We start from the raw sequence: 56,613 nt of genomic DNA on the forward strand, positions 1-56,613 counted from the left end.
TCGCTGACCGGCCACGTCTGGCTGCCGGTCCCGAGACCTACCGAGACGAAGTCGTCGTCTGGCAGAAACGCGACGCCGCGCACGGCGGCGGCCTCGCGGAGCGCGAGGAGGGCCGGGTTGCGCTCGGCCTCGATCTCGGCGCGGAGCCGCTCGGCCCCCGGTGCCCCGTCCGGCAGGTCCTCGCCCGATAGCTCAGCCGCTGCCGCTTTCCATGCCGCCTCGTTGACCTCGGTCGCGGCGTAGAGCGCATCTTCCGGGGCCGTGAAGCCGACGCTCGCCCCGCCCTCGAACGGGCGCGCGAACAGCGCCGACTTGGTCCAGCCTACGGCGTCGAGTAGCCGCCGGGCGTGGTGCTCCCACGCGGCGACGGCGTCGGCGACGGGTATGGCGCCGACGTAGAGGTCGAGCACAGCGCCGGGAGATGGCGTGTAGAGGTTGGGACCGGTGAGGCGACGGCTGTCGTCGAACGTCATAGGATTCAAGGCGTCGTTGGAATCGGGCGATTCCGTATGTTCACTGCAGGCGGCTGTGCGCCGCGTTCACGTTCACCCCACAACCATCCAGCATCCACCATGGCGAAGTTCGAAATCTACAAGAGCAAGGGCGGGAAATTTCACTTCCGGCTCAAGTCCAGCAACGGGCAGACCACGCTGACCTCGCAGGGCTACGCGGCCAAGCCGAGCGCGAAGAACGGGATCGAGTCGGCGAAGAAGAACATGAACCGGGACGGGGGGACAGAACTGTTTGAAGGCAAAGGCGGCAAGCACTACTTCCGCATCAAGTCGACGAACGGGCAGACGGTGGCGAGCTCGCAGGGCTACGCGTCGGCGCGCGGCGCGGTCAACGGGCTGTCCGCCGTGCAGAAGAGCGCGGGCGACGCCGAGGTCGTGGACACGACCGTCTGACGCAGTCAGCGACAGTCAGCGACTTCTGCTTGAGCGAGGGCGCGCCGGGCTTCGGGGTGCCCTCGCCTTATGTGCATGGGACCCATCGGGCGCATCGTCTCAACCGCCGTGGGAGCGTAGCATGCTAGGCCCCTACCACGACGCTGGGGTACGCCGCAAAATCAATATCAATCTGCCTCTTCGTCGCGCACCAGGCGGACGCCGCGCCCATCGCGGACGAGCTGCTGGCCTTCGGCGAGGGCGAAGTGCTCGACCTCCTCGCCGCCGTCGGCCCTCGTGCTGGCCGAGGTGGGTGCGGGCGTTGGCTGGCCGTCGCCCGCGGCGGGGTTGAAGTGGATGATCTGCTTCCAGCAGCGGGCGATGTTGTCGCCGAAGACCATCAGCAGGTCGCCGGGGTGGGCGAGACTGAGGCCGCGCAGGGTCGCCTCCTGCTCGTCGGGGACGACCTCGATCTGCTCACGGTCGACGCCGTTTTGGAGGAGCGTGTCGCGGAGCATCTCGGGGACCTCCTCGGGACCCCGCCCGCGCGGGTTGTCGTCGCGCTTGCAGACGAAGTGGTTGAAGTGGGGCGCGGCGATCTCCGCGATCTCGCGGATGTCCTCGTCGCGCCGGTCGCCGGGGGCGGCGAGGACACAGATGCGCCGGCCGGCGGTGTCCATCCGGCTCGCGGTCTGGCACATCGCCCGGACGGCGGCCGGGTTGTGGGCGTAGTCGAGGACGACCTTGAAGGGGTGCTCGTCGAAAATGTTGAGGCGGCCCGGCGCTTCATAGTAGCTCGTCGAGAACGTGCGGAGGCCGTGGCGGATCTGGTCGAGCGTCTGGCCCATCGCGTACGCCATCGCCGCGGCGAACATCGCGTTCTGGACGTTGTGGACGGCCTTGCCTTCGAGCGTCGCTGGGATGAGATGGGTCCAGACGAGTGGGAGGTGGGCCCCCTTCTCGAAGAGCGTGATCATTTCGCCGTTGATACCTTTTTCGAGGACGACGGCGTAGCCGCCCGAGCGGATGTGCTCGCGGACGAGCTCGTGGCCGGCGTCCATCGTGACATAGCACAGCGTCTCGGCCTCGGTATGGTTCGCCATGTCGAGGCAGCGCGGGTCGTCGGCGTTGAGGACGGCGCAGTCGGTGGCGACCTCGACCACGATCCGTTTGACCTCGGCGAGGTCGTCGAGCGTGTCGATGCCCTTGAGGCCGAGGTGGTCGGCGGCGATGTTGAGGACCGCACCGACGTTGCAGCGCGAGAGCCCGAGGCCGCTGCGGACGATCCCGCCGCGCGCCGTCTCCAGGATCGCCGTGTCGATCGTCGGGTCGCGGAGCACCATCCGCGTCGAGGCCGGGCCGGTCATGTCGCCCTTGACGCTCAGGTTGCCGTCGATGTAGACCCCGTCGGACGAAGTCATCCCGACGCGCGCGCCGGTCGACTTGAGGATGTGGGCGAGCATCCGCGTCGTCGTCGTCTTGCCGTTGGTGCCGGTGACGCAGGCGACGGGGACGCGGCTCGGCGTGCCGGGGGGGAAGAGCATGTCCATCACCGGCCCGGCCACGTCGCGCGGCGTGCCCTCGCTCGGGGCGACGTGCATGCGGAAGCCCGGCGCGGCGTTGACCTCGACGATCGCGCCCCCGATCTCGCGCCACGACTGCGTGATATCGTCCGAGAGAAAGTCGACGCCGCCCACGTCGAGCCCAACCGCCTGAACGGCGCGTACGGCCATCTCGCGGTTGTCCGGGTGGACCACGTCGGTCAGGTCGATGGCCGTGCCGCCGGTCGAGAGGTTGGCTGTCGAGCGGAGGTAGAAGGTCTCGCCGTCGGGGAGAACCGTGTCTTTCGTATGCCCGGCCTTCTCCATGAGGCGCTCGGCCTGCTCGTCGAACTGGAGCTTGGTCAGCACCTTCTCGTGCCCGACCCCCCGGCGCGGGTCCTCGTTGACGATCTCGACGAGCTGCTCGATGGTGTGCTCGCCGTCGCCCGTGACGTGGCCGGGGACGCGCTTCGCCACGGCTACGAGGTCGCCGTTGACGACGAGCATCCGGTGGTCGAAGCCCGTCACGAAGCGCTCGACGAGGACGCCCCGGCTGCTGGCGGCCTCGCGGGCGGTCCTGAACCCGGTCGCTACCTGGTCAGGCGTGGTCAGGTTGATCGAGACGCCGCGCCCGTGGTTGGCGTTGAGCGGCTTGACGACGACCGGCGGGCCGATCCGCCGCGCGGCGCGCACGGCCTCGCGCTCACTGTAGACGAGGTGCTGCTCCGGCACCGGCAGGCCGAGGTCGGAGAGGATGTTGCGCGTGTCCTCCTTGTCGGAGGAGACCTCGACGGCGATGTGCCGGGTCTCGCTCGTGATCGTCGCCTGGATGCGCTTCTGGTACTTGCCGTAGCCGAGCTGGACGAGGCTGTACTTGTTGAGCCGGATCCACGGAATGTCCCGCGCCTCGGCGGCGTCGACGAGCGACTGGGTGCTCGGCCCGAACTCGCGGCGCTGCGCGTAGCGGATAAAGTCGTCCCGCTCTTCCTCCCACTCGAAGCCCTCTTCGATCTCGGAGCTAAAGTGCTGCTGGAGGTCGTCGGGGAGGAGGTGGAAGACGAGTTGCCGCCCGAGCCGCGCCGCCTCCAGCCCGACCTCGCGCTGCTTGTACGCGAACACCATCGTGTACTCCCCCGGCGTGTCGGTCGAGCGCGTCTTGCCGAAGGTGACATCGCTGCCCGCGATGTTCTGGAGTTCGATGATGACGTGCTCCAGGACGTGCCCGAGCCAGGTACCCTCGTCCTCGGTCATGCGCCGGATGAACCCGCCCTCGGTGCCGTACGAGCAGCCGTGCTCCTGGAGACCGGGGAGCGCCTCGACGAGCCGCTCGGGGAAATCGCCGAGGGTGCCGGTCGGGCGGTCCTCTAGCGGTCCGAGGTCGATGATCTGCCGGATGACTGGGAAGTTGGCGTAGACGTTGGGGCCGACGTAGACGTCGGTCGAGAGGACGTTCATGGGACCAGAGGGCGGTGGACAGAGGACGGTGGACGGTTTCCCGCGAGCACCCGCAGGGGCGAGGCGTGCCTCGCCCCGGTCGGGTTCGGCATGTATGCCCGTGTGCGACCCGTAGGGGCAGACCTCCGTGTCTGCCCGGTCCGAGTCCGGCGAACCGACCGCTACGACCCCGCCGTCGCCGTGCGGCTGACGGTGTCGTAGCGGTCGCCGTGGGTCAAAATATGCAACCGCAGGCCAAGAAGCGACACCGGCTCGCCGCGCAGCGCCCCGCCCATCGACGAATGCTCGAGCTCGCTCGGGTCCACGACCGTCACCGCCCCGCTGCCGACGACCTCGAACACGCCGTCCGGGTTGATGAACGCGGCGGTGTCCTCGTCCAGCCCGACACCGGTCATAAACGGGTTGTACGAGAGCGCCGCCAGGAGCCGGCCGAGGCGGTCGCGCTGCCGGAAGTGCTGGTCGACCGTGAGCGTGTTTGTCAGTCCGAGGCCGGGTGCGAGCGTGACCTTGTTCGGCGTCGGCGTGGCTCCGGGCAAGCCGCCCGCGATCATGTGCTCCGGCATAATGGCGGCCCCGGCACTCGTCCCGGCGACGGGGACGCCTTCGGCGCTGCGCTGCCGGATGGCCCTCGCCACGGCCGTGCCGCCGAGGATCGTCGAGAGGCGGAGTTGGTTGCCGCCGGTCATGAAGATGCCGGTTGCCTCGTCGAGTTCGGCCACGACGCCCTCGTCCTCGGCTTCGCTCCGCTGGTTGATCGGGAGCGAGACCGCCGAGCCAATGCCGAGATCCTCGAACAGCTCGACGTAGCGCGGGCCGGTGTCGTCCATCTCGGAGGCCGTCGGCAGGACGGCGATGCGACCGTCGCCCCCGCCAGCGAGGGCGGCGAAGCGCTGGAGGATGACCGGGCTGCGCTTCTTGCGCTCCGCCCCGCCGATGGGGATGACGAAGCCACGGGCGACGCCGGTGCGGGTGGGAGAAGGCATGTAGAGAATGTCGAGTTGCGAGTGTCGATTTGCAAGCGCGGAAGGAACCAATCATTCGGCACTCGGAAGTCGTCACTGGGCACTATTCAAACGTTCCTCGCACGACCGGCGCTCCGTCGCGGACGTGCCACCGGCCGAGCGCCATCACGTCGCAGGCGAGGCCGTCCTCGTCGAGCACGATCAGGTCGGCGTCGGCCCCTTCGACGATCTGGCCCTTCCCAGCGAGCCGCAGCAGGCGAGCCGGGTTCGTCGTGAACGGTGGGAGAAGGGTCTCGAGCGTGCGGCCGGCGCGGAGGAGTTCGCGGACGGTGTCCATCAGTTCGTGCGGATGCCCGACGTCCATCGAGGCGACCTGCCCCTCGGCGTCGAAGGTCGGGAGACAGCCGCCGCCGTCGGAGGAGACCGTCAGCCGCTCGCTCGGCAGGCCGAGGTCCTGGTAGCGGCGGATCGCTTCGGCCGCGCTCCACTCGTCGTCGCTCTGCTTCGGGAAGGCCGTCACGTCGATCGTGCACCCCCGCTTGACGAGGTCGCAGGCTTCCTTGAAGAGCGCCTTGCGGCGGTTGACGTGCGTCGGGTTGAAGACGCGCGCCGGAATCTCGGTCTCGTCGAGGCAGCGGCGGATCAGGCCCAGGCCGCGCGGCCCGTCGCCGAGGTGGAAGTGGACGATCCCCGCCTTGCCGGTCATCAGGCCCGCGACGTGCGCCTCCGACGCGAGTCGGGCGATCTCCTGAGCCGTCGGCTGGCTGGAGCGGTGGTCCGAGAGCGCGATCTCGCCGACACCGAGGACGCAGTCGAGATAGACGATGTCGCCACGCACAGAGCCGGTCAGCGTCGTCGGCGGGACGTGGTAGCCGCCGGTGTGGCAGTAGGCCGACAGCCCCTCTGCCCGCAGCGCACGCACCTGGGTGACGAGTTCAGCCGTCGTCCGCGTCAGGTCGTCGGTTCCGAGCACCCCGACGACCGTCGTGACGCCGGAGAGGGTGTAGGTCGTCAGCGCGGGCGGTGGCACCTTTGTCTGGGGCCCCGCCTCGCCGCCGCCGCCGGTCAGGTGCATGTGCCCGTCGATCAGGCCGGGAATCACGCGCCGCCCCGCGAGGTCTGTTACCTGAACCTCGGGTCCCCGAAGCTGAGGCTCGTCGGTCCCGACGTACAGGATGGCCGAGCCGCCCACGACGAGGTGACGGCGGCCGAGAGCTCGCGGGGCAAAGACCTCGGCGTTCAGCAGGACGTGGAGCATCGGGGAGAGTGGGGAGAGTGGGGAGAGTGGGGAGAGTGGGGAGAGTGGGGAGAGTGGGGAGAGTCAAGAAAAGGCGACCAAGTTACCGAGCCCGTAGCGCTCTGCGCCAACGTCCATCCCTCCCGTTCCCTCCATTCCTCCCACGCCGTAATCCCTGCCTTCCGTCTCACCGTCCGGCCGCTTCACCGACGAGGATGCCCTCGAAGCGGTCGGTGATCGGCTCGATGTCGAAATGCCGCTCGGCGTAGGTGCGGGCGTTGGCACCCATCTGTTCGCGTCGCGCAGCATCCGGGCCGAGTTCGGCCCCGGCGTTGAGGAAGCCCCGGTTGTTCTTGGGACCGACGACGAGACCTGCCTCGTGCTCGGTCACGATCTGAGCCGCCTGATTTTTCGACGGTACGGCGAGCAGGAGCGGCCGGCCGGCGCAGAGGTAGGTCAGCACCTTCGAAGGGACAGAGAACACCCCGGCATCGGGCGTGAGGATGGCGACGAGCACATCGGCCGCGCCGAGCACGTCGGGCAGGTCCTCGAACGGCTGGAACGGGAGGAGCCGCAGGTTCTTGACGCTCTCGATCTCTTTCCGCTCGCGCAGCCACTCGATGCCGGCACCCTGCGACACCACGACCACCTCGTGCGGAATGCGGTGGGCGAGGTTGAGCAGAAGCGCCGGGTTATGCTTCAGCCCGAGCGTCCCGGCGTAGACGAATCGGAGCGCTCCCTCGCGGAAGCCCTGCGCCTCGGCCCAGGCGTTGTCGCGCGGGCGGACGGGGACGGCGTCGAGCGGTGCCCAGATCGGGATGACGTGTGCCGAGGGGTGGCGGCGGATCTCCGGCACGGCGTCGTAGAAATCCTCGGAGACGAGCACGAGCGCGTCGCTCTCAGCCAAGAGCGCGCGTTCCATCCGGGCGTAGTGCGACCCGACCGCACCGCCGACGAGGGGGACCTTCTCCCTCAGCAGGCGCTCGGCTGCCCACCCGATCAGATCTTGCACCCAGTAGACGAACCGAGCCCCGGCGGCGCGGCTCGCGTCGAGCAGGGTCCGCTGCGCGTCGAGCGGCGTGTTGGCCGAGAGCACGACGTCGGGCTGGAAGTCGCGGAGCGCCGCGGCGGCGAGGTGCCCGTAGGCCCGCTCCTGCCGCCAGCGCGTCACAAACGCCTGCTTGTTGATCGGCTTGTCGAGTGCGAGGGCGCGAATCTCAAACGTCTCGGGGTCGTCTGCCTGCGCCTCCATCGCCTGCGGCGTCGAGGAGAGCGAAGCGCAGTAGGCGTGGAGGACCGTGTGCCCGCGCCGAGCGAGGGTGCGGCTGAGTTGGACCTGAAACGGGTGCCCGGCGAAATCGTGGACCAGGATGCGCATGCGAGCGGCGGTGGGGAGGAGTGGGAGGAGTGGGAGGAGTGGGAGGAGTGGGAGGAGTGGGAGGAGTGGGAGGAGTGGGAGGAGTGGGAGGAGTGGGAGGAGTGGGAGGAGTGGAAAGAAAAGCCGAGAAAGTTAACGAGACCCTCGCGCTTCGCGCCAACCGTCTCACCGTCCTCCGTCTTCTGTCCTCCGTCTTCTGTCCTCCGTCTCACCGTCTTCCGACCAAGCGCAGCAGCCCACCGAGAGCGAGCGCCGAGGCGAGCAGAAACGCCGCGCCGGTCCCGGTCTGCCCGAGGACGACGTGGCCCGTCCCGAAGAGCGCGCCGTAGACCACGCCGCTGCTGACGATCCAGTACACCCCGAGCCGCGCCAGGCCCGTGTCCGGCTCGGTGTCCGGGTGACGCGCTGCCACCGGGGTCCAGCCCGGTCCGCCCGGCCGGATGCGGCGGTAGAACGCGTCGAGCGTGCCCGTGCCGGTCGGCCGCGTCAAGAACGTGGCGGCGAGCCAGGCGGCTGTCGTGATCGCCGAGATGCCGAAGAGATTGGTCGGGAACGTTGCCGTCAAGAACGGCACCGGCACGCCCGCGAGTTGGAGCGCGACCAGGACGAGGGGCGTGAGCGTCGCCGCGAGTTCACTCCAGGCGTTGATCCGCCACCAGTACCACCGCAGGATCAGCACGAGCCCCAGCCCGGCCGAGGCGCTGAGCACGAGGCCCCACGCCCCGCTGATCGAGTCCAGCCGCGTCGCGACGAGAAACCCGGCGACGGCGAGCGCGAACGTCGTCCACCGCGCCGCGGCGACGTAGTGCCGCTCGTCGCGGTCCCGGACGAGGAAGCGCCGGTAGAGGTCGTGGACGAGGTACGACGTGCCCCAGTTGAGCTGCGTCGAAATCGTGCTCATGAACGCGGCGAGGAACGCGGCGAAGAGGAGCCCGAGCAGGCCCGGCGGCAGCGTCTCGCGCATCACGAGGACGTAGCCCTCGCGCGGGTCGTCGAGGCCGGGGAAGAGGACGAGCGCGACGAGGGCGACGATGATCCAGGGCCACGGGCGCAGGCAGTAGTGCGCGACCGCGAACCACAGCGCGGCCAGGAGCGCGTCGCGCTCGCTCCGGGTGCTCAGCATCCGCTGGGCGATGTAGCCGCCGCCGCCCGGCTCGGCCCCGGGGTACCAGCTCGCCCACCACTGCACGCCGAGGTACGCCGCGAACGCCGCCGCCGAGAGCGTCAGCACGCCGGCGCTCTCGAGGGCTCCGCCGCCGACCTCGGGGACGAACCGGAACGTCGAGGCCGGCAGCTTCTCGGCGAGGCCTGCCACGCCGCCGACCTCGGGCAGGTCGAGCGCGAAAAACGCGAGCGCGACCGACCCCGCCATCGCCATCACGAACTGGAACACGTCGGTGACGGCGATGCCCCACAGTCCGGCGATGAGCGAATACGCCGCGACGATCAGCATCAGCAGCCCGACCGCTGCCATCGGTGCGCCGACCGTCCAGCCGCCGAGCGCGAACGCCGTCCGGCCGAAGAGCGCGAGGTCGGGGAAGAGCACCCGGACGACCGTCTCCATCGCCAGTACCACCCAGCCGATGATGATGCCGTTCATGAAGAGGCCGAAGTAGACCGCCTTGATCCCGCGCAGTGCCGCCGCCGCCGGCCCGGCGTAGCGAAGCTCGACGAACTCGACGTCGGTCAGGACCCCACTGCGCCGCCAGAGTCGGGCGAAGAAAAACACCGTCAGCAGCGCCCCGAGCGCGGCGTACCACCACAGCCAGTTGCCCGCGATCCCCTCGTTCGCCACCAGCTCCGTCACCGCCAGCGGCGTGTCGGCGGCGAACGTCGTCGCGACCATGCTCGTCCCGGCGACCCACCACGGGAGGTTGCGCCCGCTCAGGAAGAACGCCCCCGTGCTGCGCCCGGCGCGCCGGTAGAAGTAGAGCGCGAGGCCGAGCGAGAACGCGAGGTAGCCGCCGACGATCAGCCAGTCGAGCGCGGTGAGGGCCATGGGCTGGAGGACGGTGGGACGGAGGACAGTGAGACAGAGGACGGTGAGACGGTGGGGCAGAGGGCAGGCCACGAAAGGTACTCCGCCCTCGCTCTTCGCGCCTCCGCCCGTTCGCCCCTCCGCCCGTTCGCCCCTTCGCCCGCCCAGCCCTCCCCGCCGGACGACCCCCTCCACGCCGAAGACCCCCGCTGCCGGGCCCGTACAAACAGCGACGCGCTCGACCGTCGAAGTCGAGCGCGCCGCTGGTGGTGGGAGGTACGGGTCGGGGTGTTCCTTGGGCTAGGGGGCTGTCTGGAACACCCAGAACACGGCGAGGCTGACAAGCCCGACGCCGGTGTACATCGTCACGAGAAATCGTCCGTAGTAACGCATGGTATCGGGGGTGTGGTGGAAGGTGCTCTTGCCGGTCCCGCCGTGCGACCGTCGTGGTTTCGCTTCGAATCAAGGATGGGGCCGCGAGGCCGAAAATGAGATGACGGCCCCGGTCTCGGCGGTTCAATGTGATATTCAGGGGGGAAAGGGTGACGGCGGCTCCGGGCTATTCGTCCGCGCTCCGCCGGGCGCGGTCCGGCACCGCGTTGCCCTTCTGCGCCGCCGCCGGTAGTTTCGACCCCGCCCCGTTTAGACGTGCCCCGCCGTGACCGCTCGCCTCGCCTGGTGTTTTCTCGCTTTTGCCCTGCTCCTGAGCGGGTGCTTCCTGTCGGCATCAGACGTGCCCCTGCCGGCAGAAGGAGGAGGGCATGCCTCCACCACCCTCAAGGCTGACACGACCGGCGGCCTCGTCGCTGGCGAGGGCCTCGTCGTCTCCGGCCACCCGGAGGCGTCGCGCATCGGGGTGGAGGTGCTGAAGAACGGCGGCAACGCGGTCGATGCCGCCGTCGCAGCGGGCTTTGCGCTCGCGGTCACACTCCCGAAGGCGGGCAACATCGGCGGCGGCGGCTTCATGGTCGTCCGCCTCGCCGACGGCACCGCGACGACGCTCGACTTCCGCGAGGTCGCGCCCGGTGCGGCGACGCGCGACATGTACCTCGGCGAGGGCGGCGAGCCGGTCCGCAGCCGGAGCCGCGCCGGCCACCTTGCCGTCGGCGTGCCGGGGACCGTCGCCGGGTTCCTCGATGCCCTAGAGCGGTACGGGACCGTCGACCGCGCCGCCGTGCTCGACTCTACCATCGCTCTCGCCGAGGGCGGCTTCCGGCTGACCCCGATGCAGACCCAGCACCTCAACCAGTACCGCGACACCTTCGTCGACTTCCCGAGCACGATGCGGTACTTCGCCAAGACCGACGAGGCGGGCGAGCCGGCCTACTTCGTCCCCGACGAGACGTTCGTGCAGGCGGACCTCGCGGCCACGCTCCGCCGCATCCGCGACGACGGGCGCGACGGCTTCTACCGAGGCCGCACCGCCGACCTGATCGTCGCCGAGATGGAGCGGGGCGGCGGCCTCATCACGCACGACGACCTCGCGGCCTACCGGGCGGTCGAGCGCGCGCCGATCCGAGGGACGTACCGGGGCTACCGCGTGATTTCGATGCCGCCGCCCTCGTCCGGCGGGATCGCGCTCGTCCAACTCCTGAACGCGATGGAGCCGGTCGACCTCGGCGCGCTCGGCTTCCACTCGGCGGCCTCGATGCACCGCATGGCCGAGGCCGAGCGCCGCGTCTTCGCCGACCGCGCCCACTGGCTCGGCGACCCTGCGTTCGTCGATGTGCCCGTCGAGGGACTGCTCTCGAAAGCCTACATGCAGAGCCGGATGGCAGACTTCGACCCGCGCCGCGCCACCGGCAGCCAGAACGTGACCGAGGGCACCCCGCCCGGCGTGCCGGCCGAGTCGAGCCAGACGACCCACCTCTCGGTCGTGGACGCCGAAGGCAACGCGGTGAGCCTGACGCTGACCATCAACGACTGGTACGGTTCGAAGGTCGCGGTCGACGGGGCCGGGTTCCTGCTCAACGACGAGATGGACGACTTCACCGCCAAGCCGGGCGTCCCGAACCTGTGGGGCAGCGTGACGAACGAGAACAACGCCATCGCCCCACGCAAGCGCATGGTCTCCTCGATGACGCCGACGATCCTCGAAGACCCGTCGGGCGACCTCTTCATGGTCGTCGGCACGCCGGGCGGGACGCGGATCATCACGACGGTCTTCCAGGTCATCACGGATGTACTCGACTTCGGCCTCTCGCTGCCGGAAGCCGTTATGGCAAAACGATTCCATCACCAGTGGAACCCCGATACCTTCGGCTACGAGACGGCCGTCGAGACCTGGCCCGGCGGCGGGTTCCGCGACGCCGCGCTCGACAGCCTCGCGGCGATGGGGTGGACCCTCGACGCCTTCGGCAACACGGGCGCGGTCGGTGCCATCCTCGTCCAGCCCGACGGCTTGCTCCTTAGCGCGGCTGACACGCGCCGCGACGTGACCCCGCTGGGGTACTGAGCGACGAGGGTCGAACGACCAACGACGAGCGCAGTATCATTCGGCCTTCGTCGCTCGTCATTCGTCGTTTGCTCCATGCCTTTCGACCCCTCCCGTGTCCGCGCGATCTGCTTCGACGTGGACGGCACCCTCTCCGACACCGACGACCAGCTCGTCGGAAGCATCGCGCAGTTCCTGACCAAGCTGCCGTTTCTGAGCGGGCGCGAGTCCAGGCGCCTCGCCCGGCGGGTCGTCCTCGACGCCGAGACCCCGGTCAACGCCGCCTACGGCCTCGCCGACCGCCTCGGGATCGACGACGAGCTGAAGCGGGTGCGCGACTACCTCCGCGAGCTTCGGGGCGCGGACGACGCCGAGCCGGAGCACCTCGTCGTCCCCGGCATCGATGAGATGATCGAAACCCTCGCCGCGCATTTCCCGATGTGCGCGATCTCGACCGGCGGGGCCGAGCGCGTCGCGCACTTCTTCGAGCACTTCGGGCTGCGCGAGCACTTCACGGCGCTCGTCACCGCGCAGACGACGCCGCGGATGAAGCCGTACCCCGACCCCGTCCACTACGCCGCCGAGCAGATGGGCGTCGCCGCCGCCGAGTGCGTGATGATCGGCGACACGACGGTCGACATGCTCGCCGGGACCTCGGCCGGAGCGCAGACGATCGGCGTCCTCTGTGGGTTCGGGACCGAGGACGAGCTTCGCCGCGAGGGGGCCGACCTGGTCGTGGACGTGACGCCGGACGTGGTGCCCTTCCTCCTCACCGCCGAAGGTGCGCCGCGGCGATGACGACAGCCGAGTCCCTAGACCACCTGCTCGCCCGGCTGGACGCGCACCTCGCCCGGCTCGCGGACCGGAGCCGCCGCCTGTCGCGCTGGCGGATCGCCACGTTCCTCGCCGGCCTGGTCGCCGCACTTGGCGTGGGCAATACCTTCGGGGCCGGGGCCGGATGGGCCGTCGCCGGAATCGCCGCGCTGGGGTTCTACGGGCTGGCGAAGGTCCACGACCGCGTGGAGGCGGCGCGCGCGCGGGCGCGGCTGTGGCGAGGGCTTCAGGCCCGGCACCTCGCCCGCCTGGGCCTGGACTGGGACGACCTCGGCCCGGCACCTCACGCCGCCGACCCAGCGCACCCATTCGCTGCCGACCTCGACCTCGCTGGGCCACGCTCGCTCCTCCACCTGATGGACACGACGGGGACCGAGATGGGGCACGAGCGCCTGCGGTCGTGGCTGCTGGCCGAAGTGCCGGACGCCGAGGCCGCGCGGGCGCGGCAAGGGCGGGTCCGGGGGCTCGCTGGGCGGCGGCGGCTGCGGGACCGGCTGGCGCTCCTCGCGCATGAAGCAGCAGGCAGCCTCGACCGGCGGTGGTCGGACGCGCCGGTTCGGACGTGGTTGCGCGCCCCGGCTCCGCCGTTCAACCTCGTTCTGTGGGCGACCGTCCTGAGCGCCCTCGCCCTCCTGACGTTCGTGCTCGCCGGGGTCGCGTTCGCCGGGGGACCGACCTGGTGGTGGGTTTACTCGCTGGCGGCCTACGGCGTCCTCTACCTGTCGCGCATCGGCGGCGTGTGGCAGGTGTTCGACCAGGCGTACGACCTCCAGCAGGCGCTCCGTCGGCTGATGCCCGCACTCACGTTTCTGGAGCGCCAGGGCGCACCGGGCGATGCGCTCGGTCCACTCTGGCGAGCCTTCGAGGACGACCGAAGCCCGGCCGCCTTCGAGCGCCGCCTCCGGTGGATCGTCACGGCGGCCGAGGTGACGCGCAACGAGTTCGGCCGCCTCGTCGTCAACGTCCTCCTGCCCTACGACCTCCTCCTCGCGGTCCGCCTCGACCGGCTGCGCGGCGCGTTCGAGACCCGCCTCGTCCCGTGGCTCGACGCCCTCGCCGAGATCGAGGCGCTCAGCGCGCTCGCCACCTGGGCCGACTTCCGGCCGGCCGCCTCATCCTTCCCCGACCTGCTCGGCGCTGGGACCGAGGGGCCGCTCTTCGCCGCAACCGACTTGCGGCACCCGCTGCTGCCGACCGACGGGGCCGTAGGCAACGACATCGAACTAGGCGGCGGCCACGTTGCGATTGTGACCGGCTCGAACATGTCGGGCAAGAGCACCTTCCTCCGGTCGATTGGCGTGGCGACGGTGCTGGCGTGGACGGGCGGGCCCGTCGCGGCGGGTGCGCTCGCCGTGCAGCCGCTTCGCCCGTTCACTTCCATGCGGATCGGCGACGTGCTCCAGGACGGCATCTCGACCTTCTACGGCGAGGTCCGCCGCCTCCGCGCTCTCCTCGACGGGGTCGAGGCCGACGGGCCGCCCGCGCTCGTCCTCATCGACGAGATGCTGCGCGGGACCAACAACCGCGAGCGCCTCGCCGGGGCCGAGGCCGTCGTCCGCGCCCTCGCCGAGGCCCGCGCCACCTCGCTCGTCGCCACCCACGACCTCGCCCTTACCAACCTCGCCGACGAGCGCCCGGACATCCGCAACCTCCACTTCCGCGAGGAGGCCGCCGGCGACCGCCTCGTCTTCGACTACCGCCTACGCCCCGGCCCGTGCCCGACGACGAACGCGCTCGTCATCATGCACCGCGCCGGGCTGCCGGTCGAGGCCCCGGCCTCCGCCGAAGGCTGAGCCTTGTCCTACGGCATCGTCAGGCCGCCGTCGACTGAGATCGACTGCCCGGTGACGACCCGGCTCAGCGGCGAGGCGAAGAAGACGGCGGCCTCGGCGAACTCGGCGGGCGTGATCGTCCGGCGCAGCGGCGTGTTCTGCGCGACGAGGTCGAACACCTCCTCCGAGGTCGCTGCGCTCGCGTCGGTCGTCTGGAGCAGTCCGCCCGCGACGAGGTTGACCCGGACGCCGTGCGGCCCGAGCTCCTGCGCGAGCGTCCGCGTCAGCCCGACGAGGCCGGCCTTCGCCGCCGTGTAGTCGTGGTACGGCACGACGGGGTTGTAGACGAGGTTCGTCGAGATGTTGACGACGCTCCCGCTGCCCTGCTTCTTGAAGTGCGGCAGCGCGGCCTGGACCACGTTCAGCGCCCCGCGCACCGCCCCCTCGATCTGCCGCTGGAAGTGCTCCCACTCGACCGTCTCGACGCTTACGTACGGCGCCGTCGGGTCGAAGGAGTACTCGGGCAGCGCGTTGTTGACGGCCACGTCGAGCCGCCCGAAGTGCTCGACCGTCGCCTCGACGAGCGCGCGCACGGCGTCGGGGTCGGTCACGTCGGCCCCGTGCGCGAAGGCGCGGCCGCCGTCGGCCTCGATCTCGGCGACGAGGGCCTCGGCCCGGTCTTTCGAGTGGAAGTAGTTGACGCAGACGGCGGCGCCGTGGGCGGCGAAGGCGCGGGCAATCGCTGCGCCAGCCCCCCGGCTGGAGCCGGTGACGAGCGCGACGGTATCGGAGAGGAGCATGACGTAGGTGAGTTGGAGGAGTGCGCTGTTGCAGCCCCAGCTATGTCATCCCGGACCCTGATCCGGGATCTGGAGGTGCTGGACACGTTCGCAACAGCACGGGTTAGGGTGAAGGGTCGAGCACGACCGTCCCGACAATCGGGAGGTGGTCGGAGGCTTGGCGGCTGGCGGCGGTCTCGTGGGCGTGCAGGTCCTCGATGCGCGCATTACGGGCGTAGACCCGGTCGAGCGCCATCAGCGGGCGCGGGCTGGGGTAGGAGGGCGGCCAGGCGAGGTTGTTGTGGCGCTCGGCGAAGCTGTCGAGGGTGCGCGAGGCGGGGTTCTTGCGCCACGCGTTCATGTCGCCCATCAGCACCGCCGGCCCGCCGTCGAAGTGCGGGTGGTTGAGGAGAGTCCGCACCTGCCGCGTCCGCGTCCGGTCCACGATCGCGAGGTGCGTCGAGGCGACCGTCAGCGGGGTCGCCCCGTTGCCGTCGGCCAGACGGACGGCGAGCGCGGCCCGTCGCTCCAACCGCCCGAATGAGAGGTCGATGGCCTCGGCCCCGGCGAGCGGCCAGCGCGAGAGGATGGCGTTGCCGAGTTCGCCGCGCTTGTGGATGCGCGTGACGACGAACGCGAGGTGGAACCCGAGCATCCGCGACGCCTCGCGCAGCGGGTCGCCGTTGTCAAACGGGTGGAGCACCTCCTGCAGGGCGAGCACGTCGGCGCCCAGTTCGCTGAGGACGGCGAGGACGCGGTCGGGGTCGTACTGCCGGCCGCCGCGGACACCGGCCCAGCGGTGGACGTTGTACGTCGCCACCCGAAGCGCCGGGCCGAGCGGCGGCGGCGCGGCGTCGCCGAGGGGCGAGACGAGCTGGGCGAGGTACGGGGCAGGGCGGCGGCTGGGCATGGGGTGAAGATGCCGAGAGTCGAGCTTCGGGCCGAAGTAGAAATCGGGAAAGCGTGCGTCGCTAAACGACAACGCTTCCCGGCGGGTCCCACAACCTGTCATTGCGAGGAGCCGAAGGCGACGCGGCAATCTCCTTCGGTCTGCTGATGCGAGAAGATTGCTTCGCTACGCTCGCAATGACAAGATGGAGCTTCGTCTACAGCAAGGCAAGGCTCTCCCCCAAGTCGAGCCACTCAGGGTTGTGCTGCTCGATCAGGTCCAGCTTCTTCTGGCGCGACCCACCCTTGATCTGCTTCTCCCGCGCTATCGCGTCGTTGACGTACCGAAATGACTCGGCGTAGACGAGCTTGTGAGCGTTGTACCGCTTCGTGAACGAGCTACCCTGACCAGCCCTGTGCTCCGCCAAGCGCCGTCGCAAATCGTTCGTGACGCCGGTGTAGAGCACGGTGTGATGATCGTTCGTCAGGATGTAAACGTAGTAGCGCCGCACAGTCATCATCACTCTGCCACTTCGACTCTGTCATTGCGAGGAGCGCAGCGACGCGGCAATCTCCCTCGGTCTGCTGATGCGAGGAGAATGCTTCGCTACGCTCGCAACGACAAAACCGTAAGTCTTAGGGAGAGACTTCTCCCATATCGTGAGTTTCACCCGTGGTGTATTCGCCAGAGTCGATACGTTTTATGGCTTCGTTGCAAGCAATATTGAGCATGATTTCTTGTCTATCACGTTCAGACTTACCGAGTAGATGTCCTTCAGCGATGACACCGCGAAGTGCAAACTTAGACTTGCCAGACTTGTAGTCCGATACGTGCACTTTGAAGACGTATCCAGGCTTATCGGGATGATCCTCGTAGCTGTCTAGGGCGACCACGTAGCCATCATAGCGCCGCATGGACAGGTAGCACTTGAAGACATCTGTTTCTGGAACTTGATTGGAGTCTATCCATCGCTTAGCGTATTTCATGGCCATGCCCAGTAACTCATTCTTCAGCCGCTCCCGGGGCAGAACGTGTAGTGGGCCGAAGCATTGAACACCAAAAGACGAGCCGTCGCCATCGATGTAGATCGTATATGATGACCTGCGTCCTGTTTGATGACGCTCAATGAAGCGCCCTCTTAATTCGTTGTGGTTGTAGCTCTCGAGTTGAAAATACTCCGGTTCCATATGGGTTCTAGGTGGTATGGGTTGATATCTCGGATGAGTCATGGCTAGGCCTCGCCTTCTAGCATAACCATCTCCCGCCCGAAGAGGCGGTAGATGCCTTGCATCAGCTCCGGCGTCGGCTCCACCATGCCCTTCTGTGCGCGGAGACGGACCGGCTTCGGGATGGCGTGCGTTCGCACGTCGAACATCAGCTGGGCCGGACCCCGGTTGCGCTCGCAGAGGGCCCACAGTTCGTCCATCGCCTCGACCGGCGTCGCGTCGGCGTCGAGGCGGAGGATGATCTTCTTGACGTACTGCTCGCGGACCTTCCACATCGGGTCGAGGGCCGTAGCCTTGATCTTCACGCCGCCGCGGACCTCGGCCTGGCCGCGCACCATCACGACTTCGTCGGTGCGGAGGAGGTGGCTGTGGCGCTCGAAGACCTTCGTGAAGAGGACGACCTCGCCCTGGCCGGTCTGGTCTTCGAGCGTCAGGAACGCCATCGGCTTGCCGGACTTGGTGGTGATCTCCTTGACCTCGGTAATGATCCCGCACACCTTCTGCTCGCGCTCCAGGTCGATGTCGTCGCCGCGCCCGAGGTAGGCCGAGACGAAGGCGTTGACCTCGGCCTCGTAGGCGTCGAGCGGGTGGCCGGAGACGTAGAACCCGACGAGGTCCTTCTCGTGGCGAAGCTGCTCGCCGCGCGTCCACGGCTCGACGTGCGGGAGGCTCGGCTCGAAGTCGTCCTGGCCGCTGTCGCCGTCGCCGCCGAAGAGCGAGTTCTGGCCGAGCGCCTTGTTGACCTGGTGCTGCTGCCCGAACCGGTGGGCGCCCTCGGCGGCGTGGGCAAGCTGCGCCCGGTGCGCCTCCGAGAAGTCGAACGCCCCCGCCTTCGCCAGCGCCTCGAGGGCCGACTTGTTGACCGCCGCGAGGTCGACTCGCTTGCAGAAGTCGAACAGGTTGAGGTACGGCCCGTGCTCGTCGCGCTCGGCGACGATGGCCTCGATCGCCCCGGCCCCGACGCCCTTGACGGCGTAGAGCCCGAACCGGACCTGCCGCCCATCGTCTCCAGCCTCGACGTTGAAGTGGTGCTCGGAGTGGTTCACGCACGGCGGGAGGAGGGCCAGCCCCATCCGCCGCGCCTCGTCGAGCGCGATGGCCAGCTTCTTCGAGTCGCCCGACTCGTTCGTGAGGTAGGCCGCCATGAACTCGGCGGGGTAGTGCGCCTTGAGGTACGCCGTGTGATAGGCGACGAGGCTGTAGGCCGCCGAATGGGAATTGTGCGAGACGATTCCGTTGGCGATGAAGTTGAGCGGGCCGTTGGGTGCCATCTCGACATCGTAAGTCACAGCCTCGCCGCACGATTCGATCTGCGCGATAGGGTCGCCGTTCTCGGCATGTTCTAGAGCGAGGTGACGCGATACGATGGTCCGGAAGTCCTCCGGCGTCACGACGACGAACGGGAGGGCACCGTACTTGTCTGCGAAGTAGGCAGGCTCGCGGTCCATCCCGTCCATTTCCCAATAGACCCCGTCGAAGTAAAAATCGCAGACGCGCCCGTTTCCAAGCACTTTGTGCATCTCGAACTCGATACCCTGCTCAATGAGCCACTCGCACATATCGCGTTCGGGTTGGCTCGCACACCACATCCCGTTCGACGCAATCGAGCAAATCCCAAACCCTGGACCTGTATCGTATGCCGAGCGCACGCTGGCGAGAGTCCGCTGCATTTGGGCCTTGCGCCACTCTGGGTCGTTGGCGTGGAGCCACCGGACGCGGTCGTGCATGGCTGCAACGCCATTCCGTGTCAGGTCGGGGTACTCGTCGTGCATGCGCCGCATGTGAGCAGCTTGCTCTTCATATGGCCGAGCCGCTTGGTACGCCGTTACCCGCTTCGAAACACGGGCGCGCTGCGCAGGCCGTTTGTTGATCCGGGTCATCGTGGCTCGCCGGGCTCGCCGCTGGGCCTCGGTCACAGGCCGAGGCTCCGTAATCAGCTCTGTACCGACCTCCATTTCCTCTACCGCGAGGTAGCCCTCCGTTGTGAGCAGACGGTGCTCAGACGTCACCTTGATGACGCGCCTCGATTCGGTAGTCACCTTCAATAGCGGTTTCTTGCCCGTCTTGACGATCCGAGAGACTCGGTGCGGGCGGATCTCGCCATCGGGCCACATCGCCATCAGCTCATCCGGCTGCTCACGGTAAGCGCGGGCGAGCGTCATCTTGGTATCGTCTGCGAGGCGCACCTTCGTCTGAGCGTGGGCGCACTTGTTGAATCCGTAACCCGCGAACTTCGCCATCATGTCGAAGACCTCGTTGGCCTTCGGGGCGTTGACCTCATTCTGCGCCGCGCCCTCGACGAACACGACGCGCTGCTTGTCCATCTCCTCCTGCTTCTTCTTGCCCATCGCCCGGCGCAGCAGGTCGGCGCCGCCGAGGGTGTAGCCGCCCATCGTCTGCGCCATCTGCATCACCTGCTCCTGGTAGACGGGAATGCCATACGTTGGCTCCAGGATCTCGGCGAGCATCGGGTGCGGGTAGGCGACGACCTCCTTGCCGTGCTTGCGGTCGATGTAGGTCGGGATGAGGTCCATCGGTCCGGGCCGGTAGAGCGCGTTCATCGCGATCAGGTCGTCGATCCCGGTCGGCCTCAGCTTGCGCATCCACTCGCGCATCCCCTCGGACTCGAACTGGAACACCCCGACGGTCTCGCCGCGCTGGAAGAGCTTGTACGTCTCCGGGTCGTCGAGCCCGAGCGTGTCGAGGTCGATCTCGACGCCGTGGCCTTCTTTGATGAGCGCGAGGGCGTCGTCGAGGACGGTCAGCGTTTTAAGGCCGAGGAAATCCATCTTGAGGAGGCCGAACTCCTCGATCCACTTGCCGTCGTACTGCGTCACGACCGCGTCGCCCGCGCCGCCTTTGCCCTTCTGGATCGAGACGGGGACGTACTGCGAGACGTCGCCGGGGGCGATGATGACGCCGGCGGCGTGGACGCCGGTGTGCCGGGCCGAGCCTTCGAGGACCGAGGCGTAGTGCATGAGCTTCCGCACCTGCGGGTCGGGCGACTCGTAGAGCTTGGCGAACTCGCGGACCTCCTTCCGGGCGTCGTCGAGCGAGACCTTGACGCCGTCGGGGATGAGCTTGGCGATGCGGTCGGCCTCGGTCAGCGGGAGGTCGAGCACGCGCGCCACGTCGCGGATGACCGATTTCGACCCCATCGTCCCGAAGGTCACGATCTGGCAGACGGATTCGCGCCCGTACTTCTCGACGACGTAGTCGATCACGCGCGCGCGGCCCCGGTCGTCGAAGTCGATGTCGATGTCCGGCATCGAGACGCGCTCGGGGTTGAGGAAGCGCTCGAACAGGAGGTCGTACTCGAGAGGGTCTATGTTCGTGATCCCGAGGCAGTAGGCGACGCAGCTTCCGGCGGCCGAGCCGCGCCCCGGCCCGACGGAGACGCCGAGGTCGCGCGCGGCGGTCGTGAAGTCCTGCACGATGAGGAAGTAGCCGTCGTAGCCCATCTCGGCGATCACGGCGAGCTCGTAGTCGAGCCGCTCGCGGACCGGCTCGGAGACGGCCCCACCGTAGCGCATCTTGGCGCCCTCGAAGACGAGGTGCCGGAGGTAGGCCGAGGGCGCGTCGAACGACTCGGGGATCGGGAAGTGCGGCATGAGGAGCGTCCCCAGGTCGAGCTCGAGCGTGCATTTGTCCGCGATCTCCCGCGTCGTGTCGAGCGCGCGGTCGACGACGACGGTGTCGCCGACGGCCGCGGCGAAGGCGGCCTGCATCTGCGGCATCGACTTCAGGAAGAACTGGTCGTTCTCGAAGCGCATGCGGTTCGGGTCGTTGAAGGCCCGGCCGGTCTGGAGGCAGAGGAGGACGTCCTGCGCCGCCGCGTCGTCCTGGTGGACGTAGTGGACGTCGTTCGTCGCCACGACCCGGACGCCGAACTGCTCGGCCCACCGGAGCAGCACCGCGTTGCACGTCTGCTGGTCCGGGATGCCGTGGTCCTGGATCTCGATGTAGTAGTCCTCGCCGAAGATGTCGAGGTATTCCTTGAAGACCTTCAGCCCTTCGTCCTCGCCCTTTTTGAGGATCGTCTGCAGGACCTCGCCCTGGAGGCAGCAGGTGGTGGCGACGAGGCCCTCGCTGTGGGCGCGGAGCGTGTCGCGGTCGATGCGCGGCTTGTAGTAGAACCCGTCGGTGTAGCTCATCGACGAGAGCTTGATCAGGTTCCGGTAGCCGGCCTCGTTCTTGGCGAGCAGCACCTGGTGGTAGCGCGTCCGGTCGCTCGTGTCGCCCATCCCCGAGGGCGTGACGTAGAACTCGCACCCGATGATCGGCTGGACACCCTCGCGCCGGGCGTAGGTGTAGAACTCGGGGACGCCGAAGAGATTCCCGTGGTCGGTGATGGCGAGGGCCGGGATCTCCATCTCGGCGGCGCGCCCGACGAGCTTCTTGATGCGGGCCGCGCCATCGAGGAGCGAGTACTGGGTGTGGCAGTGGAGGTGGCAGAACTCGGGCACGGCGGGGCGGGGTGTTGGGTGGATGGACCGGGCACCCGGAAGAAACAGGGAGACCGGGCGAGACTTCAAGCGGTGTGGATAACTCGCCTTCGGACCGCGGACGACAGACCGCTGGCCCATCCACCGTCTTACCGTCTTCTGTCCACCGTCCTCTGAACATGACCCACGTTCTCTACCTCGACCGCTACCACCTCGGCGACCCGCTCTTCCTCAACGGGCTTGCGCGCGACGTGCTGGGCCTCGGCGCGCCGTGCCTGCTCGTCCACGGCGCGGGCGAGGCGGCGGAGCGGGCGCTCGAAGCGCGGGGCCAGGTAGTACGGTGGGACGACGGTGTCCTCGTCGCCGAGACGGCGGAGGACCGGACGCTCGTGGCGCGGGCGGCGCGCAACCTGAACCGGCAGATCGCGGCCTCGCTCAACGAGGCGGGTGTGGCGGCGATTGCGCTCGAAGCGGGCGGCCGGGGGCTCGTCGTGCAGGACCAGGCGGGGGTGCGGGCCGAAAACGTGGGCTGGCTGCGCGATCTCGTGGTTCAGCGCGCCGTGCCGGTCGTGGCAGCGCTTACGGCGTCGGACGAGGCCGGCGTGCGCGAGGTGAACGGCGGCGCCGTGGCGGGTGCCCTGGCGGCGGGGCTAGCCGACGTGGGGACCGAGGCGACCGTTACGATGCTACTCAAACAACCGCTTAGAAGCCGAGAAAACGGCGATTCGGAGCATGCGTGGATCAGCCTGGAGGAGCTTGCAGCCGGAGCCCTGCCGGAGCCGGAGGCGGTGCGCGCGGCGCTCCGTTCCGGGGCGGAGGTCGGGGTCGTCGGCCGGTCGGGACTGCGGAAGCCGCCGCTCCGAGGCACGGCGGTCAGGCTGGCAGGCTCCGAAAAATCGCCTTAAATCGATCAAAAAGGCCGTATCCTCCTTGACACATTGCGCCGGGAGTGCTATCCTTTCGGCGCACCAACCCATTCCCGGGGGGCGGCCGACGACCGGCCTGCCCGTCCTTTCACCCCAACTCAGGAGGATTCAACGCATGGCTCGTTTCGACGATCTCAAGGAATACGTGGACTCGATGGAGCGCGACTTCACCCAGTTCTACGACAAGGGCAACAAGGCGGCCGGCACCCGAGTCCGCAAGGGCATGCAGGAGCTGAAGAAGATGGCCCAGGACATCCGGGTCGAGGTCCAGGACAAGAAGAGCAGCATGTAGTGCCGCGTCCCGCGCTACACGATTTTCGAGGGCTGCGCCGGCTTCGGCGTAGCCCTTCTTTGCATCGCCCCCGCGTGTCTTTCACCCTCTAGCTCACCCCGCCATGCTCCGCGCTACCCCGCTCCTGATCCTCCTGGGCCTCGCTCTGCCACTCACGCCCGCCTTCGCCCAAGAGGATGAGGACGCGCCCCTCACCGAAGCCGAAGGCTGGCGCTCCAACCTGACCGGCCAACTCGCCTTCAGCCAGGCGGCCTACAGCAACTGGCAGGAGGGCGGGCTCGACGCGCTCTCCTTCACCGCCGGGACGACCGGCATCTTCGAGCGCCTCGTCGGGCGCTTCAAGCAGACCCACAGCGCCCGGCTCGCCTTCGGCGTCATCAAGCAGGACACGCTCAACTTCCGCAAGTCGAGCGACGTGATCCGCTACGCGTTCGAACTCCAGTACACCGGCACCGGCGTCTTCCAGCCCACGTTCGCCACCGACATCCGCACTCAGTTTGCGGCGGGCTTCGACTTCGACCCCGACCCCGCGCAGTACCCGGTGCTCGACAGCCTCGGCTTCTTCGTGCCCGGCGAGCGGCTCAAGGTGTCCGACTTCTTTGCCCCGGCGCTCTGGACGCAGTCGGTTGGCATCACCTACGACCCCGGCCGGTGGTACACCGCGCGGCTCGGCTTCGCGACGAAGGAGACGATCGTGCTCATCGAGCGGCTGCGGCCCGTCTACGGCAACGAACTCGACGAGTCGGTCCGCATCGAGGCCGGGCTGGAGTTCCTCGCCGAGGCGCAGCGCGAGCTGTTCTCGAACGTCTTCCTCCAGTCTCGCCTCGGCCTGTTCCAGGCGTTCAACCAGGTGGGCGATGAGGCCCCGGACCTCACCTTCGAGAACCTGCTCACGCTCAAGGTCAACGACTGGCTGAACACGAACCTGGAGTTCGTCGCGCTCTACGACCGGGACACGATCGACGAGATTCAGCTCAAGGAGGTGCTGTCGATCGGCGTGGCGATCACCTTGCTGTGACGCGGCGTGATGCGTGACGGAGGAGGACGGAACGATGAAGCCTGAGCCCACGCACCGCGCGTCACCGATCACGGCGAGGCCCTACCTCGTCGTCGCGGCGGTCTACGCGGCGGTTTGCCTCGCGCTCTGGCCGGTGCCGCTCCTCGGGCTGCTCCACGCCGAGTCGAGCGCCGTCGTCGCCGGGGTGGCGTTCTTCGCGTCGGGCCTGGCGGCGCTGGCACTGTTCCGGCGCGGCGACGATCTGTGGCCGGTCCTGCTCCGGCTGGAAGGACTGCTCGCGGTGCCGTGGGCACTGCTGACGGTGTCGCTTCTCTGGCGGCCGAACTGCGGCTACGCCCAGGGCTTCGGGCTTTTCCTACTCTTCGCCGTGCCGAGCGTGGCGCTTGCCGTCGCGCTCGTATTCGCGCTCGACGCGGTCGGGTGGCGGCGACGCGCGCTCTGGTTCGTGCTCGTCGGCCTCGGCGTGGCGGCCCTGCCAGTGGTGTGGGACCTCGGGCTGCACCCGCAGTTCTACACCTACAACCACGTCTGGGGCGGCGTCCTCGGCCCGATCTACGACGAAGAGCTGGCCGTCCGGCCCGGACTGTTCTGGTTTCGAGGGCTGACGCTGCTCTGGGTAGTAGCGCTCGTCCTTTTGGGACGAAGAGCGGAGGAGCGGAGGAACGGAAGAGCGGAAGACGGGCAGGTGCGAAGGGGGGGGCGTTCTTCCCCGCTTCCGCTCTTCCGCTCTTCCAAACCTGAGGCGTGGGCGCTGCTCGCCGTCGCCGTGCTCATCGGGCTGGCCTACGCCTTTTCGCCGCTGCTCGGGTTCAACACGACCGGGGAGGTGATCCGCGCGCGCCTCGGCAGCCACCTCGCCACGGAGCGGTTTGACATCTACTACGACGCGGCGGCGATCTCGCCGGGCGAACTCCAGGTGATCGCCGATGCGCACGCTGTGCAGTACGACCGGCTCCGGCGGGCGCTCGGCGTGGAGGTGCCGGAGCGCATCGCGACCTACCTCTACCCAAACGCGCGGACGAAGGGAGCGCTGACGGGGGCAGCGCAGACGAGCGTGGCGCCGGTCTGGCTCCCGCGTCCGCAGATGCACCTCCTCGTGGGCCGCTTCGAGGCGTCGTTCGCGCACGAGTTGGTGCATGTCTTCTCGCGCGAGTTCGGCGGGATCCTACGCGCCTCGCCGGCGGTCGGGCTCGTTGAGGGGCTGGCCGTGGCGTTCGAGCCGCCGGACGGGGTGCCGTCGCCGGACGCGCAGGTGATCGCCGCCGCCCGCTACGGCGCGGGGCTGGGGGCCGAGCCTCTGGGTAGGGCCCTCGCGTCGCGGCTCTCGCCGCTCGGCTTCTGGACCGGGCGTGGGGCGGTGTCCTACACCACCACCGGCTCGTTCGTCGCCGACCTCTACCGGCGCTACGGGGCCGATCCGCTCCGGCAGGTCTACGCCTCGGGCGACTTCGAGCGGGTCTACGGCCTCCCGCTCGACACGCTCGCCGCCCGGTGGGCGGCCCGGCTCGATACGCTCCCGGACGATCCCGAAGCGACGGCTCTCGTCGCGCGCCGCTTCACGAGGCCCTCGCTCTTCGAGCGGCGCTGCCCGCACTGGGTCGAGCCGTGGCTCCGGGCCTACCGGGCGGGCGCGTCGGCTCTCGCCGCGGGCGAGGTCGACGAGGCCCTGCAGCAGTTCGAGCAGTCCATCGAGGTCGATCCGGCGCAGCCGTGGCCGCTCGCGGCCTGGGGCCGGGTGCTGCTCGCGCGCGGCGAGACCGACCGCGTGACGGAGCGCCTCGGTGCGGCCGTGGCGGCGGCCGACACGCTGGCGTCCCCGCTCTTGCTCAGCCGGCTCGGCGACGCCTACCGGCTGGCCGGAAGCAGGGCCGAGGCCAATGCGGTCTACCGGCGGGCCTGGGACGAGACGCCGGTCTACCGGCGCGAAGCGCGGGCGCGGCTCCGGCTGCGCCGCGACCTCTCGGCCGACGCGCTGCGAACCCTGCTCACGCTCGACCCGTCCGGCGTTCGCGCCGAGCGCCTTGCCGAGCAGGCCGCGCCGGCGGCGAAGCTGATGGCCGGACTGCTCTGGGCCGACGCGCGCGACTACGCTGCCGCGCAAACGATCCTGAACGATGCCGAGTTGTCGGACGTGGAGCCGGAGCGCCTGGCCTGGGCCGGCCGGTTCGCCCACGCCGCCGGCGACCGGCTCGCAGCCGCTGCCCTCGCCGGAGAGGCCGCGAGCGCCTACGACGCGCTTGGAGCTGTCCACGCCGCCGCTCGGCAGCGCGACTATGCCGACGCGCTGTGGTGGCTCCTACTGCGCGAGGACCCTGTGCTGTCCGCTCCTGGTTGAACCCCGCGCCGGGCGACGCGGAAAAGGCTTGCCTTCTGCTCGCAAGGGCGGCATATTCGGGCCGTCCGCCTGCCACGTTTACCTCCCGCCTCCGATGTCCCGATTCAACGCCGCTTGCTGGGTTCTGCTGCCCCTCTTCGCCCTCGCCGGGTGCGCGACCCTGGAAGAGGGACAGGACAACGGCGGGAGCACGTCGGCGGCGGGCACTGGCTACGCGACCTCGCGCACCGACGCCGCGATCAGCACGGTGCAGCTCTACCGGACGGGAAACGAAAGCTCGCTGCCCGTCCTCCCCCTGGGCTCGGGCGAGACGCTCACGCTGGAGTTCGACCTCCTCGAGGACTTCGGTAAGCCGCTCAGCGTCTACTTCTACCACGCCGACCGCAACTGGCAGCGCAGCCTGCTCCCGGTCGAGTACCTCCGCACCTTCACCAGCGACGACCTGCGCGACTACGAGCCCTCGCTCGGGACCGAGGTCCGCTACACGCACTACACCTACCAATTCCCGAACGCCAACATCGGGTTCCTGCGCAGCGGCAACTACGTCCTCCGCGTGACCGAGGTGGGGCGCGAGCGCGAGGTGCTCTTCGAGCGGGCCTTCTTCCTCACCGAGCAGGCCGCCGAGATCCAGTTCGCGATCCAGGACGGGCTGGCCGGCGGCGTCGGCGGCGGCTTCCTCCAGCCGGTCGCCCGCATCCGTCCGCCTTCGGCCTTCGACAGCCCGATCTACGACTACAACGTCTGCTTCGCCCGCAACGGGCGGTTCGCGCTCACGCGCTGCTCAGCCGAGCCGACGCTCGCCAGCGGGTCGCTCTTCCAGTTCTTCCTTCCGCGCGAGACCGCCTTCACCCCGGAGGAGCCGCTCTACGACCTCGACCTGGCGCTCCTCCAGACCGGCCCGCAGGTCTCGACTGTGGACTTCGAGACCTCGCCCTTTACCGTCACGCTCGACCTGGACTACGCCCGCTTCGGCAGCGACCTCTTCGAGCGCGACCTGACGGGGCAGAGTCTCGTCTCGTCGGTGGTGGAGGACGCCGCCGGCCCGGCCGACACCGGGTCGGAGTACGTCGAGGTGCTCTTCCGCTACGTCCCGCAGGACGAGCAGCAGCTTGCTGGTCCGGTGATCCTCACGGGCAGCTTCAACAACTGGGTGATCGACCCCGAGCGCGAGCTTGTGTGGAACGCCGAGGAGCGGTGGTACGAGGGCCGCCTGCTCGTCAAGCAGGGGCAGTACGTCTACAAGTACGTCACCGACGACCCCGGCGAGCGCGAGCGCATCCGGCGGACGGTCGGCTTCGGGCAGCCGAACCTGTACACGGCCTTCGTCTACGTCTACGACCCGTCGTTCGACACCGACCGTCTCCTCGCCGTCAGCAACGCCCTCGGGCAGTGAAGAGAGTGGGCAGTGAAGAGAGTGGGAGTGTGGGAGTGTGGGAGTGTGGGAGTGTGGGAGTGTGGGAGTGTGGGAGTGTCAAATAAAACCGCGAAAGTTAACGAGACCGTCTGCACGGAGCGTCTACCTTTCCGTCCTCCGTCCTCCGTCCTCCGTCCTCCGTCCTCCGTGTCACCTATTCTCATCCTGATCGGCACCCAGACGGGCAACTCCGAGCGCGTGGCCGACGACGTGGCCGAGGCGCTCGGCGAGGCCGGGCACACGTCGCTGCTGGTGGACATGGCGGATGCCGTACCGGAGATGCTGGCGGAGCACGACCGCCTGATCGTCGTGCTCTGCACCTGGGCCGAGGGCACCTTCCCCGACAACACGGTCGAGTTCTACGACTCGCTCGTCGCGCTCGCTCCCGATCTGTCGCACCTCGCCTACGGAACGATCGGCCTCGGCGACCACCTCTACGACCCGTACTTCCTGACGGCGTCCTACCGCCTCGAAGACCGCCTCGACCGGCTCGGGGCGACGCGGGCCGCGCCGATCTTCGAGATCAACGGGGGGCCCTCGGTGGAGGACCTCGACGGCGCGCAGGCGTGGGCGCTCCGCTGCGCTGAGGCCTTCGAGCGGGTCCGCACTGAGGCGGGCTAACCCTGCTAGGGGCGAACTAACCGCCTAAGAGGAACAGGGCCGGCGGGAGGCTGTTGCAACGAGTGCTCTTCTCTCGCAGCATGTCTCCTCTCTTCTGAACACGGCCCGCCGCAGGCGTCAGCAGCCATGCGCCTCACCGACTTCGACCTCTCCGGCTCGCGGTTCCGCACGGACGAAGAAGCCCACGTCGCCCTTCGCCACGCCTGCGCCACGAACCCTGACCTGGCGCACTTCCACGACCTCGGCACGAGCGAAGAGGGACGCCCGATCTGCGGCGTAACCCTCGGAAACGGACCCGAGACGGTCAGCCTCGTCGCCGGGGCCCACGCCGACGAGCCCGTCGGGCCGGAGACGCTCAGGACCTTCGTCCTCGGCGCGCTCGCCCACCGCGACTGGCTCGCCGAGGACGGCGGCTTCCGCGAACTCCTGGAGCGCTTCACGTTCCGCGTCATTCCCCAGGTCAACCCCGACGCCGAGCTCCGCAACCGCTCGTGGATCGACGCGTGGCCCGACGTCGAGTCCTACCTCCGGCACCGCGCGCGCGAGCAGCCGGGGCGCGACCTCGAGTTCGGCTTCCCGGTGATGCGCCGCGAGAACCGCATCGCCTCCCGCTTCCTGTTCGACTTCACGCCGCTCTGCCTCCACATGAGCCTCCACGGGATGGGCTTCTCCGAGGGCGCGATGCTGCTTATCGAGCGCGGCTGGGTGGACCACACCGAGGTCCTGCGCGAGGCGTTCGTCACGTCGGCCGCCGAGGCGGGCCTCGGGCTCCACGACCACGACCGCGGCGGCGAGAAGGGGTTCGACTACGTGGACCCCGGCTTCTCGACGACCCCCCAGGGCGATGCGATGCGCGCCTACTTCCAGGCGCAGGGCGACGTCGAGATGGCGCGCAAGTTCTTCTTCTCCTCGATGGAGCTGGCCCGGGTCGCGGGCTACGACGCCGAGCGGCAGCGCTACCCGCTGTGCCTCGTCACCGAGCTTCCGCTCTTCGTGATCGAGCGCCCGTACGAGCACGAGCCGGGCGTGCCCTCGGCCTACCTCGCCTTCCGCGACGAACTGCCTGAGCTTCAGCTTCGCCTGAGGCGCGGCGAGTCCGTCGGCGAGACGCTGGAGCCGTACGGTCTGCGCCCGCTCGACCTCGAGACCGCCGTCCGCCTCCAGCTCCGCTGCATCGAACTTGGCCTCAAGTGCGCCCTGAAGTCGAGCGACGGCGAGACGTGCTGACCGCTCAGGCGAAGAGGAGCCGGACGACCCACACCGCGACGAGCATCGCAGCAAAGTCGGCGATCAGCCCGGCGGGTACGGCGTGGCGGGTCTTCTTGATGTTCACCGCGCCGAAGTAGACCGCGATCACGTAGAACGTCGTCTCGGTCGAGCCGAACATCGTCGCGGCCATCTTGACGTAGATCGAGTCCTCGCCGAAGGTGTTGATCATGTCCACCACGATCCCCGCTGATCCCGAGCCGGTCAGCGGGCGGACAATGGCCATCGGCAGCACTTCGGCCGGGAAGCCGACGAGCGCGAGGACCGGCCGGAGGAGGTCGGTCAGAAATTCCATCGCGCCGCTCGCGCGGAACATCCCAATGGCGAACAGGATCGCGACGAGGTACGGGATGATCCGCACGGCGACCTCGAACCCCTCCTTCGCGCCCTCGACGAAGCTCTCGTAGACTGGCACTTTTTTGTACAGCCCGTAGAGCGGGAAGCCGACGACGATGACCGGGATGACGAAGTAGGAGAGGAGGCTGATCGTTTCACGAAGTGCTTCCATTGTTCAGCGGTCAGAAGGCAGAAGGCAGAGGGCAGAAGACAGAGGACGGAAGACAGAGGGCGGAAGGCGGTGAGGGGTGAGGCGAAGTCAGAGATCGGAGTCTTCTCTTCCGCTCTTCCGCTCTTCCGCTCTTACCCCCCTATTAGGATCCGAGGCGCGGGACTTTGGCAGGCGGCCGAGGAGCTTGGCGGCGGTGACGGCGACGACGAGCGAGACGCCGGTCGTGATGATGATGGCGAAGATGAGCTGGTTGATCTGAAGCCCCATCAGCGCGAGGAGCAGCACCGGCGGGACGAGCTGGACGCTCGCCGTGTTGATGGCGAGGAGCATCACCATCGGGTTGGTCGCCGTGTCGTCGGTCGGGTTGAGCGACTGCAACTCCTCCATGGCTTTGATGCCGAAGGGCGTAGCGGCATTCCCGAGGCCGAAGACGTTGGCCGTCATGTTGAGCGCGATCATCCCGAGCGCGGGGTGGTCATCCGGGACCTCGGGGAAGAGCGGCTTGAGGACGGGCCGGACGAGCCGGACGAGGGTGTAGATGATGCCCGATTCCTCGGCGATTTTGAGGAGGCCGAGGAAGAGCGCGAGCACGCCGATCAGGCTGAGCGCGATGCTCGCCGCCGTCTCGGCAAAGTCGAGCGCCGCTGCCGCGATCGCGTTCATCTTGACGAACCGCACGGGCTCGAAGGCGAGGGTGGCTTCGGCGGTCGCGGCACCGGCCGGAGCGTCGAAGGCGACGGCCCCCTGGAGCTGCTCGTTGCGGCTGTTCGTCACGTCGCGGATCGTGGCGAGCGGCTCGGGGAGCGCGGCGCCCTGGTCGAAGCGGAGCTGCGTGCCGTCGTTCGTGCGGATGAGGGTCGCGTCGTAGCGCGCCTCGGGCCGGGCGTCGGTGGCGTAGAAGTCGCCGTAGGCGTCGGGATCGAGACGGACCTCGACGGCCGTGCGGCGCGCCTCGGCGTCGTAGCCGTCCGGGAAGGCGAGCGTCAGCGGGAGGGTCGCGTCGTTTCGGTACGTGTTGCGCGCGAGGTCGCGGACGTCGTGGAACAGCGCGAAGGCGAAGCTGAAGACGATCAACCCGGCCCAGATGTAGTTCAGCATAGCGAGGTGGAGAGGCGGAGCCACTAACTACGCCTGCCGCCCTCCGTCCCGCAAGCCCGAGGCGCGGTATCTTTTCGGCTCACCCCAACCTGCTCCGACTGCCATGAAACTCATCCCGCTCCTCGCGCTCCTGCTCGCCGCGCCCGCTGCCGCGCAGACCTACTCCGGCACCCTCGAAGACGGTGACCCGGTCCGCGACTTCGGTGAACTCTACGACGCCTACACCTTCGAGGCGCAGGAGGGGCAGGAGGTGGTCGTCCGCCTCGACGGTCGCGCCGGGCTCGACACCTACCTCATCGTGCGCTCGCCCTCTGGCGCGGAGTGGAACAACGACGACTTCGAGGGCGCGAGCGTGTCTCAGGTGAGCCTCGTCGCGGGCGAGGCCGGGACGTGGGACGTGTGGGCGTCCGGCTTCAACAACGCCCAGCGCGGAGCCTACGACCTCACTGTCACGCTTGGTGGCATCGCCGAGGTCACGACCGTCCAGGGCCGCCTCGACCCGAGCGACCGTCAGAGCATCAAAGGCGAGTATGTGGACACATTCGCGATTGACGCCCCCACATCGGGCCGCTTCTCGGTCGAGCTCCTGTGCTACGGCTTCGACGGCTACCTCCGCGTCACCTCACCGAGCGGCCAGCGCTGGCGCAACGACGACGCCGGCTCGACGGACGTCTCCCGGATCGAGAACCTCGTCGGCGCGCCCGGCGAGTGGACGGTGGACATCACGACCTCCTTCGCGGACGAGGTCGGGGCCTACGACCTCCGCGTGCTCAGCTTCCCTGAGTGACGCTGTCTGAGTCCGCAGCGCGCACCCCACCGTCGTAGGGGCGTACGGCCGTACGCCCCCGCAGCGGTTGAGACAGGCAGCCTGCGTTGGCTAGCGGTAGTCCGGGTTCTCGTAGTCGAACCGGCAGCCGGCCTCCCAGAGCGAGCGCTGGTTGCCGTGCGCCGGGATGCCGCCGGCGTCCTTGAGCAGCCGGGCGAGGTGGAGGAGGTTCCACGCGGCAAACGTCGTGTTGCGCTGCGTGAAGTCGTTGTCGATCCCGACCGGCTGGCCGTCGTCCCCCTCGTCGCCGTAGCTCGCCCCCGGCCCGGCCTCGCCGATCCAGCCGGCGTCGGCCTGGGGCGGGATCGTGTAGCCGAGGTGCTGGAGGCTGTAGAGCACCCCCATCCCGACGTGCTTGATACCGTCCTCGTTGCCGGTGACGATGCAGCCGCCGACCTTGCCGTAGTAGGCGTACTGCCCGTGCTCGTTGAGCTGGCTCGACATGCCGTAGAGCCGCTCGATGAGCTTCTGGCAGACGCTCGACTTCTCCCCGAGCCAGATCGGCGTGCCGACGACGAGGATGTCGGCCGCCTGGACCTGCTCGTAGATCGCGGGCCACGCGTCCGCCGGTGCGCCGTGCTCCGTCATGTCGGCGTAGACGCCCTCGGCGACGGCGTGGTCGACGAAGCGCACGGACTCGACCGTGGCTCCGTTCTCGCGGAAGATGTGGCGGACCACGTCGAGGAGCGTGTCCGTGTGCGAAGGCCGGGGCGAGCGCTTGAGCGTGCAGTTGACCACGAGGGCGCGGAGGTCGTCGTAGGAGGCGGGGGGCGTTGTGCTCATCGGGTTGGTGTCATCGGTTGGAAGGAGATGGCCTAGCAGCAGCTAGGCAGGCAGGATACGCCCCGCGTGGCGTTCGCCGTCGGCCGGGTCGCGGCGGCTACTGGCGCTTGAGCAGGTTGTCATAGTCAGCGTGCGACCCGGCCCAGAACCAGACGACGAGGTTACCGTCGCGCTGTCCCACCGCCCGATACCCCTTCGAGATGCGCGCTGAATAGATAGGATCCCTCGCGTGGACACGCTTGAACCGAAGGCTCTTGTGGTACGGATCCCGCCGGAATTGCCGGTACGCCGCTTGCGCTTGCTCCTGTACCTCCTCCGGCAGCGCCGCGAGCCGCTTCCGAAACTGCGCTGTCGTTTTCGACCGCACTACGCGTCATGCCCGAGCGTGTCCGGGTCGAGGTCCCGCGTTTCTCCGGCGCGGTGCTCCTCCATGGCCTCGGCTGCCATCTGCGAGAGAAGGTCTTGGGAGCCGGCAAAGGCTGCATCCCACCGCGCCTCGTCTTCGATCTCTTCCAGCAGGAGCGTAGCGAGGGCGTCCTGCTGCTCGTCGGTCAGTTCGGCTGCCCTGGCGACGGCTTTTTCCAGTAGGGTAGTCATCGGGGTCTGTCGGTGAAGTGAGGCGCGTGGAAACGCAAGAGCGAGTATCTGAGTTCGCAACGCAGCGGCAGGGGGCGTCAGGATTTCGTGGTTACGGCACGTCGCCCACGGGAGGAGGACCGGCCGCGAGAAGGTTGGATTCGACCGCTGGGGCGTCGGGCGTGGCCTTGCCCTGCTGGGTGCGGAAGTAGCCGTGGACCCTGCTCGCCACGCTCGGGCCGACGACCTCGGCGAGGTCCGACTCGCTCGCCGTCCCGACGCGCTTGACGGAGCCGAAGGCGGTGAGCAGCTTGCGCGCCGTCTTCGCGCCGACGCCCTCGATCTCCAGCAGTTCGGTGTGAAGGTTGGTCTTCGTGCGCTGCTTGCGCTGGGCGGTGATGGCGAAGCGGTGGGCCTCGTCGCGCACGCGCTGGAGGAGCCGGAGCGCGGACGAGGTGCGCGGGATCATGATCGGCTGGCTGTCGCCGGGGACGAAGACCTCCTCGAGCCGCTTGGCGATTCCGACGACGGCGAACTTGCCGTACACCTCGACCGCCCGCAGCGACTCGACCGCCGACGAGAGCTGGCCCTTGCCGCCGTCGATCACGACGAGGTCGGGCCACGGGCCGTTCTCCTCCAGCGTCCGCCGGTAGCGCCGCTGGATGACCTCGCGCATGCTCTGGAAGTCGTCGGGCTTGCCGCTCTCGACCGTCCGAATCTTGAACGTCCGGTAGTCCGACTTCTTTGGCTTGCCGTTCTCGAAGACGACGCAGCTTGCCACCGTCCCCGTCCCGCCGAGGTGAGAGACGTCGAAGCACTCGATCCGGCGGGGGAGGTGCTTGAGCCGGAGGTCGCGCTGGAGCGACTGCACGGAGCGGGGGACGCGGTCGGCGTCGGCTTTGGCCTTCTGGAGGCTCCACTCGCCGAGGAGGAGCCGGGCGTTGGCCTCGACCATCCGCAGCAGGCCCGCCTTGTCGCCGCGCTCGGGGACGCGGAGGTCGACGATCCGCCCGCGTCCCTCGCGGACGACGGCTTCGAGCGGCTCCGGGTCGGAGGGCGCATGGCTCAGCAGGACTTCGTCGGGGAAGAACGTCGCGTCGGTGTAGTGGTCTTCGAGGAGGCGCTGCATCAGCTCGGCCTCTTCGATCCCCTCGACGGGCCGGAGGACCTTGTGGCGACGCCCGATGATCGTGCCCTCGCGCATCTTGAACAGCACTCCGATCCCGACGTCCTCCTCGCGGTCGAGCGCGAGCGCGAACAGGTCGCGGTCAGCCCCGTCCTCGGCTACGATCTTCTGCTTCGACGAGTACGCTTCGAGCGCGCCGATGCGGTCGCGGTAGGTGGCAGCCTCCTCGTAGCGCTTGGCGGCGGCGAGCTGCATCATCTCGTCCTTCAGGAGCGCGATCAGCTCCTTCGTCTTGCCGTTGAGGAGCTTCTCGATCTGGCGGATGGTGGCGTTGTACTGCTCCTCGGCCTCGTAGCCGACGCACGGCGCAGCGCAGCGCTGAATGTGGTAGTCGAGGCACGGCTCGAACTTGCCCGCCTCGATGTTGCCCTCGGAGAGGTAGAGCGAGCAGCTTCGGAGCTGGAAGAGGTCCTTGATCGTCTTGAGCATCACCTTCATGCTCTTGACGTCGGTGTACGGCCCGAAGTACTTGCTGCCGTCCTTGCGGACCTTGCGGGTCGGGAAGACGCGCGGGAAGCGCTCGTTCTTGATGCAGATGTAGGGGTACGACTTGTCGTCCTTGAGGAGGATGTTGTAGCGCGGCTTGAGGCGCTTGATGAGGTTGTTCTCCAGGATCAGCGCCTCGGCCTCGGTGTCGGTGACGATGATCTCGACGTCCGCGATCTTGGAGACGAGGATGCGGAGGCGCTTGTCCCGGGGGCGCGATTCCTGGAAGTAGCTGCGGACCCGGTTGCGGAGGTTCTTCGCCTTGCCGACGTAGAGCACCGTCCCCTCGGCGTCTTTGTGCTGGTAGACGCCGGGGTCGGTCGGGAGGTGCTTGAGCTTCTGAGCGAGCGCGTCGGTCATCAGGCGAAGGGCAGAGGGGAGGGTAGTACGCCCGAGACCGAAGCTCGTGCCCGAGGCTGCCAACGCGGTGTCACGCCGGGTCGCGCTGCATCGCCCAGTGGTCGGGGCCGTGGGGAAGCTCGACCGTCCCGGTTACGCGGAACCCGTGGCGCTCGTAGAAGGCGACGTTCCGCTCGGTCCCGGTTTCGAGGTAGACCGGAAGCCCATCGCTGTCGGCGCGCTCCAGCCCTGCCCGGAGCAGCGCGCTGCCGACGCCCTGACCCTGCGCCTCCGGGGCGGTGGCGAGCAGGCCGAGGTAGTGCACCGGCTCGTCGGGGAAGGCAGCCTCAAAGGCGGCATAGTCGCGGAGCGTGACGAGAAACCGCCGCCAGCCGACCGCCCGGAAGATCGTCGGGACGAGGAGACGTTCGCGCCAGCCGAGGGAGTCGGCCTGGTCCGGCGGAAGCCATAGCGCGACCCCGTCCACCGCGCCCGTGGTCTCGGCGGTGCCGACGGCGAGGTAGATGCGGCGGAGGTAGGCCGCGAACTCGATCCGCAGACCCCGGCGGCGACGCTCCGGATCGGGGTAGAGGTGTGTGAAGAGCGGATCGTGGTGGAATGCGTCGGCGGCGAGGGCGGCGGCGCGAGGCACCTCAGAAGGAAGCAGCGGGCGCGTAGTCATGGGGCCTGAGCAGGGAACGTCTAGGATGCGAGCGGACGAGGCGCAGATTCAGCACGGGCCAGGAACATAGCTCGGCATGTCAGTTAGGATGTCCCTTGTTACCTATATGTTATCAATGTCTGATCTGTCTCGTATGCCGCTTCGTCGTCAGCTACCTGCTTTGCTCAAAGCGCTCGGCGTCGTCTATCTGCCGCTCGGCCTCCTCCTCGCACTCATCGGGGTGGTCGGGTATACCACGGAGACGATCCACATCGCTCATCTGACGCGCGATCCGGCGGCCGTAGCGAAGATGTCATCGTTCACCGGGGTGGTGTCCAACGTAGGTGTTTTGCTCTGGACTGTCACGGCTGCTACGTGTTTGTTTACGGCACGGACGCTGTGGCGCGTTCCAGCGGAGCGCATGTGGGCAGGGCTGCTACTGAGCGCAGGGTGCCTCACGGTGCTGCTGACCGTGGACGATTTGTTCATGCTGCACGACGGCGTGATACAGCGTTATCTCCGCCTTCCCGGTAAGGTGCTCTATGCCGTCTACGGCCTCTCGGTGATTGCTGGGACGGTCGCCTACGGCCGGACGATCCTGGAGAGCAATTACGTTTTGCTGGTTTTGGCGATCGCCTGCCTGGCCGCGTCGGTCGGTGTGGACGCGCTCGCCGACGGCAGCGGCATGAGGACCGTGCTGGGGTCGCGCGGCCTGGTCTATCTCCTGGAGGACGGGTTCAAGCTGCTCGGCATTGGAGGGTGGGCGAGCTACTTCGTGGGGACGTGCTATGCCTCGGTCGTTCGCACCCAGCGCGTGGATCTACGTGCAGACCTGGTGCGCTCACACGTCGCGTAAGAACCCGGTCACGAGCGCGGCGAAGCGCTCGGGGTCGACGCCCTGGATCGGGTGGTCGAGACCGGGGTGGACGGCGAGGCGGGCGTCGGGGAGCGCACGCCAGAGGCCGAGGGCGTGCTCGAGGCGGAAGTAGCGGTCGGCGTCGCCCGCAGAGACGAGCGTCGGCGCGGCAATGCGGGTTAGCTCGTCGTCGGGGAGGTAGTGATCGGGAAGCGCCTCGGTGAACGCGATCATCCGCCGGACGAGGTCTTGCCAGTCGTCGCCGTGGGTCTCGGCGAGACGCTCGGCCCAGCGCGGGGCGTCGCCCGCGAGCGGACTCGCCATCGCGCCGGTCATCGTCTCGACCTCGCCTGCGTCCCACTGCACGTTCATCCCGTGAACCACGAGCCGGTCGACGCGCTCCGGGTGGCGGAGCGCGAGGTGGAGCGCGGCCGAGCCGCCCATCGAGAACCCGAAGACGTGCGCCCGCTCGATGCCGGCTGCGTCGAGCACGGCCGGGACGGCCTCGGCGAAGAAGGCCAGCGTCAGTTCTTCCCTGTCGAACGCACTCGACCGGCCGTGCGAGGCGAAGTCCACAGCGATCGTCTTAAAGTGCCGGTCGAAGTACGGAAGGAGCCGTCGGGTCTCCAGTTCGGTCGAGCCGAGGGCGGCGTGGAGGACGACGAGCGGCGGCCCGCCGGCTTGCCCGCCGGGGTAGTACGCGATCTGCCCGCCGCGGAGCGGAGCGAAGGCGGGTTCGAGCGGCTCGGGTGTCCGCTGGCAGAACTCAACGAGGACGCCGCCGGTGTCTTTCGGGTGCACAAAGACGATCAGCTTCTCGTCGGCCCCGCGCCTCGGCTCGTCGCTCAGGAGGCGGAAGCCCTCGCTGCGGAGGTGCTCCATCGTCGCCCGGAGGTCGCGTACCTCGAAGGCGAGGTGGTGCAGCCCCGCGCCGCGCTTCTCCAGGTGCCGGGCAACTGGCGAGTCGGGCCGCGTCGCCCGGAGCAGTTCCAGCTTGGCCCCGCCGGCGTCGAGAAAGATCGTCTCCACCCCCTGCTCTTCGACGACCTCACGCTTGTAGGGCGCATACCCGAAAAGACGTTCGTAGAGGGCGACGGCGGCCTCGGCATCGCGGACGGCAACGCCCAGGTGTTCGAGTCGAGGCATGGCAGGGGCGGAAGCGGGGAAGAACGAAAGAGCGAAAGGATAGCACCGCGACGGGTCTTGAAATCCTCCCCTCTTCCCGGCCTACGCTCTTCCGGTCTTATCCCTGCTCCGGGAAGAGCGACTGGAAGCGGTCGGTCATCTGCTCGGCTTCGCGGCGGAGGGCATCGGCCTGGGCCTCGTTGACGGCGAAGACGCTGAGAATGCCGTCGAGGTGCGCGGCGCGCTCGGGGCCGTGCAGGTGGGCGAGGGTCCAGTACTCGTCGGCCCGGTCCATCGCGTCGTCGAACTCATCGGGGTCGGTCACGCCTTCGAGCATCGGCTCGGCGAAGAGGGCGCGGGCGTCCGGCTCGCTCAGGCCGTTCGGCCCGTAGGTCCGCTCGGCGGGCGGGGCGGTCTGCCCGTGGGCGAAAGCCGGGTGCGCGAGGAGCGCGTCGAAGCCGAGCGTGTCGGCCTCCACGGCCTCGGCGAGCCTGTGGTCGTCCGGCGTGAGCGCGTCCCAGTGGGTCTCGAGCGTGTCGAGGAGCCGGTCGAAGTCGGCCTCGTCCTCGGGTTCGGCGTCCGGGCCAATCAGGAACGCAGCCAGGTCGGCGTAGCGCCGGGTGCGCTCCTTCGCCGGCAGCGAGAAGTAGGCCCAGAGTACGCGGGCGGCTTCCAGCACGACGACGGTCGTCTCGTCGGCCTCGTCGGGCTGCGCCATCACCTCGAAGGCCGCTGCCGGGTCGAGGTCGTAGAGGTCGAACAGCGGCTCGGCGAAGAGCGCGAGCGAGGCGAAGCTGAGGCCGGTCTCGTCCTGTCCGAGGGCGCGCACCTTGCGCTGGTGCTGGACGAAGAACACGTCGGCGTCGGTCATGGCGGAGGCTCCGTCGCCGCCCAGCGATGCGTAGGCAGGGTCCAGCAGGTTGAGGTCGTGCATGGTGGAGGACAGGTGGGAATGAAGACGCTCCCTACTCCCGATTCCGGCTCTGGGTCCCGCGCTGGACGTGAACTTCCCGACACGAGCAACGAACGATGCGTGCCGGACGAGGTACCCGCCCGCCGCTCAGCGCTCGTCGCTCCTCAGACCATCCCGGAGCGCTTGCGGAGCACCCACTCCGCCGCGAGGAGGGCGATCACGACGGCGAGCAGCCACGCGAGGTGCCACAACTCAGTCTCGCGCTCCTCCTCGACGAGGCGCGGCCCGAAGCCGCCCGCCGCGAGGCGTGCCGGGAGCTCGTCCAGGTCGGCCGGGTCGATCACGGTGCCGCCGGAGCGGCGGGCGAGGCCGCGCATCAGGGCGGCGTCGGCCTGGGTGTCGCGGAACTCGAGCGCGAGCGCGCCGACGGCGAACGCGCCTCGGTCGGTGCCGAGGGCCGCGCCCGCGCGCTCGGCCTCGGCGCGGAACGTGTAGTCGCCCTCGGGTAGCGTGCCCGCGTCGAGCGTGTAGCGGCCGCTCCCGACCGCGCGCATCGCGAAGGGTGAGGTGGTCCCGTCGGGGGCGGTGATGCGGACCTGGACCGAGGCGTCGGGAATGGGCGCGAGGCTTTCGTCGTAGACCTGCCCGGTGAATTGCACCGCCTCGCCCTCGCCGAAGAGCGAGCGCACGGGGCGGACGCGGACCGGGCGGTCGTCCTCGCGGGTCGTCAGCCAGCGCAGCAGGTTCTCGACGAGGCCGGGGTAGAACCCTGCGACGGCATCGAGGTCGGCCGGGACGTTCTGCCAGCGCCAGGTCCCGGCGGCGAGGAGGGCGGCGGAGCGCGCACGACCTCGCTGCCGGACGAGGAGCATGGGGTCGCCGAGCGGAACGCCGCGCACGCGGACCGTCGCGAGGACGCGGGCGTCGGGGGCGGCGGCCCAGCGGCTGTCGCTCAGCGCGACGGGCGGGAGCCGGTCGAGGAGGCCCGGCGGAACGGCTGGGACCTGGAGGACCGGGTGGAGCGCGCCTGCCGCGGTCGGGACGAGGGCGGCCTCGGTGAACGTTGTGCGGACGACTTCAGGTATCGCTGGAAGTGCATCGCCGAAAGTAGACCGGAGCGAGGGAAGATCCGTCTGTCGTGTGAGAAGAAACAGGAGCGGGACGCCGGCCCCGGCGGCGGCGGCGACGCGCTGCGCCGTTGCCCGGTCGGCCGCCCGCCCCGGCCACCCAGCGAGGAGGACGGCGTCGAACCCTTCGAGCGTGGGGAGGCGGCCCTCGTAGAACGTACCCGGCGAGCGCTGGGTGCGCGGGACGACCTCAAGGTTCGGGTCGGTTGCGAGGACCTGGCGGAGCGCGGCGAGGTCGGGGCCGGGCGCGGCGGCGAGGAGCAGGACGCGGCGCCGGTTCGAGAGCACGCGCACGGCGACGGCCTCGGTGTTGTTGCCGTACGTCACCTCGCCGTCGAACCGGGTCACGGCAATCGTGTAGCGGCGGAGCCCCTCGGCTTCGGGCACGAGCGAGAGGTCGACCGTCGCCTCGACTCCGCCCTCGGGGAGCGTCACCTGCTGCGAGGCGAGACGCTCGCCGCGCTCGAAGAGCGAGACCGTCGCCCGCTCGCCGCCGAAGCCGTCGGCCCGGACGGCGACCTGCACGGGGAGTTCGACGCCGGCGTAGGCGATCTCGTTGGTCGTCACGCGGGCAACCAGCACGTCGCGCTGCTGCGTCGTGTCGCCGACGGTGGCGGTGTAGATCGGCACGTCGTAGCGCTCGGCGAGGTAGAGCGGGTTGCGGCCGGTGTTGTAGCGCCCGTCCGAGATCAACAGCACGCCGCCGAGGTTCTGCCCGTCGAGGTCGGCCTCGACCCGGCTGAGCGCCCCGGCGATGTCAGTCCGCACGCCGTCGAACCGGAGCGAGTCGCGGGCGTCGAGCGGCGAAGCTTCCGCGTCGAAGCTGTAGACACGCGTCTCGCCGTCCACGTCGGGAATCCGGCGGAGGGCGTCGCGGGCCGTCGCGGCTCCGTCGCCCGCGCCGTCCTCGCGGCCGAGGCTCTGGCTGCCGTCGACGAGCACGGCCAGCACCGGCGGCTCCTCGGTCGCCTCGACCTGCCGGAGCACGGGTTCGAAGAGCAGCAGGAGAACGACGAAGAGCGCGGCCCCGCGCAGCGCCATCAGCACGGCCCGGCGGCCCGGCGCGAGGCGCGGCACGCTCCGCCCGTAGGTCCACCACGTCAGCCCCGCTGCCGCGAACAGGCAGGCGACGAGCAGCAGAGGGGAGTAGCCGAGCGAGAGGTCCATGCAGGAGGTAGGCGGGAGCGAACGGAAGCGAGCAAGATAGGGCGACGGTGCATCGAGACCTTTGGTTTCTACCTGCTCGGTCCGTGCACTGCAGCTCCGGCATGAACGGCACCCCGGCCGCGCTCATTGCCCGGCGTGCCGGCCTCAGACGCGTCCGAGCGCGGTAAGGACGAGGTAGGCCATGTAGCCGACGAACGCGGTCAGGAGTAGCACGCCGTGCCACCGCTCCAGACGGTGCTTGAACCAGGCCAGCAGGATCAGCGCGCCGAACCCGATCATGACCGGGAAGTGGATCCGCAGCGCCTCGGCCTCCACGCTCAGCGGCCGCACGAACGCTACGGTCCCGACCACGAACAGCACGTTGAGCAGGTTCGAGCCGATCACGTTGCCCACGGCGAGATCGGTCTCGCTGCGGAAGACGCCGACGATGGACGCCGCCAGCTCCGGCAGGCTCGTGCCCACCGCCACGATCGTCAGCCCGACGATCACGGGGTCGATCCCGAAGATCTCGGCAATCGCCACGGCCGAGGTCACCATCAGGTTCGCCCCGGCGGCCAGCCCGACGATGCCGCCGGCTAGCAAGAGCACCTTCTTCCAGAGCGGCATCGTCAGCTCGGGCGACGCCGTCACCTGGCCGTCCCCGACGCTTCGGCGCCGCACATCGCGCACGAGGTAGCCCAGGAACCCCACCAGCCCGGCGATCAGGAGGACGCCGTCGAAGCGGCCTATGGTCTCGTTGAGCGCCAGCAGGTAGAACACGACGAGGACGCCGAGCATGATCGGGTACTCCCGCCTGAGCGTCGAGGGAGCCACGGCGAGCGGGACGAGCACGGCGCTCGTGCCGAGGATCAGCCCGACGTTGGCGATGTTCGAGCCGATGATGTTGCCGAGCGCGAGGCCGTCGTTGCCGCCGAGGGCGGCGATGAAGTTCGTCATGAACTCCGGCAGGCTCGTCCCCAGCGCCACCACCGTCAGCCCGACCACGAGCGGCGGAATCCCGAACCCGACCGCGAGGCTCGACGCTCCTCTGATGAGCCACTCCGCCCCGAAGTAGAGAATCACCAGCCCCAGCAGCAGCACGCCGACGTGAACGAGCATGTGGAGAAGGGCGAGGGTGGGATGAGAGATAGGCGGGCGCTCATACGGGCAGCCCCCGGGGCTGTTCACAGCCGCAGCGTGTCGCCGGTGAAGAAGTCCGGGAGAAGCGCCTCGGGCGTGGTCGTCTCGGGCACCGCCTCGCCCCGGTCCATGACGACCGGAACGCCGGGAAGGTACTCCACCAGCAGTTGCCGGCACGCGCCGCACGGCGTCCCCGCCGGGTCGGCGGGACAGGAGAGATAGGCGCGCCGAACCGGACCGGTGCCGTAGGCCGCGGCGGTGGCGACGGCCGTGCGCTCGGCGCAGAGGCCGCGCGTCCAGTCGGCGTGCTCCACGTTGCAGCCGGGCACGAGGAGGCCACCCTCGGTCGCCAGCACGCACCCGACCCGGAAGCCCGACGCCGGGACGTGGGCCCGCTCCGCCACCTGCCGAGCGAGCGCGATGCCCGTGGCGTCGTTCTCCGGCACCGCCGCATCGAGGAACGGCACCCAGCGCGCTCCTACCTCCGGCAACGGCTCCGACCCGAACACGACCGCATCAGGTTCTTCGACGGCAACGTCCAGCCCGAGTCCAGAAGCCAGCCACGCCGCGCCGCCGGCCTCGAACGGCTGCGAGAGCGCCGCCGCTCGCACGTCGCGCCGCTGCCCGGCCGTCGCCGTCACGTAGGCCCCGAGCAGCGCCGGGATCGTCAGCGGGTAGGAGGCGCTCTCGACCCGGGCCCCCGGCACCCACAGCCCGTCCGAAAGAAGCAGCGCTGCCCCGACGGGACGTGTGGAGTACGGCACCCGGGCGGCCTCCGACGCCTCGCGGACGCAGCCGCGCAGCGCAGCGAGGGCGGAGGCAGAGTCGTCGGGTGCGTTCATGCCCGGCGAAGATACCATCCGCCGCGCTCACGGGACGCCGCTGAGTTGCGCCGAAGAACCGGGCAGGGGTAGGTTGCGGAGCCCCTGCCGGGGTGGTGAAATTGGTAAACACAGCAGACTTAAAATCTGCCGGTCCGTACGGGCCTTGCGGGTTCAAGTCCCGCCCTCGGCACTCGTTTTCTCGCTTGCATCTCGATCCTCCGCTATGCCCGCCCAGACCGTAGACGACGCCTACATCGCCGTCAAGCCCGACGAGCCGCTCCAGGCGGGCGATGCCTACTACGAGGACTTCGCCGTGTGGCGCGGAGACGAGTCCGTCAGCGACCTCATCGCGCGGATGATCCGCCGGTCTAACCGGGCAACCCCCGTCGACCACGTCAAGCAACTCTTCACCGGGCACCGGGGGTGCGGAAAGTCGTCCGAGCTGCTCCGGCTGAAAGCGAGGCTCGAAGAGCAGGGCTTCTTTGTCGCCTACCTCGACTCGACCTTTGCCCTCGACGTGAGCGACGTCAGCTACACCGACGTGCTCATCGCCCTCGTCCTCGCCGTAGCGCAGGCGGCAGACGAAGCCGCCGATCTCGATCTCGACGTGCCGGACGGGATCGTGGAGGGCCTCAACCGTCGTCTTGGAGCGTGGGTGCTCGAAGACACCGTGACGCGCGGGGGAGAAACAGAGGTGGAAGCGGAGGCGAAGCTCGGCGGCGGGATTCCCGGCTTGCTCAAGCTCGCCCTCGGCTTGCAGTCTACCCTCAAGGCCGGGGCGGAGAAGAAGCAGACCCTCCGCACCACCATCGACCAGGGCGTCACCGCTTTCCTGGACGACCTCAACATCATCATCGACGACCTCCAGATCCAACTGAGAGACCGGGGCAAAGAGGGCCTCGTCCTCATCATGGATAGCCTCGACCGCATCGTGCTCAAGACGCACGCCGACGGGCGCGGGAACACGCACACTGACCTCTTCATCGACCACGCCTACCACCTCAAAGCGCCCCGCTGCCACGTCGTCTACACCGTCCCCATCTCGATCTGCTTCGAGCGGAACCTGCTCCCGCTCTACGACCGGCCGCGCATCCTCCCGATGGTGAAGGTCCGGGAGCGGCAGCCGGGCCAGGAGGAGGGCGACCCGTGCGAGGGAGCCCTCAGCGCAATGACTGAGGCCGTAGCGCGGCGGATGGACCTCGGCCTCTTCGAAGACCCGGACGACGTGCGGCGGCTCTGCCAGGCCTCGGGCGGCCACATCCGCGACCTGATGCATCTTCTCCGGGACGCCTGTAACTACAGCGAGGAGCAAATCACGCCCCGCACCGTAGACCGAGCGATCCAGGGACTTACCAACATCTACGACCTCCTCGTCCGGGACGCCGACCTCCCCAAGCTGGTCCAGGTCCACCGCGAGAAGCGGCTCCCCGCCGACCCCGAGTACGCGCGGCTCCCGTACCACCTCCTCGTGCTCCAGTACAAGAACGGCGAGCAGTGGGCCGACGTGCACCCCGCCGTCCTGCGGATGTCCAAGTTCCGCCGAGCACTCGACGCGGTAGACGACGAGACCGATCCCGATGGCCGACCCGACGCCGACTGACCAGGCTCCGCTTACCGAGGAAGACCAGGAGCAACGCCGAGCGCTCACGCGGGCGCTCCGGTGGTCCGACGGGTTCGCGCTCCTCTTCGCCCGCGTCAACGTCCCACGCCGGCGCAACATCCTCGCCGAGCGCCTCAAGCAGGAGGTAGCGGACGAGATCCGCGTCCTAGAGATGCGGCTGACCGAGCCGGTGGCCGACCTCGCTTACCGGATCGCCGAGCGGCTGCGGGAGGACGCCGAGGCAGGCGGCGATGGGGAAGCGGTGCGGCGGGCGGTCTTCGTCTACGGGCTGGAGCACAGCCTGCCCTCTGGCGGCGAGCCGATAGGCACTCGCCGCCACGCCCCGCTCGCCGTGCTCAACTTCAAGCGCGAACTGCTCAAAGAGACCGCCCCCGTCCCCATTGTGGTCTGGCTCCCCGAGTTCGCCCTCCGCACGCTCATGGAGGGCGCTCCCGACCTCTGGGCCTGGCGCGGCGGCCTCTTCGCCTTCTCCACACCCCGGGCTGAGACAGAGCAGACGTGGGACACGCTGCGCGACCAGGGTTGGTTGGGAGAATACGACGGGATGACTCTCGCCGAGCGCCGGGAGCGCGCTGCCACCCTCACCGCTCTGCTGGACGAATACGACGCCCGTCCTGATGCTGCCGAGCCGGAGATAGAGGATATCCGTCTCAGCCTGACTGATCGGCTCGCACGACTTCGCAACCGGCTAGGGGACTACGCGGGAGCCGAGCCGCTCTACCGCCGAGCGCTCGAAGTGCGCGAGCGGGTGCTGGGACCCGAACATCCTGATACCATTGCTTCAGTCAACGGTCTCGGTTTTCTCCTCCGAGCGAAAGGCGACTATGCTGGAGCCGAGCCTCTTTGTCGCAGAGCACTAGAAGTGCGCGAACGGACACTTGGGCCAGAACACCCCGACACGCTCACCTCGGTCAGCCACCTCGGGATTCTCCTTCGGTCACAAGGTGACTACGCCAGAGCTGAGCCCTTCTATCGCCGGGCCCTCAGCGGGCGTGAGCGTGTCTTGGGCGCAGATCATCTAGCCACTCTCGTGGCAGTCAATAACCTCGCTTTCCTCCTCCGAGTTCAAGGTAGCTCTTCCGAGGCAGAGTCTCTCTACCGTCGGGCCCTCGAAGCTCGTGAGCGCGTGCTCGGCCCTGATCATCCTAGCACTCTTGTCTCAGTAGATGGCCTTGGGGTGCTCCTTCGAGAGCAAGGCGACTATACCGAGGCCGAGCCACTCTTGCGACGAGCACTCATCGAGCGGAGGCGCGTGCTTGGTCTACAGCATCCTCGCACCCTTTCTTCAACTAGCAATCTCGGTCTCCTTTTGCGGCTGCAAGGTGACTATGTCGGAGCCGAGCCGCTCTACCGGCAGGCCCTCGAAGGGCGCAAACGTGTACTCGGTCTGGAGCATCCCGCTACCCTCTTGTCCGTGAGCAACCTCGGGCTTCTCCAGGAAGACCTCGGAAATTACCCCAAGGCGGAATCGCTCTACCGCCACGCTCTCGAAGCTCAGGAGAGAGTGCTTGGCCCAGAGCACCCCAGTACGAAAGTCACCCGCAGCAATCTCTCGACGTTACTGAAAGAGAAGGGAGAGCAGGGATAAGGCTGAGGCGTTGGGAACCGAACGTCAGTTCATCTGCCCGTCGAAGAGATCGGTGTAGAGGTCGTCGTTGGCGACGCTCAGGTCGATGGGGTTGTCACCCGCGCCGGGGCGGGCGAGGAAAAGGAGCGCGAGGGGCGAAGCAACCGCGGCTACGGCGACCCAGAGGACGCGCTGCGAAAGAGAAAGTCGAGTCATGAGAGTAGGAGCAGGGTGGAGGATAATGGATACCGTTACGTCGGTGTGCGGCATGAAATGACGCAAGGCGGCATGAGTTCGATGAACAGTGTTAAGTATCCGTGCGCTTTTCCTGCCGCTCACCGTTGCGTTCCTCGCCCGGCACTGCTATTCTTAGGCCATCCCTTTCCACTGTCCTCACGCTCATGGCCGCTCCTCAGTACTGGACCCCCGAATTCGTCGAAGCCTTCGTCGAAGCCCTCAACACCGACGCCGGCTTCCAGAAGGCCGCCGGCTCGTTCTCCGACACGATCGTGCTGCGCTGCCTGGACCACCCGAGCGGCGAGGACGTCGAGGCCGCCTACACGTTTGAGGACGGCGAGGTGACCGACGTGTCGCTCTGGATGGAAGACGCTGGCGACCCCGACTTCCGCGACGACCCGTTCGACAAGTCCGCCGCGCTCGCCCGCGCCACGGCGCCGTACCCGGTCTGGGTCGCGCTCGACAAGGGCGAGATGAACCCGCTCGCCGCGCTCACCTCGCCCGACTACCAGATCGAAGGTCCGAAGCTGAAGATCATGGCCAACATGGGCGTCCTGAACGGCATGGGCGACGTCGCCTCGGGCGTCGAGAAGACGTACTGACCCGTGAAGCGTGATGCGTGAGGGTGCCGCCACTGACGGCTCGAAGCGCTCTCGCGGCTCACGTTTCACACCTCGGCGGGTCCAACGCCGACGGCTATCTCCATTCCTCTCCTCATCCAACCGCACCTCCCATGGCCAAGAAGAAAGTCACCATCGTCACCAAGAAGAAAAAGAGCAAAGCGGCCGGGGCCGCCGACGCGTCCAGCCCGAAGGCGGGCACCAGGAAAACGACTGCCAAGAAGGCCGCCCCGAAGAAGTCCGACGGTCTGCTCGGTGTGCTGCCGAGCCTGCCCAGCCTTCCTGACCTGCTCGACTTCCCGGCGGGCGTCGCCGACACCGCCCGAGAGGTCTGGATGGCGGGCATCGGCGCGCTCTCGACCGTCGAGGAGATGGGGGCCGAGATGTTTCAGTCGCTCGTGCAGAAGGGCGAGTACTGGGAGCAGGAGAGCCGGAAGAAGCTGACCGCGGCGTCGAAGACCGCCAGCGACGCCGCCCAGGGCGCGAAGGTGGCGGCGGGGAGCCTGAGCAAGAAGCCCATCGAGTGGACGAGCGCCGCCGAGACCCAGATCCAGCGCGTGGTCGAGGACTCCATCGAAGGCGTTCTGCACCGCCTCAATGTCCCGACCCACGACGAGGTGCAGGACCTCATCGGGCGCGTCGCGGCGCTCTCCGGCAAGGTGGACGCGCTCACCCAGCAGCGCGCCGCGGCCGAGCCGAAGCAGCCGTCCGCGTCGAAGGCCGATAAGAAGACCTCGCCGGAGAGTGCGTCTTCGAAGCGAAGCGCCCCCAGCGTGCCGGTCTACCACGTTGCCCCGCACGACGAGGGGTGGGCCGTCGAGAAGGAGGGGAGCAGCCGCGCCACGAGCGTGCACGGGACGAAGGCTGAGGCCGTCAAGGCCGGGCGCGAGCGCGCCAAGTCGGGCCAGACGGGTCGCCTCGTTCTCCACCGCCAGGACGGGACGATCCAGGACACGTTCAGCTACGGCGAGGACGGCTAGCACGCTTAGCACCAGCGCCTGTCCTCCCACTCCACCCATTCTCCCCACGCCATACATCCCTCCCGACCCTCCCCGCTCTCCACGCCGAGAGCATCTCCTCACGTCCCAAACTCTGCGGTCAGCGCGTCGATTTCGTTGTGGAAGGCCGCGACGAGGGCCTCGGGGTCGGGGGCCATCTTGGCGTCGGTGGCGATGCCGAGCATGACGGTGCCGGCGTAGCTCATCACGCTCACGCCGAGGCCGATGTCGCCCGCGCGCGGGACCCAGAACATGATTCGGCGGATCTCGTTGCCGTAGAAGTGCAGGCACTCGCGCGGCCCCGGCACGTTCGTCACGACAGCTGAGACTTTCGACGAGAGGACCTCGACTACCTGTTCGTGCAGCAGCGCCGGGCCGGCCCCGATCGTCTGCAGGATGCCATAGGCGACGGCGGGCTCGGCGGAGCTTTTGATGATGTCCATCTGCCGCTTGATCTCCATCAGGCGCTCCCGGGCCCCTGCGATGCCGACCGGGAGCGAGAGGAAGACGAGTCCGAAGACGTTGCCGAGGTCGAACGCCCGCTCGTAGGGGCGAAGGTTGACCGGGATTGCCGAGCGGATCTCGACCCCTGCCGTCGGCTCGCCGTGCCCGGCGAGGTAGCGCCGGAGCGCACCCGTGACGGCCGCCATCAGCACATCGTTCAGCTTGCCGCCCGCGCCGTGCGCAATCGCCTTCACGGCGCCGAGCGGGAGCGGAACCGACCAGGCGACGCGCTTGACGACGGTCGCCGGAGCCTTGAAGCGCGTGTCCGAGTCCGACGACATGAGCGCGATCTTGCTCGCCGCCGCTCCCATGCTCATGCCTTGCCGCGCCCACTCCAGCGCTTTGCCCGGACGCTGCACCGCGCCGAGTCCGGTCGTGATGGCACCCGCCGCAGCCCTGCCGAGCCCGTCGATGGCAGTCCCGGCCCGGCGGAAGAGGCGGCCCGTCAGGCTCTCCCCGGTGCGGTCTCGCCCGTAGGCCGGCGTCGCCCGCGCCGGGTCGAACATCTCGTCCGCCATCGCGAGGAGTACGTGGATCAGCGCGATGCCGTCGCCGATGGAGTGGTGCAGCCGGCCGATGAGGGCGCTTCCCCCGTCGAACGACTCGACGAGGTGGAACTGCCACGGCGATTTCGAGAAGTCGAGTGGGGTGCTCATCAGCTCGCTCACCAGCTCTTCGAGCGAGGTCTTGCTGTTCGGCTCGGCGAGGCCCGCCCGGTGGACGTGGGCGTCGATGTCGAAGTGGGGATCGGTCTCCCACATCGCGGTCGGACCTTTGTAGACTACCCGCTGCCGGAAGCGCTCGAAGATCAGCAGCCGCTCCTCGACGAGTCGCTTCAGGTCCTCCAGCTTCATCGGCTCCTCGAAGCCAATGATGCCGACGATCGTCATCGGGTTGACGGGAGACTCCATGCGGAGCCAGGCCACGTCGGCGGCGCCGAGTTTCTGCCTGCGTGCCATGCGGAAATGGGTGAGGGGGAGAGGGGCCGGGGTGGAATCTAACGCGCCGGGCGCTGCCGAAGCAGAGACGGTGTGCCACGACGTAGTATTCTGTTATTGCATTGTAAACAATGCGAGGCGTGGAAGCCGCAGCGCAACGTGTACGCACGTCAACTGTTATTGTGGATAAGTAGGGCTTGGATTTCAGCCCACCGCTTACTATTTTTGCAGCACCTCATGCCGCCTGAGACGGAGTGTCTGCACGGCGACACCCCGCAGTCGCGCCACTGGGAAGCCCGACCCTCGCGGTTGGGCTTTTCGGCCTCACGCCGCCGGGCACGCAGACACTGAGGAGTGTGGATAATCCTACCGATAAGTTGTGCATAACTAGACCTCGTCGGCGCTTGACTTCGCGACTCCTGCGCGTTTAATTGGGCTCAGTGCCTTCGGGCACGCGCCGCCCCTGCGAAGCTCGCTTCGGGCGCGGCGGCTGCCTTCGGAGTTCGCTCCGGGCAGTGACGTTCCTTGACGCGACTGAAGTTCTCCAGGCTGCATGAGGTCGCCGGTATGGTTCCGGCGAGGACGCGGTCTCTGCACGACGCCCAGCGTGTCCCGCCTTCGCGGCGAGGCTACCCCTCGGGGTAAGCAGGCAGACGCAGAGCACCAGGTAAGCCCAACGCTCCCGAGTAGACCGGTCCGGCCGGGCAAAAAGGAACGGTGGCAGAGGCCTCGCCCGCGCAGCAGGTCCGCAACGCGACTCCGGTCGTGTGTGACTCCGGTCACAGCGCGGGCCGCGCGCAGCCATCCCGGAGAAAATGTGTCTGGGCGGCTGCCGCATGCGCACTGTGCCTCAGTACAGTGCACGCGTACGGCAACATCACGATGCGATTCTATCGTACTGCGTTGTGCGCCGCAGCACGCGGACCACGTTTGCCGGGATGCTCTGCATCCCACTAAACAGGTGGCCCGTGCAAGAGCCAGCCTGTTCTTTGTACGGTGCCGGCTTGGGTGGAGGTCTGACGACCAGAACCCCAGGCCAGTCCGTTCCGGCGCAGGTCGGTTTCCGGCCGCGCGCCGGAGGAAGCCTTCGGGCTGACGAAAGAAGGGCTGTCGCGTCAGGAACTACTTTTAGCGGGTCGGTGCCTCGGGTGCCGACCCGCTTTTTTGTGGGCACGCGCGCCCCGCCCGCGCCGCGCCCGCCCCGCCCGGGCGCGTATCTTTCGGCATGGACGAAGCCCCCGCTCCGCAGCCGCCGCCTCAGACGCGCACGCCCGGCCCGATGCTGCGCCAGCGGCGGCGCGTGATCCGGGGTGTCCCGCCGGTAGCCGTGCCGAGCTTCTTCACGCTGATGAACCTGCTCAGCGGGTTCTTCTCGCTCATCCAGACCTCGGCCGGCAACCTGGAAGCGGCGGCGTGGCTCGTCGTCCTCGCCGCGTTCTTCGACCTGCTCGACGGGCTCATGGCCCGCCTCGCGCGCGTCTCCTCGGACTTCGGCCTCGAGCTCGACTCGCTCAGCGACGTGGTCTCGTTCGGCGTGGCCCCGTCGTTCCTGCTCTACGAGTTCGGCCTCGACCAGCTCGGGCCGCTGTGGGGGGCCATTCTGGCGAGCCTGCCGGCGCTCTTCGGAGCCGTCCGCCTCGCCCGGTTCAACACCCTCGCCGACCCCGAGGAGAAGCAGGGCTACTTCACCGGGCTCCCGATCCCGGCGCAGGCCGGGACGGTCGTCGTGTTCATCCTCACCTTCGCCGACTCGTCGTGGTTCGACGTGCTGGAGCGCCGGCAGATCTCGGTCCTCATCACGCTCGTGCTCGCGCTCTCGGCGCTCATGGTCTCGCCCGTCCGCTTCCCGGCGCTGCCCCAGCCCAACCGGTCCAACCTTCGGGCATACCCGTACCGGTTCTTGGCGTTTGGCGTCGGCCTGGTGCTGACGCTCGTCGGCGAGGTCGTATTCCGTGCCGGCGAGGTCGGCCTTCTCATCTCGGCCGTCGTGTATCTTGCCCTCGGGATCGGCGGCGCGATTCGCTGGGCGATCAGCGCCGCTTCCGAGCCCGACGACGCTTCTCCTGACCGCTGACTGCCGTGTTCAAAGCCACCGTTCGCATCACGCTCCGTCCGTCGATCCTGGACCCGCAGGGCAAGGCCGTCCGCCAGGCCTTGCACAGCCTCGGCTATGCCGGGATCGAAGGCGTGCGCACCGGCAAACTCGTCGAGCTTCACATCGACGCCGAGGACCGGGGCGAGGCCGAGCGCATCGCCCGCGAGGCGGCCGAGAAGCTCCTCGCCAATCCGGTGATGGAGGACTTCGCGGTCGAGGTCAGCGAGGTCGAGGCCGCCTCGGCGTGATGAGGGTGTGGCCTCGCCTCGGTCCCGCCGCACCGCCTGCCCGTCCGGCCGCGCCCGACGTGGACGTGGCGGCCGAGGACGAGACCGAGGAGCGCATCGCGTCGCCGTGGCGGGTGATCCTCTACAACGACGAGATCCACACCTTCGACGAGGTCATCCGGCAGGTTATCAAGGCGACGGGGTGCTCTGCGGAGCAGGCCGAGCGCCACGCGTGGACCGTCCACACCGAAGGCAAGGACCGCGTCTTTGAGGGCGAGTTCGAGGACTGCTTCCGCGTGCAGGGCATCCTCCGCGAGATCCAGCTCGTGACGGAGATCGAAGGATGAGCCGGGCGACGAACCGGGAACGACGAGCGTCGAACGGTTGCCCGCGGCATACATGCGCCACCCGTAGCTCATAGCTCGTCGCTCCAATGTCCGATACCTACCGCACGGTCGCACGTTCCGCCCGCGCCGAGCCGCCGAAGACGAAGGGCTCCCGGTTTATCGGCGATGCGTTCCCGGCGGCGACCGAAGCCGAAGCTGAGGCGCACCTCGCGGCCGTCCGAAAGCGCGAGCACGCGGCCACCCACTGGTGCTGGGCGTGGCGCATCGGGACCGGAGGCGACGCCTTCCGCTACAGCGACGACGGCGAGCCGAGCGGCAGCGCCGGGGCCCCGATCCTCCGGCAGATCGACGCCCGCGACCTCACCAACACGGTCGTCGTCGTGACTCGGTACTACGGCGGGACGAAACTTGGCACCGGCGGCCTCGTCCGCGCCTACGGCGAGGCAGCATCCGAGGCGCTTGGCGCAGCGCGCATCGTGGAGCACGTCGTCCGCGTCCCGGTCCGGCTCCGGTTCGCCTACGACGACACGGCACCTGCGATGCACACCGTCAGCCGCTTCGACGCCGAGATCACCGAGCAGCACTACTCGGACGAGACCGAACTCGTCGTCCACGTCCGCCGCTCCGAAGCCGAGGCGCTCCAGGCTGCGTTCGTCGATGCCCTCGGCGGTCGCGGAACGGCTGAGCGCATAGGAGAGGCGTGAAGGGCGAGCGCTGACTCCACCTGCGGCTTTGGGGACGCCGGGCGTATCCTCCTGACAGACCAAACCGGATCAGCATGGAACGACGGCGATTTATTCAGCGGGCGGCGCTCGGCACGGCAGCAGCCGGGCTCGTGGGCTGCGCGAGCGACGGGGGCGAGGCCGAAGGCGGAGCACCAGCCGTAGCCGGGCGGCGCGTCCGGTGGCGGCTCGCCTCCAGCTTCCCGCGCTCGTCGGACATCATCTACCGCGCCGCCGAAACCCTCGCCGAGCGCGTCGCCGCCCTCACGGACGGCCGGTTCGAGATCCGGGCCTACCCAGCGGGCGAGATCGTCCCCGGCCTGAACGTCCTCGACGCGGTCCAGAACCGGACCGTCGCGATGGGGCACACGGCGGGGTACTACTACGTCGGCAAGAACCCGGCGCTCGCCTTCGAGACCGGCGTGCCGTTCGGACTCACAGCGCGGCAGCACAACGCGTGGCTGCTCTACGGCGGCGGCCTCGACAAGACGCGGGCGCTCCTGGCCGACTTTGGGGTCGTCAACCTCCCCGGTGGCAACACGGGCACGCAGATGGGCGGGTGGTGGCGGCGCGAGGTCGGGTCGCTCGCTGACCTGCGCGGGCTCAAGATGCGGATTCCCGGCCTCGGCGCGCGCGTCATGGACCGCCTCGGGGTGACGGCGCTCACGCTCCCCGGCGGCGAGATCTACCAGGCCCTCGAACGGAGCACGATCGACGCGACGGAGTGGATCGGGCCGTACGACGACGAGAAGCTCGGCTTCTACAAAGTCGCCCAGCGCTACTACTACCCCGGCTGGTGGGAGCCGAGCGCGATGCTCTCGTTCTATGTCAACCAGGCCGAGTGGGACCGCCTGCCCGCACCCTACCAGGCGGCGCTCGAAGCGGCGGCGCACGAGGTCAACGAGCGGATGCTCGCCGAGTACGACGCCCAGAACCCGCCCGCGCTCCAGCGTCTCCTCGACGCGGGCGTCGAGCTGCAGCCGTTCCCGGACGACGTGATGCAGGCGGCCTACGCGGCCTCGCAAGACCTCTTCGCCGAGGCGGCTGCCGGCGACGCGGACTACCGCGACGTGTACGAGCACTACCGCCGCTTCCAGCAGGACGCCGACCGGTGGCACGCGCTCGCCGAACAGACCTACGCGAGCTTTTCGCCTGCTGGCCCATCAGGGTAGGCTGCTAATGAGGATTATTTCCTCACTCTCATGTCATGCCCGCGCAGGCATCCATCAGGCGGCGCTTCACGCAGGGGGTGCATGGGTCCCCGCCGGAGCCTGTCCTGAGCGCAGTCGAACGGGCGGGGACGACCTCATCTAGGTAAGACACTATCCTGAAGAACTGGTGTTATCTGCTTTCTGTCCCACTACGTCTGTTATTGCATTTTAGGCAAACATAGTTGTGTCTCGCCTGTGAGGATCAGCGGCAGGAGAGCGGGGTATGCTCCACCGAATCCACCCGATACCGCCATGCTGCCTCGCCTCTCGCTCTTCGCCCTCGCACTCTCCCTCGCCGCGTGCTCGTCGCCGGAGCCGCCTGACGGCGTGCCCGTCCTCGCCGCCGCCGCACCAGCCGCCGTCACCCCGCCCGACGAGTTCGGCGACTACTGGTACCAGGGCCTCGCCGAGATCACGAGCTACGACCTGGAGCAGGCCCGCTACGGCGAGCTTCACCCCGGCGAGGCCGTGCTGATCTACGTCACCGAGCCGTTCCTCGAAGACGAGCAGGTCAAAGCGGACGACCCGAACGCCGACGGCGCGGCGACCGTCCTCAAGCTGAACGCGACGCGGACCTTCAACACCGGCCTCTACCCGTACTCGATGATGACCTCGGTCTTCGCGCCCGTCGAGGGCGGTCCGGCGCTCAAGGTCACGACCTCGTCGCAGGAGTGGTGCGGCCAGACGTTTACCCAACTCAACCGCCGCGACGCGGGGATCCACCTCCAGTTCTACTCCTACTTCGAGGGCGAGGGCGACCAGGACCGGATGCTCTCCGACGTGCTCCTCGAAGACGACCTCTGGACCCAGCTTCGCCTGGGCCCCGACGCGCTCCCGACCGGCGACCTGACGCTCGTCCCCGGCACCGTCCACCAGCGCTTCAGCCACCGCGACCTCGCCCCCGAGTCGGCAACGGCCACACTCGCCGACGGCGACGGCGGGACGCGGACCTACATACTGACCTACCCCGACCTCGGCCGGACGCTTGCTATCACCTTCAGCGCGGCGTTCCCGCACACGGTCGAGACCTGGACCGAGACGGACCGTGCCGGCAGTCAGACGCTCACGACGACCGCCACCCGGAAGGCGCGCGAGATGCTACCGTACTGGTCGATGAACAGCCGCGCCGACGCGCCGCGCCGCGAAGCGCTGCGGCTTAACGGATGAACAGGTTGCGTCTCAACCGCCCCGGGCTGAGGGCTGGCGGGTAGTACGAAGCGCGGGATACGCCGAGGGCTAGCCGAGAACGCCCGCGCCTTGTGTTAACCTGCAGCGGCGGTTGGGACGTCTGTTGCGACGGTGCATTCCCCTAACTGTAACCAGGAATGCGACGGTAGGTATTTGCCCGTTCGATGATTGTGATGGAAGGCCAAAGATCCTGATCCGCAGGGAGGTGTATGCGCGAATCAAGCGATGCTGTCAGGTCTGCAAGGCCGTCAGAAAGACCGAGCGTTCGTAGTCGGTCGGCTTTCTCGTTGTTCAGACGAACGAAACGGTCGGGGTCCAGAAAAATCAGCCCATGATCGAAGGCTCGGTGCATTGTAGGCGACAGAGTGATACCGTTTGTGGTCACGTCTGTCGAACCCTCTACGGCCACCGGGAGAATATGCGCCGCGTCTACTAACCGGAGCTGTGCTCGCGTGACAGCACAACGGTGGCCGTAGGCGTCCAATACTTTGCGACGGAAGTTTGCAGCGCGACTGAGACGGCTTACTTCCGTTACCACGCGCTTCCTCTCAGGTGGCAGCGTGTTGGCTTCCGCTTCAACGTCCTCCGATGCCGCTGCGCGTTGGACTAGAGGCAGCACTTCGGCGCTCCCGGTGTGGAGGAGTAGCGCGTTCAGGACGTATTCCAAGAACTGGTCGGGGCGAATGCCTATCGCAACTTCCTGATTGTCCTTCGTTGTGAAATCCAACCCGTTCTGCAGAGCAGCCTGCAAAGCGCTGAGGTCGATCTGAACCGATGACGAGCCGGGCGTGAACGTTTGGTGCTGCGCTATGTCGAAGCCGCCGAAGATTCCGAGGCTGGGTTCGTATCCCACGAGGACTGTGTACCCGCTTAGATTGAGCGCCAAAGGCGAGTTCACCGTCGTCATTTGGATGCGATACTCACCGGGTAGGCTCGCGCGCCCGCCGTGGGTGAGCGTCCAGATGTAAACCCACAACGTGAAACTCTGGTCGAGGTACTGGACGCCGAACTTCCGCGGATGCGCTCGGACGCTATCCGAAAGATAGACGCCTGATCCG

General features: G+C 68.4%; 49 protein-coding genes and 1 tRNA gene (1 of these 50 only partly in view). 24 read left to right on the forward strand and 26 right to left on the reverse strand.

Features of this window, described 5'->3' with window-relative positions:
- On the reverse strand, positions 1–473 hold a 473-nt coding region (locus AAGI91_05295; GenBank protein MEM1042026.1), incomplete at its 3' end, for a Mur ligase.
- A 99-nt stretch (positions 474–572) separates the two neighbouring features.
- Here AAGI91_05295 and AAGI91_05300 point away from each other — a divergent pair.
- Complete coding sequence (locus AAGI91_05300; protein ID MEM1042027.1) at positions 573–905, forward strand: YegP family protein; 333 nt, start codon at positions 573–575, stop codon at positions 903–905.
- A 167-nt stretch (positions 906–1,072) separates the two neighbouring features.
- On the opposite strand, the gene cphA is transcribed toward AAGI91_05300, so the two are convergent.
- The 5 genes from cphA to AAGI91_05325 form a co-directional block, all read right to left on the reverse strand.
- Positions 1,073–3,880 (reverse strand): cyanophycin synthetase, encoded by a 2,808-nt coding sequence (gene cphA, locus AAGI91_05305; protein ID MEM1042028.1) that lies wholly within the window; start codon positions 3,878–3,880, stop codon positions 1,073–1,075.
- Positions 3,881–4,041: 161 nt separating this feature from the next.
- On the reverse strand, positions 4,042–4,863 hold the full coding sequence (locus AAGI91_05310) for a cyanophycinase (GenBank protein MEM1042029.1): 822 nt from the start codon (positions 4,861–4,863) through the stop codon (positions 4,042–4,044).
- An 82-nt stretch (positions 4,864–4,945) separates the two neighbouring features.
- Positions 4,946–6,100: a beta-aspartyl-peptidase gene (iadA, locus tag AAGI91_05315; GenBank protein ID MEM1042030.1), complete on the reverse strand. Its 1,155-nt coding sequence runs from the start codon at positions 6,098–6,100 to the stop codon at positions 4,946–4,948.
- A gap of 166 nt (positions 6,101–6,266) precedes the next feature.
- The gene (locus AAGI91_05320) at positions 6,267–7,457 is read right to left on the reverse strand and encodes a glycosyltransferase family 4 protein (protein MEM1042031.1); all 1,191 of its coding nucleotides are present in this window, start codon (positions 7,455–7,457) and stop codon (positions 6,267–6,269) included.
- 208 nt (positions 7,458–7,665) lie between these two features.
- Entirely contained in the window at positions 7,666–9,456 is a 1,791-nt protein-coding gene (locus AAGI91_05325) for a sodium:solute symporter family protein (GenBank protein ID MEM1042032.1), read from the reverse strand.
- A 712-nt stretch (positions 9,457–10,168) separates the two neighbouring features.
- Here AAGI91_05325 and ggt point away from each other — a divergent pair.
- The 3 genes from ggt to AAGI91_05340 all read left to right on the forward strand — a co-directional run bounded on the left by ggt (position 10,169) and on the right by AAGI91_05340 (position 14,496).
- Positions 10,169–11,890 carry a gamma-glutamyltransferase gene (ggt, locus tag AAGI91_05330; protein ID MEM1042033.1) on the forward strand — a complete coding sequence of 574 codons (1,722 nt, stop codon included), beginning with the start codon at positions 10,169–10,171 and terminating at the stop codon, positions 11,888–11,890.
- Positions 11,891–11,965: 75 nt separating this feature from the next.
- Entirely contained in the window at positions 11,966–12,667 is a 702-nt protein-coding gene (locus AAGI91_05335; GenBank protein MEM1042034.1) for an HAD family hydrolase, read from the forward strand.
- Entirely contained in the window at positions 12,664–14,496 is a 1,833-nt protein-coding gene (locus AAGI91_05340) for a hypothetical protein (protein MEM1042035.1), read from the forward strand. Before AAGI91_05335 ends, AAGI91_05340 begins: the two co-directional genes overlap by 4 nt.
- Positions 14,497–14,504: 8 nt before the next feature.
- Here the strand turns inward: AAGI91_05340 and AAGI91_05345 are convergent, their stop codons facing one another.
- The 5 genes from AAGI91_05345 to dnaE all read right to left on the reverse strand — a co-directional run bounded on the left by AAGI91_05345 (position 14,505) and on the right by dnaE (position 21,835).
- Positions 14,505–15,275, reverse strand: a complete 771-nt coding sequence (locus tag AAGI91_05345; protein ID MEM1042036.1) for a 3-oxoacyl-ACP reductase — start codon at positions 15,273–15,275, stop codon at positions 14,505–14,507.
- Positions 15,276–15,378: 103 nt separating this feature from the next.
- Complete coding sequence (locus AAGI91_05350) at positions 15,379–16,164, reverse strand: endonuclease/exonuclease/phosphatase family protein (GenBank protein ID MEM1042037.1); 786 nt, start codon at positions 16,162–16,164, stop codon at positions 15,379–15,381.
- Between the two features lie 196 nt (positions 16,165–16,360).
- Positions 16,361–16,660: a GIY-YIG nuclease family protein gene (locus AAGI91_05355; protein MEM1042038.1), complete on the reverse strand. Its 300-nt coding sequence runs from the start codon at positions 16,658–16,660 to the stop codon at positions 16,361–16,363.
- Positions 16,661–16,778: 118 nt separating this feature from the next.
- Entirely contained in the window at positions 16,779–17,330 is a 552-nt protein-coding gene (locus AAGI91_05360) for a hypothetical protein (protein MEM1042039.1), read from the reverse strand.
- Between the two features lie 44 nt (positions 17,331–17,374).
- The gene (dnaE, locus tag AAGI91_05365; protein ID MEM1042040.1) at positions 17,375–21,835 is read right to left on the reverse strand and encodes a DNA polymerase III subunit alpha; all 4,461 of its coding nucleotides are present in this window, start codon (positions 21,833–21,835) and stop codon (positions 17,375–17,377) included.
- A gap of 158 nt (positions 21,836–21,993) precedes the next feature.
- Here dnaE and AAGI91_05370 point away from each other — a divergent pair, with 158 nt between their 5' ends.
- The 7 genes from AAGI91_05370 to AAGI91_05400 all read left to right on the forward strand — a co-directional run bounded on the left by AAGI91_05370 (position 21,994) and on the right by AAGI91_05400 (position 29,647).
- Positions 21,994–22,719, forward strand: coding sequence for a hypothetical protein (locus AAGI91_05370; protein ID MEM1042041.1), 726 nt, complete (start codon positions 21,994–21,996; stop codon positions 22,717–22,719).
- 136 nt (positions 22,720–22,855) lie between these two features.
- Positions 22,856–23,032: a histone H1 gene (locus tag AAGI91_05375; protein MEM1042042.1), complete on the forward strand. Its 177-nt coding sequence runs from the start codon at positions 22,856–22,858 to the stop codon at positions 23,030–23,032.
- A 103-nt stretch (positions 23,033–23,135) separates the two neighbouring features.
- A complete protein-coding gene (locus tag AAGI91_05380; protein MEM1042043.1) occupies positions 23,136–24,050 on the forward strand; it encodes a DUF3078 domain-containing protein in 915 nt (304 codons plus the stop codon).
- Between the two features lie 34 nt (positions 24,051–24,084).
- Positions 24,085–26,385: a hypothetical protein gene (locus tag AAGI91_05385; GenBank protein MEM1042044.1), complete on the forward strand. Its 2,301-nt coding sequence runs from the start codon at positions 24,085–24,087 to the stop codon at positions 26,383–26,385.
- Between the two features lie 94 nt (positions 26,386–26,479).
- Positions 26,480–27,778 carry a type IX secretion system plug protein domain-containing protein gene (locus AAGI91_05390; GenBank protein ID MEM1042045.1) on the forward strand — a complete coding sequence of 433 codons (1,299 nt, stop codon included), beginning with the start codon at positions 26,480–26,482 and terminating at the stop codon, positions 27,776–27,778.
- Between the two features lie 168 nt (positions 27,779–27,946).
- Positions 27,947–28,420, forward strand: coding sequence for a flavodoxin family protein (locus AAGI91_05395; GenBank protein MEM1042046.1), 474 nt, complete (start codon positions 27,947–27,949; stop codon positions 28,418–28,420).
- A gap of 126 nt (positions 28,421–28,546) precedes the next feature.
- Positions 28,547–29,647, forward strand: coding sequence for a M14 family zinc carboxypeptidase (locus AAGI91_05400; protein ID MEM1042047.1), 1,101 nt, complete (start codon positions 28,547–28,549; stop codon positions 29,645–29,647).
- Positions 29,648–29,651: 4 nt separating this feature from the next.
- Here AAGI91_05400 and AAGI91_05405 read toward each other — a convergent pair whose 3' ends face one another.
- Together AAGI91_05405 and AAGI91_05410 are read right to left on the reverse strand one after the other, a co-directional pair.
- A complete protein-coding gene (locus AAGI91_05405; GenBank protein ID MEM1042048.1) occupies positions 29,652–30,194 on the reverse strand; it encodes a spore maturation protein in 543 nt (180 codons plus the stop codon).
- An 87-nt stretch (positions 30,195–30,281) separates the two neighbouring features.
- Positions 30,282–31,292 (reverse strand): nucleoside recognition domain-containing protein, encoded by a 1,011-nt coding sequence (locus AAGI91_05410; protein ID MEM1042049.1) that lies wholly within the window; start codon positions 31,290–31,292, stop codon positions 30,282–30,284.
- Between the two features lie 103 nt (positions 31,293–31,395).
- Here AAGI91_05410 and AAGI91_05415 point away from each other — a divergent pair, with 103 nt between their 5' ends.
- Positions 31,396–32,079, forward strand: coding sequence for a PPC domain-containing protein (locus tag AAGI91_05415; GenBank protein MEM1042050.1), 684 nt, complete (start codon positions 31,396–31,398; stop codon positions 32,077–32,079).
- Positions 32,080–32,169: 90 nt separating this feature from the next.
- On the opposite strand, the gene AAGI91_05420 is transcribed toward AAGI91_05415, so the two are convergent.
- The 5 genes from AAGI91_05420 to AAGI91_05440 form a co-directional block, all read right to left on the reverse strand.
- Entirely contained in the window at positions 32,170–32,901 is a 732-nt protein-coding gene (locus tag AAGI91_05420) for a flavodoxin family protein (protein ID MEM1042051.1), read from the reverse strand.
- A gap of 97 nt (positions 32,902–32,998) precedes the next feature.
- Positions 32,999–33,268 carry a hypothetical protein gene (locus AAGI91_05425; protein MEM1042052.1) on the reverse strand — a complete coding sequence of 90 codons (270 nt, stop codon included), beginning with the start codon at positions 33,266–33,268 and terminating at the stop codon, positions 32,999–33,001.
- Positions 33,268–33,498 (reverse strand): hypothetical protein, encoded by a 231-nt coding sequence (locus AAGI91_05430; GenBank protein ID MEM1042053.1) that lies wholly within the window; start codon positions 33,496–33,498, stop codon positions 33,268–33,270. Before AAGI91_05430 ends, AAGI91_05425 begins: the two co-directional genes overlap by 1 nt.
- A 91-nt stretch (positions 33,499–33,589) precedes the next feature.
- On the reverse strand, positions 33,590–35,509 hold the full coding sequence (gene uvrC, locus AAGI91_05435; protein ID MEM1042054.1) for an excinuclease ABC subunit UvrC: 1,920 nt from the start codon (positions 35,507–35,509) through the stop codon (positions 33,590–33,592).
- Positions 35,510–35,579: 70 nt separating this feature from the next.
- The gene (locus tag AAGI91_05440; GenBank protein MEM1042055.1) at positions 35,580–36,170 is read right to left on the reverse strand and encodes a GNAT family N-acetyltransferase; all 591 of its coding nucleotides are present in this window, start codon (positions 36,168–36,170) and stop codon (positions 35,580–35,582) included.
- Between the two features lie 115 nt (positions 36,171–36,285).
- On the opposite strand from AAGI91_05440, the gene AAGI91_05445 reads away from it, so the two are divergent.
- Positions 36,286–37,005, forward strand: coding sequence for a hypothetical protein (locus AAGI91_05445; GenBank protein ID MEM1042056.1), 720 nt, complete (start codon positions 36,286–36,288; stop codon positions 37,003–37,005).
- On the opposite strand, the gene mce is transcribed toward AAGI91_05445, so the two are convergent.
- The 5 genes from mce to AAGI91_05470 form a co-directional block, all read right to left on the reverse strand.
- Entirely contained in the window at positions 36,991–38,151 is a 1,161-nt protein-coding gene (mce, locus tag AAGI91_05450) for a methylmalonyl-CoA epimerase (GenBank protein MEM1042057.1), read from the reverse strand. The two genes, AAGI91_05445 and mce, sit on opposite strands and share 15 nt — an antisense overlap.
- A gap of 97 nt (positions 38,152–38,248) precedes the next feature.
- The gene (locus AAGI91_05455; GenBank protein ID MEM1042058.1) at positions 38,249–39,064 is read right to left on the reverse strand and encodes a hypothetical protein; all 816 of its coding nucleotides are present in this window, start codon (positions 39,062–39,064) and stop codon (positions 38,249–38,251) included.
- Between the two features lie 143 nt (positions 39,065–39,207).
- On the reverse strand, positions 39,208–41,337 hold the full coding sequence (locus tag AAGI91_05460; GenBank protein MEM1042059.1) for a vWA domain-containing protein: 2,130 nt from the start codon (positions 41,335–41,337) through the stop codon (positions 39,208–39,210).
- 144 nt (positions 41,338–41,481) lie between these two features.
- The gene (locus AAGI91_05465) at positions 41,482–42,435 is read right to left on the reverse strand and encodes a calcium/sodium antiporter (GenBank protein MEM1042060.1); all 954 of its coding nucleotides are present in this window, start codon (positions 42,433–42,435) and stop codon (positions 41,482–41,484) included.
- A 65-nt stretch (positions 42,436–42,500) separates the two neighbouring features.
- Positions 42,501–43,298 carry a cytidine deaminase gene (locus AAGI91_05470; protein ID MEM1042061.1) on the reverse strand — a complete coding sequence of 266 codons (798 nt, stop codon included), beginning with the start codon at positions 43,296–43,298 and terminating at the stop codon, positions 42,501–42,503.
- A gap of 86 nt (positions 43,299–43,384) precedes the next feature.
- On the opposite strand from AAGI91_05470, the gene AAGI91_05475 reads away from it, so the two are divergent.
- The 3 genes from AAGI91_05475 (at position 43,385) to AAGI91_05485 (ending at position 46,489) form a co-directional block, all read left to right on the forward strand.
- Positions 43,385–43,470 (forward strand) — tRNA-Leu (locus tag AAGI91_05475).
- A 33-nt stretch (positions 43,471–43,503) separates the two neighbouring features.
- Positions 43,504–44,880: a hypothetical protein gene (locus tag AAGI91_05480; GenBank protein MEM1042062.1), complete on the forward strand. Its 1,377-nt coding sequence runs from the start codon at positions 43,504–43,506 to the stop codon at positions 44,878–44,880.
- Positions 44,858–46,489: a tetratricopeptide repeat protein gene (locus AAGI91_05485; GenBank protein MEM1042063.1), complete on the forward strand. Its 1,632-nt coding sequence runs from the start codon at positions 44,858–44,860 to the stop codon at positions 46,487–46,489. The genes AAGI91_05480 and AAGI91_05485 overlap by 23 nt, the downstream gene beginning before the upstream one ends.
- A gap of 24 nt (positions 46,490–46,513) precedes the next feature.
- Here AAGI91_05485 and AAGI91_05490 read toward each other — a convergent pair whose 3' ends face one another.
- Positions 46,514–46,684 carry a hypothetical protein gene (locus tag AAGI91_05490; GenBank protein ID MEM1042064.1) on the reverse strand — a complete coding sequence of 57 codons (171 nt, stop codon included), beginning with the start codon at positions 46,682–46,684 and terminating at the stop codon, positions 46,514–46,516.
- 185 nt (positions 46,685–46,869) lie between these two features.
- Here AAGI91_05490 and AAGI91_05495 point away from each other — a divergent pair, with 185 nt between their 5' ends.
- The gene (locus tag AAGI91_05495; GenBank protein ID MEM1042065.1) at positions 46,870–47,307 is read left to right on the forward strand and encodes a hypothetical protein; all 438 of its coding nucleotides are present in this window, start codon (positions 46,870–46,872) and stop codon (positions 47,305–47,307) included.
- Positions 47,308–47,438: 131 nt separating this feature from the next.
- Positions 47,439–48,305: a phasin family protein gene (locus tag AAGI91_05500; protein ID MEM1042066.1), complete on the forward strand. Its 867-nt coding sequence runs from the start codon at positions 47,439–47,441 to the stop codon at positions 48,303–48,305.
- Between the two features lie 98 nt (positions 48,306–48,403).
- Here the strand turns inward: AAGI91_05500 and AAGI91_05505 are convergent, their stop codons facing one another.
- On the reverse strand, positions 48,404–49,786 hold the full coding sequence (locus tag AAGI91_05505) for a wax ester/triacylglycerol synthase family O-acyltransferase (GenBank protein MEM1042067.1): 1,383 nt from the start codon (positions 49,784–49,786) through the stop codon (positions 48,404–48,406).
- 1,204 nt (positions 49,787–50,990) lie between these two features.
- Here AAGI91_05505 and pssA point away from each other — a divergent pair.
- The 6 genes from pssA (at position 50,991) to AAGI91_05535 (ending at position 55,534) form a co-directional block, all read left to right on the forward strand.
- Positions 50,991–51,839 carry a CDP-diacylglycerol--serine O-phosphatidyltransferase gene (pssA, locus tag AAGI91_05510; protein MEM1042068.1) on the forward strand — a complete coding sequence of 283 codons (849 nt, stop codon included), beginning with the start codon at positions 50,991–50,993 and terminating at the stop codon, positions 51,837–51,839.
- 5 nt (positions 51,840–51,844) lie between these two features.
- Complete coding sequence (gene purS / locus AAGI91_05515) at positions 51,845–52,108, forward strand: phosphoribosylformylglycinamidine synthase subunit PurS (protein MEM1042069.1); 264 nt, start codon at positions 51,845–51,847, stop codon at positions 52,106–52,108.
- Positions 52,108–52,434 (forward strand): ATP-dependent Clp protease adaptor ClpS, encoded by a 327-nt coding sequence (locus AAGI91_05520; protein MEM1042070.1) that lies wholly within the window; start codon positions 52,108–52,110, stop codon positions 52,432–52,434. The genes purS and AAGI91_05520 overlap by 1 nt, the downstream gene beginning before the upstream one ends.
- A gap of 86 nt (positions 52,435–52,520) precedes the next feature.
- Positions 52,521–53,138 (forward strand): YigZ family protein, encoded by a 618-nt coding sequence (locus tag AAGI91_05525; protein MEM1042071.1) that lies wholly within the window; start codon positions 52,521–52,523, stop codon positions 53,136–53,138.
- A gap of 74 nt (positions 53,139–53,212) precedes the next feature.
- The gene (locus AAGI91_05530) at positions 53,213–54,328 is read left to right on the forward strand and encodes a TRAP transporter substrate-binding protein (protein MEM1042072.1); all 1,116 of its coding nucleotides are present in this window, start codon (positions 53,213–53,215) and stop codon (positions 54,326–54,328) included.
- 291 nt (positions 54,329–54,619) lie between these two features.
- Positions 54,620–55,534 carry a septum formation inhibitor Maf gene (locus AAGI91_05535; protein ID MEM1042073.1) on the forward strand — a complete coding sequence of 305 codons (915 nt, stop codon included), beginning with the start codon at positions 54,620–54,622 and terminating at the stop codon, positions 55,532–55,534.
- A 142-nt stretch (positions 55,535–55,676) separates the two neighbouring features.
- Here the strand turns inward: AAGI91_05535 and AAGI91_05540 are convergent, their stop codons facing one another.
- Positions 55,677–56,613 carry the 3' portion of an HNH endonuclease signature motif containing protein gene (locus tag AAGI91_05540; protein MEM1042074.1) on the reverse strand. Its footprint extends 26 nt past the window's final position, so only the last 937 of its 963 coding nucleotides appear in the window; the start codon falls outside the window, past its right edge — the gene reads right to left on this strand; its stop codon occupies positions 55,677–55,679.

The organism is Bacteroidota bacterium, from assembly GCA_038746285.1.
Classification (GTDB): domain Bacteria; phylum Bacteroidota; class Rhodothermia; order Rhodothermales; family JANQRZ01; genus JANQRZ01.

Coding starts and splice junctions, on each gene's coding strand:
- AAGI91_05300 (MEM1042027.1), top strand. CDS start 573: ATGGCGAAGTTCGAAATCTACAAGAGCAAGGGCGGGAAATTTCACTTC.
- cphA (MEM1042028.1), bottom strand. CDS start 3,880: ATGAACGTCCTCTCGACCGACGTCTACGTCGGCCCCAACGTCTACGCC.
- AAGI91_05310 (MEM1042029.1), bottom strand. CDS start 4,863: ATGCCTTCTCCCACCCGCACCGGCGTCGCCCGTGGCTTCGTCATCCCC.
- iadA (MEM1042030.1), bottom strand. CDS start 6,100: ATGCTCCACGTCCTGCTGAACGCCGAGGTCTTTGCCCCGCGAGCTCTC.
- AAGI91_05320 (MEM1042031.1), bottom strand. CDS start 7,457: ATGCGCATCCTGGTCCACGATTTCGCCGGGCACCCGTTTCAGGTCCAA.
- AAGI91_05325 (MEM1042032.1), bottom strand. CDS start 9,456: ATGGCCCTCACCGCGCTCGACTGGCTGATCGTCGGCGGCTACCTCGCG.
- AAGI91_05335 (MEM1042034.1), top strand. CDS start 11,966: ATGCCTTTCGACCCCTCCCGTGTCCGCGCGATCTGCTTCGACGTGGAC.
- AAGI91_05340 (MEM1042035.1), top strand. CDS start 12,664: ATGACGACAGCCGAGTCCCTAGACCACCTGCTCGCCCGGCTGGACGCG.
- AAGI91_05345 (MEM1042036.1), bottom strand. CDS start 15,275: ATGCTCCTCTCCGATACCGTCGCGCTCGTCACCGGCTCCAGCCGGGGG.
- AAGI91_05350 (MEM1042037.1), bottom strand. CDS start 16,164: ATGCCCAGCCGCCGCCCTGCCCCGTACCTCGCCCAGCTCGTCTCGCCC.
- AAGI91_05355 (MEM1042038.1), bottom strand. CDS start 16,660: ATGACTGTGCGGCGCTACTACGTTTACATCCTGACGAACGATCATCAC.
- AAGI91_05360 (MEM1042039.1), bottom strand. CDS start 17,330: ATGGAACCGGAGTATTTTCAACTCGAGAGCTACAACCACAACGAATTA.
- AAGI91_05370 (MEM1042041.1), top strand. CDS start 21,994: ATGACCCACGTTCTCTACCTCGACCGCTACCACCTCGGCGACCCGCTC.
- AAGI91_05375 (MEM1042042.1), top strand. CDS start 22,856: ATGGCTCGTTTCGACGATCTCAAGGAATACGTGGACTCGATGGAGCGC.
- AAGI91_05380 (MEM1042043.1), top strand. CDS start 23,136: ATGCTCCGCGCTACCCCGCTCCTGATCCTCCTGGGCCTCGCTCTGCCA.
- AAGI91_05385 (MEM1042044.1), top strand. CDS start 24,085: ATGAAGCCTGAGCCCACGCACCGCGCGTCACCGATCACGGCGAGGCCC.
- AAGI91_05390 (MEM1042045.1), top strand. CDS start 26,480: ATGTCCCGATTCAACGCCGCTTGCTGGGTTCTGCTGCCCCTCTTCGCC.
- AAGI91_05400 (MEM1042047.1), top strand. CDS start 28,547: ATGCGCCTCACCGACTTCGACCTCTCCGGCTCGCGGTTCCGCACGGAC.
- AAGI91_05405 (MEM1042048.1), bottom strand. CDS start 30,194: ATGGAAGCACTTCGTGAAACGATCAGCCTCCTCTCCTACTTCGTCATC.
- AAGI91_05410 (MEM1042049.1), bottom strand. CDS start 31,292: ATGCTGAACTACATCTGGGCCGGGTTGATCGTCTTCAGCTTCGCCTTC.
- AAGI91_05415 (MEM1042050.1), top strand. CDS start 31,396: ATGAAACTCATCCCGCTCCTCGCGCTCCTGCTCGCCGCGCCCGCTGCC.
- AAGI91_05420 (MEM1042051.1), bottom strand. CDS start 32,901: ATGAGCACAACGCCCCCCGCCTCCTACGACGACCTCCGCGCCCTCGTG.
- AAGI91_05430 (MEM1042053.1), bottom strand. CDS start 33,498: ATGACTACCCTACTGGAAAAAGCCGTCGCCAGGGCAGCCGAACTGACC.
- uvrC (MEM1042054.1), bottom strand. CDS start 35,509: ATGACCGACGCGCTCGCTCAGAAGCTCAAGCACCTCCCGACCGACCCC.
- AAGI91_05440 (MEM1042055.1), bottom strand. CDS start 36,170: ATGACTACGCGCCCGCTGCTTCCTTCTGAGGTGCCTCGCGCCGCCGCC.
- AAGI91_05445 (MEM1042056.1), top strand. CDS start 36,286: ATGTCTGATCTGTCTCGTATGCCGCTTCGTCGTCAGCTACCTGCTTTG.
- mce (MEM1042057.1), bottom strand. CDS start 38,151: ATGCCTCGACTCGAACACCTGGGCGTTGCCGTCCGCGATGCCGAGGCC.
- AAGI91_05455 (MEM1042058.1), bottom strand. CDS start 39,064: ATGCACGACCTCAACCTGCTGGACCCTGCCTACGCATCGCTGGGCGGC.
- AAGI91_05460 (MEM1042059.1), bottom strand. CDS start 41,337: ATGGACCTCTCGCTCGGCTACTCCCCTCTGCTGCTCGTCGCCTGCCTG.
- AAGI91_05465 (MEM1042060.1), bottom strand. CDS start 42,435: ATGCTCGTTCACGTCGGCGTGCTGCTGCTGGGGCTGGTGATTCTCTAC.
- AAGI91_05470 (MEM1042061.1), bottom strand. CDS start 43,298: ATGAACGCACCCGACGACTCTGCCTCCGCCCTCGCTGCGCTGCGCGGC.
- AAGI91_05480 (MEM1042062.1), top strand. CDS start 43,504: ATGCCCGCCCAGACCGTAGACGACGCCTACATCGCCGTCAAGCCCGAC.
- AAGI91_05485 (MEM1042063.1), top strand. CDS start 44,858: ATGGCCGACCCGACGCCGACTGACCAGGCTCCGCTTACCGAGGAAGAC.
- AAGI91_05490 (MEM1042064.1), bottom strand. CDS start 46,684: ATGACTCGACTTTCTCTTTCGCAGCGCGTCCTCTGGGTCGCCGTAGCC.
- AAGI91_05495 (MEM1042065.1), top strand. CDS start 46,870: ATGGCCGCTCCTCAGTACTGGACCCCCGAATTCGTCGAAGCCTTCGTC.
- AAGI91_05500 (MEM1042066.1), top strand. CDS start 47,439: ATGGCCAAGAAGAAAGTCACCATCGTCACCAAGAAGAAAAAGAGCAAA.
- AAGI91_05505 (MEM1042067.1), bottom strand. CDS start 49,786: ATGGCACGCAGGCAGAAACTCGGCGCCGCCGACGTGGCCTGGCTCCGC.
- pssA (MEM1042068.1), top strand. CDS start 50,991: ATGGACGAAGCCCCCGCTCCGCAGCCGCCGCCTCAGACGCGCACGCCC.
- AAGI91_05520 (MEM1042070.1), top strand. CDS start 52,108: ATGAGGGTGTGGCCTCGCCTCGGTCCCGCCGCACCGCCTGCCCGTCCG.
- AAGI91_05525 (MEM1042071.1), top strand. CDS start 52,521: ATGTCCGATACCTACCGCACGGTCGCACGTTCCGCCCGCGCCGAGCCG.
- AAGI91_05530 (MEM1042072.1), top strand. CDS start 53,213: ATGGAACGACGGCGATTTATTCAGCGGGCGGCGCTCGGCACGGCAGCA.
- AAGI91_05535 (MEM1042073.1), top strand. CDS start 54,620: ATGCTGCCTCGCCTCTCGCTCTTCGCCCTCGCACTCTCCCTCGCCGCG.